General features: G+C 47.9%; 43 protein-coding genes and 1 CRISPR repeat array. Of the genes, 9 read left to right on the plus strand and 34 right to left on the minus strand.

The annotated features are described in order from the left end of the window. Positions 1 to 160, minus strand: a 160-nt coding sequence (locus BN1360_RS25100; RefSeq protein ID WP_148466655.1) for a LysR family transcriptional regulator, incomplete at its 3' end; no start/stop codon positions are given. Between the two features lie 130 nt (positions 161 to 290). Between BN1360_RS25100 and BN1360_RS25105 the strand changes: the two genes are divergently transcribed. Both BN1360_RS25105 and BN1360_RS25110 read left to right on the plus strand, forming a co-directional pair. Continuing rightward, positions 291 to 1,514, plus strand: a complete 1,224-nt coding sequence (locus BN1360_RS25105; protein WP_068782602.1) for an amidohydrolase — start codon at positions 291 to 293, stop codon at positions 1,512 to 1,514. A 50-nt stretch (positions 1,515 to 1,564) separates the two neighbouring features. Further along, complete coding sequence (locus tag BN1360_RS25110; RefSeq protein ID WP_068782603.1) at positions 1,565 to 2,779, plus strand: amidohydrolase; 1,215 nt, start codon at positions 1,565 to 1,567, stop codon at positions 2,777 to 2,779. Positions 2,780 to 2,841: 62 nt separating this feature from the next. Here the strand turns inward: BN1360_RS25110 and BN1360_RS25115 are convergent, their stop codons facing one another. The 3 genes from BN1360_RS25115 to BN1360_RS25125 all read right to left on the minus strand — a co-directional run bounded on the left by BN1360_RS25115 (position 2,842) and on the right by BN1360_RS25125 (position 10,815). Continuing rightward, positions 2,842 to 7,704, minus strand: coding sequence for a S8 family serine peptidase (locus BN1360_RS25115; RefSeq protein ID WP_068782604.1), 4,863 nt, complete (start codon positions 7,702 to 7,704; stop codon positions 2,842 to 2,844). A 406-nt stretch (positions 7,705 to 8,110) separates the two neighbouring features. Then, positions 8,111 to 8,458 carry a hypothetical protein gene (locus tag BN1360_RS25120; RefSeq protein ID WP_068782605.1) on the minus strand — a complete coding sequence of 116 codons (348 nt, stop codon included), beginning with the start codon at positions 8,456 to 8,458 and terminating at the stop codon, positions 8,111 to 8,113. A 68-nt stretch (positions 8,459 to 8,526) separates the two neighbouring features. Further along, entirely contained in the window at positions 8,527 to 10,815 is a 2,289-nt protein-coding gene (locus tag BN1360_RS25125; protein WP_229521104.1) for an ATP-binding cassette domain-containing protein, read from the minus strand. Positions 10,816 to 10,925: 110 nt separating this feature from the next. Here BN1360_RS25125 and BN1360_RS25130 point away from each other — a divergent pair, with 110 nt between their 5' ends. Then, entirely contained in the window at positions 10,926 to 11,873 is a 948-nt protein-coding gene (locus BN1360_RS25130; protein ID WP_068782606.1) for a helix-turn-helix transcriptional regulator, read from the plus strand. Between the two features lie 169 nt (positions 11,874 to 12,042). Here the strand turns inward: BN1360_RS25130 and BN1360_RS25135 are convergent, their stop codons facing one another. From BN1360_RS25135 to BN1360_RS25145, 3 genes are all read right to left on the minus strand, one after another. Continuing rightward, positions 12,043 to 12,813, minus strand: a complete 771-nt coding sequence (locus BN1360_RS25135; RefSeq protein ID WP_068782607.1) for a nucleotidyltransferase domain-containing protein — start codon at positions 12,811 to 12,813, stop codon at positions 12,043 to 12,045. A gap of 99 nt (positions 12,814 to 12,912) precedes the next feature. Next, a complete protein-coding gene (locus BN1360_RS25140; RefSeq protein WP_082790216.1) occupies positions 12,913 to 13,914 on the minus strand; it encodes an SMI1/KNR4 family protein in 1,002 nt (333 codons plus the stop codon). A 32-nt stretch (positions 13,915 to 13,946) separates the two neighbouring features. Further along, entirely contained in the window at positions 13,947 to 16,211 is a 2,265-nt protein-coding gene (locus BN1360_RS25145; protein WP_068782608.1) for a hypothetical protein, read from the minus strand. A gap of 124 nt (positions 16,212 to 16,335) precedes the next feature. Here BN1360_RS25145 and BN1360_RS25150 point away from each other — a divergent pair, with 124 nt between their 5' ends. Next, positions 16,336 to 17,280: a MerR family transcriptional regulator gene (locus BN1360_RS25150; RefSeq protein ID WP_229521105.1), complete on the plus strand. Its 945-nt coding sequence runs from the start codon at positions 16,336 to 16,338 to the stop codon at positions 17,278 to 17,280. A gap of 30 nt (positions 17,281 to 17,310) precedes the next feature. On the opposite strand, the gene BN1360_RS25155 is transcribed toward BN1360_RS25150, so the two are convergent. Next, the gene (locus BN1360_RS25155) at positions 17,311 to 18,765 is read right to left on the minus strand and encodes an alpha/beta hydrolase (protein ID WP_068782610.1); all 1,455 of its coding nucleotides are present in this window, start codon (positions 18,763 to 18,765) and stop codon (positions 17,311 to 17,313) included. A gap of 198 nt (positions 18,766 to 18,963) precedes the next feature. On the opposite strand from BN1360_RS25155, the gene BN1360_RS25160 reads away from it, so the two are divergent. Beyond that, entirely contained in the window at positions 18,964 to 19,920 is a 957-nt protein-coding gene (locus tag BN1360_RS25160) for a MerR family transcriptional regulator (protein ID WP_229521106.1), read from the plus strand. A gap of 47 nt (positions 19,921 to 19,967) precedes the next feature. Here the strand turns inward: BN1360_RS25160 and BN1360_RS25165 are convergent, their stop codons facing one another. The 19 genes from BN1360_RS25165 to BN1360_RS25260 all read right to left on the minus strand — a co-directional run bounded on the left by BN1360_RS25165 (position 19,968) and on the right by BN1360_RS25260 (position 42,659). Beyond that, complete coding sequence (locus BN1360_RS25165) at positions 19,968 to 21,401, minus strand: alpha/beta hydrolase family protein (protein WP_068782612.1); 1,434 nt, start codon at positions 21,399 to 21,401, stop codon at positions 19,968 to 19,970. A 191-nt stretch (positions 21,402 to 21,592) separates the two neighbouring features. Further along, positions 21,593 to 22,987: an MATE family efflux transporter gene (locus BN1360_RS25170; protein WP_068782613.1), complete on the minus strand. Its 1,395-nt coding sequence runs from the start codon at positions 22,985 to 22,987 to the stop codon at positions 21,593 to 21,595. A gap of 168 nt (positions 22,988 to 23,155) precedes the next feature. Further along, positions 23,156 to 23,878: a PIG-L family deacetylase gene (locus tag BN1360_RS25175; RefSeq protein WP_068782614.1), complete on the minus strand. Its 723-nt coding sequence runs from the start codon at positions 23,876 to 23,878 to the stop codon at positions 23,156 to 23,158. Then, the gene (locus tag BN1360_RS25180; protein ID WP_068782615.1) at positions 23,875 to 24,186 is read right to left on the minus strand and encodes a DUF1806 family protein; all 312 of its coding nucleotides are present in this window, start codon (positions 24,184 to 24,186) and stop codon (positions 23,875 to 23,877) included. Before BN1360_RS25180 ends, BN1360_RS25175 begins: the two co-directional genes overlap by 4 nt. Positions 24,187 to 25,155: 969 nt before the next feature. Further along, positions 25,156 to 25,658: direct repeats of the CRISPR family, unit length 32 nt; unit sequence CTTTCAATCCACGCATCCACGAGGGATGCGAC. 158 nt (positions 25,659 to 25,816) lie between these two features. Further along, positions 25,817 to 26,107, minus strand: coding sequence for a CRISPR-associated endonuclease Cas2 (gene cas2, locus BN1360_RS25185; RefSeq protein ID WP_068782616.1), 291 nt, complete (start codon positions 26,105 to 26,107; stop codon positions 25,817 to 25,819). A gap of 9 nt (positions 26,108 to 26,116) precedes the next feature. Further along, the gene (cas1c, locus tag BN1360_RS25190; protein ID WP_068782617.1) at positions 26,117 to 27,148 is read right to left on the minus strand and encodes a type I-C CRISPR-associated endonuclease Cas1c; all 1,032 of its coding nucleotides are present in this window, start codon (positions 27,146 to 27,148) and stop codon (positions 26,117 to 26,119) included. Then, positions 27,145 to 27,804 (minus strand): CRISPR-associated protein Cas4, encoded by a 660-nt coding sequence (gene cas4 / locus BN1360_RS25195; protein WP_068782618.1) that lies wholly within the window; start codon positions 27,802 to 27,804, stop codon positions 27,145 to 27,147. The genes cas1c and cas4 overlap by 4 nt, the downstream gene beginning before the upstream one ends. Then, positions 27,794 to 28,654, minus strand: coding sequence for a type I-C CRISPR-associated protein Cas7/Csd2 (cas7c, locus tag BN1360_RS25200; protein ID WP_068782619.1), 861 nt, complete (start codon positions 28,652 to 28,654; stop codon positions 27,794 to 27,796). The genes cas4 and cas7c overlap by 11 nt, the downstream gene beginning before the upstream one ends. Positions 28,655 to 28,657: 3 nt before the next feature. Continuing rightward, positions 28,658 to 30,613 (minus strand): type I-C CRISPR-associated protein Cas8c/Csd1, encoded by a 1,956-nt coding sequence (cas8c, locus tag BN1360_RS25205; RefSeq protein WP_068782620.1) that lies wholly within the window; start codon positions 30,611 to 30,613, stop codon positions 28,658 to 28,660. After that, positions 30,610 to 31,335 (minus strand): type I-C CRISPR-associated protein Cas5c, encoded by a 726-nt coding sequence (gene cas5c, locus BN1360_RS25210; RefSeq protein WP_068782621.1) that lies wholly within the window; start codon positions 31,333 to 31,335, stop codon positions 30,610 to 30,612. The genes cas8c and cas5c overlap by 4 nt, the downstream gene beginning before the upstream one ends. Before the next feature lie 237 nt (positions 31,336 to 31,572). Continuing rightward, entirely contained in the window at positions 31,573 to 34,026 is a 2,454-nt protein-coding gene (locus BN1360_RS25215) for a CRISPR-associated helicase/endonuclease Cas3 (protein ID WP_068782622.1), read from the minus strand. A gap of 1,072 nt (positions 34,027 to 35,098) precedes the next feature. Continuing rightward, positions 35,099 to 36,400, minus strand: a complete 1,302-nt coding sequence (locus BN1360_RS25225; protein WP_068782623.1) for a pyrimidine-nucleoside phosphorylase — start codon at positions 36,398 to 36,400, stop codon at positions 35,099 to 35,101. Next, positions 36,387 to 36,563 carry a hypothetical protein gene (locus BN1360_RS25230; protein ID WP_195714311.1) on the minus strand — a complete coding sequence of 59 codons (177 nt, stop codon included), beginning with the start codon at positions 36,561 to 36,563 and terminating at the stop codon, positions 36,387 to 36,389. The genes BN1360_RS25225 and BN1360_RS25230 overlap by 14 nt, the downstream gene beginning before the upstream one ends. Positions 36,564 to 36,571: 8 nt before the next feature. Beyond that, positions 36,572 to 37,279 (minus strand): purine-nucleoside phosphorylase, encoded by a 708-nt coding sequence (deoD, locus tag BN1360_RS25235; protein ID WP_068782624.1) that lies wholly within the window; start codon positions 37,277 to 37,279, stop codon positions 36,572 to 36,574. Between the two features lie 22 nt (positions 37,280 to 37,301). Continuing rightward, a complete protein-coding gene (gene deoB, locus BN1360_RS25240; protein ID WP_068782625.1) occupies positions 37,302 to 38,483 on the minus strand; it encodes a phosphopentomutase in 1,182 nt (393 codons plus the stop codon). A 252-nt stretch (positions 38,484 to 38,735) separates the two neighbouring features. Further along, positions 38,736 to 39,914 (minus strand): NupC/NupG family nucleoside CNT transporter, encoded by a 1,179-nt coding sequence (locus tag BN1360_RS25245; protein WP_068782626.1) that lies wholly within the window; start codon positions 39,912 to 39,914, stop codon positions 38,736 to 38,738. 432 nt (positions 39,915 to 40,346) lie between these two features. Continuing rightward, positions 40,347 to 40,748: a cytidine deaminase gene (locus BN1360_RS25250; RefSeq protein ID WP_068782627.1), complete on the minus strand. Its 402-nt coding sequence runs from the start codon at positions 40,746 to 40,748 to the stop codon at positions 40,347 to 40,349. A 70-nt stretch (positions 40,749 to 40,818) separates the two neighbouring features. Further along, positions 40,819 to 41,484: a deoxyribose-phosphate aldolase gene (deoC, locus tag BN1360_RS25255; protein ID WP_068782628.1), complete on the minus strand. Its 666-nt coding sequence runs from the start codon at positions 41,482 to 41,484 to the stop codon at positions 40,819 to 40,821. Positions 41,485 to 41,723: 239 nt separating this feature from the next. Next, the gene (locus BN1360_RS25260; RefSeq protein ID WP_068782629.1) at positions 41,724 to 42,659 is read right to left on the minus strand and encodes a sugar-binding transcriptional regulator; all 936 of its coding nucleotides are present in this window, start codon (positions 42,657 to 42,659) and stop codon (positions 41,724 to 41,726) included. A 403-nt stretch (positions 42,660 to 43,062) separates the two neighbouring features. On the opposite strand from BN1360_RS25260, the gene BN1360_RS25265 reads away from it, so the two are divergent. The 4 genes from BN1360_RS25265 (at position 43,063) to BN1360_RS25280 (ending at position 48,213) form a co-directional block, all read left to right on the plus strand. Continuing rightward, positions 43,063 to 44,319, plus strand: coding sequence for a chitinase (locus tag BN1360_RS25265; protein ID WP_068782630.1), 1,257 nt, complete (start codon positions 43,063 to 43,065; stop codon positions 44,317 to 44,319). A gap of 275 nt (positions 44,320 to 44,594) precedes the next feature. Next, positions 44,595 to 45,347 carry a hypothetical protein gene (locus BN1360_RS25270; RefSeq protein WP_324254315.1) on the plus strand — a complete coding sequence of 251 codons (753 nt, stop codon included), beginning with the start codon at positions 44,595 to 44,597 and terminating at the stop codon, positions 45,345 to 45,347. A gap of 13 nt (positions 45,348 to 45,360) precedes the next feature. Continuing rightward, positions 45,361 to 47,049, plus strand: a complete 1,689-nt coding sequence (locus tag BN1360_RS25275) for a vWA domain-containing protein (protein ID WP_068782632.1) — start codon at positions 45,361 to 45,363, stop codon at positions 47,047 to 47,049. A 24-nt stretch (positions 47,050 to 47,073) separates the two neighbouring features. After that, complete coding sequence (locus BN1360_RS25280) at positions 47,074 to 48,213, plus strand: toxic anion resistance protein (protein WP_068782633.1); 1,140 nt, start codon at positions 47,074 to 47,076, stop codon at positions 48,211 to 48,213. Between the two features lie 77 nt (positions 48,214 to 48,290). On the opposite strand, the gene BN1360_RS25285 is transcribed toward BN1360_RS25280, so the two are convergent. The 7 genes from BN1360_RS25285 to BN1360_RS26160 form a co-directional block, all read right to left on the minus strand. Continuing rightward, a complete protein-coding gene (locus tag BN1360_RS25285) occupies positions 48,291 to 49,205 on the minus strand; it encodes a DUF5692 family protein (protein ID WP_068782634.1) in 915 nt (304 codons plus the stop codon). A 251-nt stretch (positions 49,206 to 49,456) separates the two neighbouring features. Continuing rightward, complete coding sequence (locus BN1360_RS25290; RefSeq protein ID WP_068782635.1) at positions 49,457 to 50,710, minus strand: FAD-dependent oxidoreductase; 1,254 nt, start codon at positions 50,708 to 50,710, stop codon at positions 49,457 to 49,459. 6 nt (positions 50,711 to 50,716) lie between these two features. Then, the gene (locus tag BN1360_RS25295) at positions 50,717 to 51,790 is read right to left on the minus strand and encodes a helix-turn-helix domain-containing protein (RefSeq protein WP_068782636.1); all 1,074 of its coding nucleotides are present in this window, start codon (positions 51,788 to 51,790) and stop codon (positions 50,717 to 50,719) included. Positions 51,791 to 51,944: 154 nt separating this feature from the next. Further along, positions 51,945 to 54,104: a beta-glucosidase BglX gene (gene bglX, locus BN1360_RS25300; protein ID WP_068782637.1), complete on the minus strand. Its 2,160-nt coding sequence runs from the start codon at positions 54,102 to 54,104 to the stop codon at positions 51,945 to 51,947. A gap of 283 nt (positions 54,105 to 54,387) precedes the next feature. Beyond that, positions 54,388 to 55,398, minus strand: a complete 1,011-nt coding sequence (locus tag BN1360_RS25305) for a LacI family DNA-binding transcriptional regulator (RefSeq protein WP_068782709.1) — start codon at positions 55,396 to 55,398, stop codon at positions 54,388 to 54,390. Positions 55,399 to 56,243: 845 nt separating this feature from the next. Beyond that, positions 56,244 to 56,600, minus strand: a complete 357-nt coding sequence (locus tag BN1360_RS26155) for a phosphotransferase (protein WP_229521107.1) — start codon at positions 56,598 to 56,600, stop codon at positions 56,244 to 56,246. A 48-nt stretch (positions 56,601 to 56,648) separates the two neighbouring features. Beyond that, positions 56,649 to 56,804: a hypothetical protein gene (locus tag BN1360_RS26160; protein ID WP_229521108.1), complete on the minus strand. Its 156-nt coding sequence runs from the start codon at positions 56,802 to 56,804 to the stop codon at positions 56,649 to 56,651. Between the last annotated feature and the right edge of the window lie 867 nt (positions 56,805 to 57,671).

A 57,671-nucleotide genomic window follows, 5' to 3' on the forward strand; every position in this document is an offset into this window, starting at 1 on the left:
CCTTACCGCCTCTCTCCACTAACCGCGAGCCAAGCTCCTCCTCCATCGCTCTCAGCTGCTGACTTAACGGCGGTTGAGACATATGAAGCCGATTCGCTGCGGCGGAGATTTTCCCCTCTTCTACGATCGCTATAAAGTAACGAAGCTGCCGGATATCCATTCTTTTTATCTCCCTTAAATCAATTTGAGTATATGATAAACCTTCAGAAAACTAATTTTATTAATATTATCCATATAGTTATCTCTATGTTAGCATATGGGTATACAAAAACCAGAGGAGGCCGATAAGAATGACCGATCAAGCCTACTGGCTGAGGAACGTGCGCCTGGAAACGGGTTATCGTTACGAAGGCGGCACAGTGACAGGCACAGAGACCGATATTTTTCATATTCAAATTTGCGATGGAATCATATCGGCAATGGTGCCGGCCAATACTCCGCTGGAAACTCACTTGCCTATGCGGGAGGCCCATCAGCATCTGCTGCTCCCCGCGTTTAGGGATATGCATATCCACCTGGATAAGACGTACTATGGCGGACCGTGGAAAGCGCCGACGATGCCTGCCAAAGGGATCCTGACCAGGCTGGAGGAAGAGCAGGAGCTGCTCCCGCGTTTGCTGCCGGTGACAAAGGAGCGAGCCGGCAAGCTGCTTGACTTGCTGCTTCAAGCGGGTACAACGCATATTCGTTCCCATTGCAATATAGATCCGGTCATCGGCCTAAAAAATCTGGAGGCCATGCTTAGAGTAGCCGAGGCTTACAAAGATAAAGCATCCATCAAATTTGTCGCATTTCCACAGCATGGCTTGCTGCGCAGCGGCTCGGTACCGCTCGTAAGGGAAGCGCTGCGCCATGGAGCCTCTCTCGTAGGCGCCGTAGATCCGGCAACTCTCGATGAGAATATAGAGAAGTCGCTGCAGACGGTTATGGAATTGGCCGTCGAAGCCGATGCGGACATCGATCTGCATCTGCATGATCCAGGGCATCTCGCTATCTTTACTTATAAACGCCTGGCCGCACTAACCGAAGAAGCGGGTTGGCAGGGAAGAGTGACGCTCAGCCATGCTTTGGCTCTGGCCCACATCCCGTATGAAGAAGCCGCAGAAGTTGCGGAACTGCTTGCGCATCAAGGAATATCGATCACCTCTTCAGTCCCGTTAGGAAGGACGATTCCGATTCCTCTTTTACATGAAAAGAGGGTACAGGTGTCGCTTGGTGACGACAGCATTACCGACCACTGGTCCCCGTTCGGAAGGGGCGATGTGCTGGAGAAAGCCGGAATATTGGCGGAGCGCTTCAATCTGAGCGATGAACGGTCGCTGGGGCAAGCGCTGAAGTTTATTACCGGGGGCATTACCCCACTTAACGAGGCGGGACAACAAGTCTGGCCGCAAGTCGGCGACGCGGCCAATCTCGTTCTGGCAGAGGCCAGCTGTTCCGCAGAAGCAGTTGCACGACGAGCGAGAAGAGTAGCTGTAATCCATCAGGGATATCCGGTGATCGGTTCACTATAATCAATCCACGTATTCGGATAGTGGGAATGACTAAGAGAGGATGAATAAAGATGAGTTCAACATTTTGGCTGATGAATGCCCGATTGGAGAGCGGCTTTGAGGTGGAGCAGGGGGTTGTCATCGGTACACGAACAGAGCTGGCCCACTTGCTGATTCAAGACGGAGCCATCGCGAAGATGATCCCTTCCAGCGAGATCATCTATGACGAGCTGCCGCAAAAGGATGCCAAGCAGATGCTGATTTTGCCATCCTTTATCGAGAAGCACTGTCATTTGGACAAAACGCTGCTGGGTGATCGGTGGAGAGCCGTTACTCCGGTAAGAAGTATATTTGAACGACTTGCTATCGAAAAGAATACCCTTCCTGCAGTGGAGACGCCTACAAAACAACGCGCAGAGAAGCTGCTTGATATTTATCAGAAATCCGGGGTTACTCATGTGCGCACCCATGTCGATATTTATCCGGAAATAGGTCTTACAAATCTGGAGGCGGTGAAGGAAGCTCTGCATACCTTCGAAGGCAAGCTGTCGCATGAGATCGTCGCCTTCCCGCAGCATGGACTATTTGCGTCCAAGGATCTGCTTAGAGAAGCGCTGCGCCAGGGGGCGGGCTTCATCGGCGGGGTGGACCCGGCAACGGTGGACGGAGATATCGAAGCCTCACTTCAGCTCATGGTTGAACTGGCCGTTGAGGGCGATGCCGGAATTGATCTTCATCTGCATGATCCTGATCACTTGGGCGTGTTCACCATGAAGAGACTCGCTCAGCTAACAAAGGAAGCGGGTCTGCAGGGCAAAGTTTCCGTAAGCCATGCTTATGCGCTTGGAGATATCCCCCTTGCTCAAGCCGAAGCGCTGGCTGAAGTTCTGGCGGACGCAGGAATCTCGATTATAACAAGTGTACCTATCGATCGGAAATTCCCGCCTGTTGGCCTATTGGATCAGAAGGGCGTACCGGTGTCCGTCGCCTGCGATAACATCTTTGATGTCTGGTCGCCTTTCGGTAACGGGGACCTGCTGGAACGGGCCAGCCGCTTGGCTGAGGTGTCCGGTTGGGTGGATGAACGCGCCTTGGCCAAGACGCTCTCGTATATTACAGGCGGACGGACTCCGCTTAACTATCAAGGTGAACAAATCTGGCCGCGAGTTGGGGATGTGGCGAACCTCGTCGTAGTTGAAGCTTCCTGCTCCGCCGAAGCGGTAGCGAGAAGATCGAAACGGATTGCTACGATGTACCAGGGAGAAGTTGTAGCTGGCGAGCTGTAAATAACAACAAAGGAACTGCCGGAGGTTTGCGCCCCCGGCAGTTCCTTTGTTGTTGTACAATTTTATTTCGTGTACCCTTTAAAAATACGATAGACTACTACCGCGGCTTCCGCGCGAGTCGTATTCTCCTGCGCAGCGAAGCGGGTCTCGCCTCTACCTTGCATAATCCCGAGTGCCGCTACCTGGGCAACCGCAGCCTTGGCCCAATCCTGGATCTCGGCTTGGTCGGCGTAATCCGGAAGGGAGGATTCCGCCCCCTCAGTCACCTCCAAATACTTCAGTACCCTGGACAGAATGACGGCCATTTCGGCGCGGGTAATGCTCTGATCCGGAGCAAAGGTATGATTCGCATACCCATTGATCCATCCGGCAGATACTGCGGCCTGAACTGCGTCATAATACCAGCTTCCGGACAGGACATCGCTGAACTGAGTTGCGCTGCTCTCACTCTGGCCAAGCTCCAGCGTCCTTACTAATAAGGAGACGAATTCAGCGCGGGTTACTTGCTTGCCTGGTGTGTAACGATCCGCACTCGTTCCTGTAACGATGTCCTTGGAAGCAAGCACTTCAATTTCATTAACCGCCCACGGATAATTTGTGTCGTTGACATCGGTGAAGGCGATATTTTTAGCCATAAACATATAGCGGCTGAAGCTGTTCAAATGGGCGATTACCTTGCCGTCAACCAGGCGGGCTGTACGTCCACTAAGTTGACCGCTCTCGCCGATCTTGAACAGATTGATCTTCTCACCGTTAGAGCCGCCAATCTGGAGTGCCTCCAGCGGTATGGAAACCTCTGCCGGCTTGCTGAAGGTGACATTCTCGATCGCTTTTCCATCCTTATCAAGGATAGCAAAGTCGTAGTATACACCAAATGCCTTCATGGTCGAGCCCAGTTGCAGGCCCTTCAATAAAGCCTCTGTATCCTCCTTCGTGGCGACACTTCCTTGCACAAAGGCGGCATCTGGCGAGGTGATCGCACCCGCCGGAATCGTTACTGTCAAACCGCCTTCAAGCTTCAGAATTGTAGGTTCTCCAGCCTTGATCGCTTCTTTGACAGTTCCCGTTGATGGAGGCGTGGCTGGTTGAGTTGGAGCGGTTGGTGTTCCACCGCCGCCGCTGCTGCCGCTGCTTCCACCGCCAGGATTTTCATTGCCTGACCCCGACTCAGTGACGGTAACATCCACGGATGCCTTCAATCCCTCATACGAAACTTCAATAGCTGTATTGCCTTTCTTGTTGCCTTTCACAATACCTTGTTGCACCGTGGCTATATCAGAATTATTTACTGTATATGCCGCTTTGTCGGTCACATCGGTTATTGAACCGTCCGAAGCTTTATAAGAGACGGATAAATTCCCCGTGCTGCCTGCCTTGATGGATAGAGATTGCGGTGTTACTGACAGCTCCGGCTGTTGGACCGACTTAACCGTCAGTTCAATCGCCTCGTTCACATCAATCGGAATTTCATTGCCGTACCGATCCAGCAGTTCCAGATTCGCTATTTTGAATGAATATTGTCCAGCAGGCGCACCAGCAAAGCCGAATGAAGCCAATGAACCTGTACCGATATATCCATCAACATCATGCAAACTGATCGAGAACTCATGTCTGCTTGAAACAGCATCATATTGGTAGACGGCATCCGTAACCGTCAGCGCAGCATCCGGGTTATGTTGAGCCTGATGCTCTGTCAGCTCCGGACTTGGTGTTGCCTTCACATTTTCAAATGCATTGCTGTACAGCAGATCAAATTTAGCCGAATAGACAGCATCGGTTACGCCGAATACGACATCTAACGAGAAGGGCTCATTCGGCTGTACTTGTGCCGGACTAATTGTCGGAGCCGCAAAGTTAGTCAGTTTATAATCAACGATATGGGCCGGATCAATCAACCCGTTGCCTGCAGCGTCATATACGTAAACCTCAAAGGAGTTGTCTCCTAAAGAAATCGGTACTTGAATCGTAAAGTGGCCCGAATCATCGATTGCTCCATCAACGACTTGCCCTTTATTGCCATCATCATACCAAGCCGCAACCCCGACCACGTCATTCATTTCAAGACCAACGGTATCCTTGAGTTGAATTAACAAATCATCCGTAACCTGGCCAGAAATCACGGCAGTCTGATTTCCTGTATCAGCGACAATTCCCGGATCATCCAGCTTAGATACAGGAGCTTCCGTATCGATGATAAATGGAGTAACTTGGGACTCAACAGGAATAGGATCATCCAATAAGCTGCCTGCAAATGGTACTAGTAAATACAAATCATCCGAAGGCTTCACAAGTTGACCCGATGGTGCATAGAAGGATCCGTTCCAATTTTTCACACTATAAGTTCCAGGATCGATTCCATCCGCATCGGTTTCAATGATTGTACCCAGCCAATCACCTTCTGCCGAAAATACATCCAACGAGAAATATTCAATAAACTCGGTAATCGTAAATTTTATATTGCTTGTATCATATAGCGTATCGCCATTCGGCGAGAAAATATTCGGATTCAGCTCCAAGTCAGTGACAACCTCGGCTGCTGGAGCTTCACCAACATAGACCGCTATCGGCAGTTGAATAACGTGGCCGCCTGCTTCTGTCAGAATCAGTTCACCTTCATAACGCTGATCCGCTGCATTAGCGGGAACGGTAGCTGTAACTGTAAAGGATTCCTTGCCCCCTGCAGATACGTCAACTGCATTTTTCGATGTTGTTAATGTAACTGGAGAAGATCCATACCACTCAGTTCTGATCGAGTAAGATGAATCCGCATTGGAAATATCCTTGACTTCCACCTTGCGTTGGGCACTCTCGCCATAATTAATGTAACCGAAGGAGAGGCTGCCTGTATGATGGATATATTCTCCTCCATCTTTTATCGCAGTGGTCTTCGCTTCTACCTCGGCAACTGCCTTCGCTTTCAATACGTTATTCAGGTCGACTCTTCCCGCGCCTTGATCCATATGAGTATAGCGATTGCCATCGCGATCGATAAGCTTGACGGCATTATTCATTAACAGTGACTTAATATCATACTGATCCAAATTAGTATACTTCGCTCTTAGCAATGCAGCCGCCCCGGCAATATGCGGAGCTGCCATACTCGTTCCGTTCTCCGCTTTATACCAGCCTTCATAATCGGTCACACTGGAACGAATGCCAATGCCCGGTGCAGAAATATCCGGTTTAACCGCATAGGAAGGTTTGGCTGGTCCACGTGAGCTGAAGCCTGCGACGATATCCTTTTCGATGGTTGTTGTGAAATTAACCTGTATACTCGGATCCGCATCAAGCTTGGCCTTTATCTGATTGCCATACGTGCCGGAAAGCGCATATACCGGAATTGATATAGTAGCATCGCCTAAGGTGCCGCTCTCCAGCGCTTCTGGCGCATTGTTATAGATAATCGCTGCTGCGGCCCCTGAATTAATGGCATTTGCAGCTTTTTCGCTAAATGCAATTTCCCCGCGTTTGATAAATGCAATTTTTCCGCTTAAATCTTTTCCTGTGTAGTCCTCAGGCTTGCCCAAGCCTACATCAACAAGCTGATAAGAACCCGTAAGATTCTCGATACCTTCCGATTTATCAAAAGAATCCACTTTGAATTCTTCAGCTGAGCCAACGATCTTTAGGATCGGAGTGACTAACGGAGGCTTGGAGGCTCCTACGGAAATCACCAGTTCGGCCGTTCCCGGATCGGTTACTGTAGCGTCGGCCGGGCCGCTGTTACCGTTGGATACAACAGTAATTGTACCTGCGGCCATGGCATTATTCACAGCTACTGAATCGGCAGATCTCTCATTATTCGTCTCCGAGCCAAGTGACAGGTTAATAACATCCATTTTTTCCTGTACTGCCCGCTCAATGCCTGCGATTACATTTGCTGTAGAACCGCTGCCGTAGGGTCCCAGCACCTTATAAGCATGGATTTCGGCTTCCGGGGCTACGCCTGTAATCCCTGGTTGTCCATCCTTGCCTACGCCACGGCCTGCAATAACACCGGAGACATGACTGCCATGCGCAGTCCAGTATGGTTTACCCGTTACTGGATGCAATTCAGGTAAACTTGGATCTAACGAATGCGCATCATCATAATCCTTTCTCGTGGTCTCATAGGGAATGTTATCATTATTCACGAAGTCATAACCCAGATCATTAGGGTCCACTGCGCCGGCAAGATCAGGATGATCATAAGCAATCCCCGTATCAATTACCCCTACCTTGATTCCGGCTCCTTTAACCCCCTGGCTCCAGAAGGCTTCACTGCCGATGAACGGCACGCTTCCTTCCGGTGCTGAAGTAGCACCACTATTGGGCTCCTCCAAAGCATATACTGTGTTGTTTGGATAAATCGCTTTTACACCGGGAATATTGAGCAAATCTTCGACTTGATCAGCGGCAATCTCAAGCGAGAATCCATTGAATACTTCGGAATACTCACGATCAATATCCACATTAAGCCGTTTGGTCGCTGATTTCTTGAAAGTATCCTGCTCTGTCTTCACTTGCAGCTGATGTGAAATAGCAGCCGCACCGATCCGCAGATTCTTATGGCTCGCTTCAAACACCTTCACCGGCTCGGATTGCAGTTCCACAATGACGGAAATGCGTGCTGTACTATCTGAGAGGGGAACATAGTTCTGGGGTTGAATCGCTGCCTTGTCAAGACTGTCTATCTTCTCAATTTGCAGTCCATTGGCCTGCCGCTTTGCTGACTTCAACGCATCTGTTTTAGATGGCTTCTCCAGCGTTACGTTCTGATCCAGACTGCTCACATCAAGCGATATAGCCTTCGGATCTAGCTTCGAAATGATCTTCTGGGTTCCGCCCGTATCCGGCGAAATACCTTCCTGCGCTCCTACTGCTGGCAGTATTAGCGTGAAGGCTAATAAGAAGCTTAGTAAACTACCGACAATTCTCCTCTTCAAGCACTCTCATCTCCTTCAAAATATTTTTGTATGCGCTGGCAAGGTTGTATTTTATAGTAACTTCTATATTTCCTACAATTTTCCTTCTATTATTACAACTATATTTATCGGGATAATAGACTAAAATCCGACGATTATCTTCCTTTCTCCTTGCCAAATGGATTGGTTCTTGTCTAAATATGCCATTGGGAGCTTTGCCGGACTATATTTAGACAAAAAAAGTCAAGTAAAATTAAAGGAATCTACTTCCTTGTCTTACTTGACTTGTAGGCAATTGTGTCATTAATAGTAGATTTTGTTCTTATTTTTTGTTATCAATTTCCCCATTCCATTCTAGTTATCTAGTCGCCAAAAACCTTCCAACAAATAAAAAAAGGAGCCTGGGCCCCTCTTACCGTAAATCTACTTATTTCTTGTCTACTTGCAACAACGTAATATTTTTCAGCGAAAAAGTATCTCGTATGCTCTCTTCGGAGATAACCTTCAGCTTGATCAAGCTGGTGACCTTGGACGGGTCTGCTTTAGACAGCATACGCCATACTTCCGGGTCTGGCAGCGCCTCATACAGCTTCTGATCGTCGAACTCTTTACGCTCCTGCTGAACCAGCTTCACTTTGTAATGCCCGATCTCCAGCGCAGACGCTCCTTGCTCATTACAGTGGTGAATGATCACCCCCCGCAATTCCGACAATTGCTGCTCAATTTCCTTCTGCTGCTGTTTTAGCTGGTAGTATTGCTTCACCATTTTATCCATTTTCGCCTCACTCTCCTCCACACATATATATGTAGAGACCGTGAATTTAGGACAAACGTGAACTCTGCTCACACCCCATCCCGTTTCCAATCCCGTAAATATCGCCTCAAGTATTGACCCGTGTGCGATGCTTCGCAATGAGTGATATGCTGCGGCTCTCCTGTATAGACGATCGCTCCGCCCTCTTGCCCTGCCCCAGGACCCAGATCAATGATCCAATCCGCCTGCGTCATCCAGTCCAGGTTATGCTCAATCACTATAACGGTGCTGCCTTGGTCCACCAGCCCCTCTACCGTTGCCAGCAGCTGCCGGATATCCGACATATGAAGCCCTGTCGTGGGCTCGTCAAGCACATAGACCTCACTGCGGCGCTCCATTTCCTTGGCCAGCTTAACCCGCTGCAGTTCTCCCCCGGATAATGTACTTAAGGGCTGGCCCAGCGACATATAACCAACGCCAGCCGATTGCAGGCGCGCCAGTATTTGCAGAATATGCTTCTCCGTAAAAAATTCGCCAGCTTCGTCCACCGATAGCTCCAGCACATCGCTCATATTTTTATTGCGCCAAAGAAACGATAGGACCTCCTTGCTAAATCTACGTCCCTCACAGGCTTCACATACGATTTCAATAGAGTCCATAAAAGCCAAATCAGTGCTTACCCTTCCCGTTCCTTTGCACTCCGGGCACGCCCCGCGCGAATTGAAGCTGAACATGGACGGCTCTGCCTGATTATTAGCCGCGAATAGATTCCGAATCAGATCGAACATGCCGGTAAAAGTAGCGATATTGGAACGATTCGAAGCGTGGACGGGCTCCTGGTCGATATAAACCGCCTTCGGGACGATACTTCTGAGCACCTGATTCACTAGCGTGCTTTTGCCTGATCCGGCTACTCCCGTGATCACGGTCATCACTCCCTTAGGAATATCTACAGACACGTTCTTCAAGTTGTGCAGGCTGGCATTGCGGACGGGCAACCAGCCGACAGGATTCCTTAAAATCTGTTTAAAGGCAGGCCTATCATTTAAAAAAGTTCCTGTTAACGTGCCCGACCTCAGCAAACCTGGAAGATCACCTTCATATACCACCTGCCCACCTTGTGCTCCCGCCTTTGGCCCCATTTCGATCACATGCTCAGCGATTGCAATGACATTTGGATCATGCTCGACGATGACAAGGGTATTGCCCTTGTCTCTTAATCGCTTAAGCAGCGTATTGATCCGATCGATGTCATGAGGATGCAAGCCGATGCTCGGCTCATCGAAAATATACACCAGGTCGCTTAAGCTGCTCCCCAGCTGCCGTACCATTTTGATCCGCTGCGATTCGCCGCCCGATAAAGTGGCGGTTTCCCGGTTCAAGGTCAAATATCCAAGGCCGATGGACAGCATCTGCTGCAGCCGAAGTGTAATGGCTTCGACCATAGTCGCCGCTGCCGGAGCTTGAATCGTAGGCATAAACTCAATCAGCTCGCTAACCTGCATCCCCGTACACTCGGCGATGTTCTTCCCGTTGATTCGGCTGGCAAGAACCTCGGCATTCAGCCTTGTTCCTTGGCATTCCGGACATACAGCTTGTCTCACCACACGCTTAATCTCTTCTTTATACAGCTTGGAGTCCCTGGAGTCCTTGCTCAAAAAGCTGCGGGTAATACGGGGAATCACTCCCTCATACAACGAGGTTGTCGGCCAGCCTTCTGTCGGATGAGGAGGTTTAAAGCCTGATTTATACAGCAGTGTATCCCACTCTTCTTCTGTAAAATCCTTCAGCTTCTTATCATTGTCGAACAGACCCGTACAGACGTACCGCTTCCAGCGGAAATCACCGGGCCGGAAGGTTGGAAAACAGATCGCTCCTTCGTTTAATGATTTTTCCCGGTCGATCAGCTGCTGCGTATCAATTTCCTTTGCGATGCCCAGCCCCTCACATCTCGGGCACATCCCCCGCGGATTGTTAAAGGAGAAAACCTCAGCTTCCCCGATATAAGGCTGGCCAATCCGAGAGAATAGTAGGCGAAGCAAGGAGTAAATATCCGTGATGGTGCCTACCGTTGATCTTGAGTTTCCGCCAATGCGCTTCTGGTTGATGATGATGGCAACCGGGAGGTTCTCAATCGCATCCGCATTCGGTTGTCCGTAATGAGGCAGCCGATGGCGAATAAAGCTCGAATAAGTCTCATTTAGCTGACGCTGCGATTCCGCGGCAATGGTATCGAATACGAGCGCTGACTTCCCTGAGCCGGAGACGCCGGCAAATACGGTGATCTGCTTCTTAGGAATGTCTACACTGATATGCTTCAAATTTTTCTCACGTGCTCCAATAACTTTGATCTTGTCATTCATCCTTGTCTTTGGCATGTGGTATTGCCCTCCTTTTGCAGGCTTTTTGTCTGTCTGTAAGGAATAGCATATACTCTTAACATGACAACTCTTGTCTTGTTTAAGCAAATTACTAATTGGGGGAAATCATGTCTAAGACTAAGCTGCTGTTTGACCTGATTATGTACGTAAATTCCCGACGAAGCTTTACGGCCCAGGAGGTCGCCGATGAGTTTGGCGTTTCCGTCCGTACCGCGCATCGCTATTTAATGGAGATCAGCGAAATGGGCGTACCCATATACACGGAACAAGGGCGCAACGGAGGGTATCGTACCCTTAAAACCCGAGTGCTTCCGCCGGTTTTATTCGATGAGAACGAAGCCCTGTCCATCTTTTTCGCCTTCCGTTCGCTGGCGTTCTATGAGTCGCTGCCCTTTGACACAGATATCGAATCGGCTTCAAGAAAGCTGCTTGCAGCGCTGCCGGAAGATACGGGGAAGAAGATCAACCAACTGGAGACGGTACTATCCTTTTGGAATCCGAAGCGAGGCCTGACCGCCCCTTATTTAAAAGAGCTGATCGAAGCCGCTGCGGAGAACCGGATCATCACGATAACGTACCAGTCCAAGAGCGGCGATAAAGAGAGAAATGTGGCGCCCATCGGGGTTTATACGAATGACGGATTATGGTATATGCCTGCTTATGATATGGACAGCGCTAGAATTCAGCTGTTTCGAGTGGATCGTATTTTGTCATTAACAGTTAAGGAGGACAAGTATAAGGTGGGAACGGAACTAAGGGAATGGCTGCAAAGTTATGCCATCTCCTCCCCCGTCCGTCTGGTGGTGGAATTAACCCGGGAGGGACTACGGAGAAGCCGCAGCAAACCCTGGTATGAGCCTATCTTGCTCGAAGAGGAACGCGAGGATGGAATCCTCGGACTGATCGACACGGTGATCGACCACAACGAAATCCCATTCACCGCTGAATTTTTTGCCCAGTTGGGGAAGGAAGCACGGGTCATCGAACCGCAGGAAATCATCGGCCATATTCGTTGCCATGCGGAGGCGCTGTTGGCGCATTATCAGAAGGGATGAAGTTTCGGTCTGCCCCGCAGGTGGGTGCTGCACATCCCCGGTTCGATAGATTGTTTAGCCCAAATACTCGCTGCTGCTTTTAGGGCATTTGCATAGGATGCTAAAACATAGGATTCCTGCATATAGATTCCCTTCACGATTCGAACAGCTCTGAGCAACTCTAAAATCCCTAGTTCCATACTTTCTGCAAATACTTCCGATACAGCCCGTCCAGAAGCTCCGTTGGATCTTCGTGATCAACTTGCACGGATTGCGCGAATTCTGACATATGCTCAATCTCTCGTGCAACAAATTCGTTGATGACATCAACACGCTGCTCCAGATTGAGTTCTTCTCCAGCAAGTTTCCTACTCAATAAATCCTCAATAGCTGCCCTTAGCTCCGGCTCCGTCACCAGGTCTCGAATCAGCTCCTGGAACAGGATCGGCGGACTGGTATTATATTTCTCAATCCATTGGCAAGCAAGAATCGGTCTAAGCACGTAGAAATATTTCTTAATCTTCACCTGTTCTCCCTGCAAATATTCCCGGAAGTTCCCCTTCGCCATATGCAAGTAGTGATAGACCGAAGCCTGAGGGGAGAAGATACGCTCTCTTAACGCAAGCATCTCTTCTTTGAATCCATAGGCCTCATAGTATTGAATATCCGATACAAGCCATTCCAGAAGGGCCGGGTTCGATTTGCGAAACAGCTTCAACGCTTTTCTGATGTCCCAGCCATTGATGTCCAGCTGCTCATTAATCGGAAGCTCAATGACATCCCGTTTCTCATCAATGGACAAATACCACTCCGGCCGATGAATATAGACGAACCGCACATCATAATCACTATCCTGCGACGGAAATCCCCAAGCCCGGCTGCCCGATTCCACGGCAAACAAAATCTTGACTTGGTGCTCCTGCTCGATTTTCAAAATTTCTTCCACAATGATCTGCCTCAAGCAACCGCCTCCTCTGTACACCTACGAATATAGGAATTTCTAACTTCATCGGGAATGAATCTCCAGTAATTAGCTGCCATCGACAACAGCTGAGCCGGTTTAATACTCGATTTCATCCATCAGACTTAAATTTCGGTTTGATTCGCGCAGCAAACCTGTAAAGGAATCGGCAACATAATAGACAAAATCGGGGTCATGCACATAACTGATAATCTGCCCGTATGTGCCTTGATCGGAAGGATCCAGGTCAAGCATTAAATATAGAGAGCCGCCGGCCATCGTGGCAAACGGAAACCATTTTCTATAAAATAAATAAGGCTTAATTTCCGGGGCCAGCTCCCGAATCTCTTCTTCGGAATAATACTGCGTGAGCAGCTCATCCCGTTCGCAGAAATAGCCCTTGGTCTTTTCCATTTCAGCCAGGGACATGATGTAGTAGGGGACACACTCTTCCGCCTCGGCATCCCCTGGATACAAAATGTGAAAGGCATATCCGCTGCCGTCCTTGCGGCGATAGAAGCTGCGGAAGTCCTCAGGCAGAAGCACATTGAATTCCCTCTCGAACGCAGCCAAACTCTCTTCGCTGGCTCCTGCCAGCTCTTTATACTCGCCATGCAGCTCTTGGATTTCAGCGTCTGCCACTTTCTCCTGAAGCAAATGATCCAGCTCTGCTATCAGCGGTTCAAGCTGCTCTGAGACATATTCGCGATAACCCCAAAACGCTTCTTCCTCGCCCCCGTTATCCAGCAAAATCATAACGGCATAGGAGATCATATCCAGCCAATTCTCCATACGTTCAACTTGCTCTTCTGTCATCAAACCATTCGAACGCAGCATCCCATTCGGTTCTACCGCCCAGGCGCGCCCGAGCTTGCACAGGGTCCACAAGCATGATACGACCTCACGGTCCAACGCAGGCTCCCCCAGCTTGGCGGCGAGCGCGCGAATAACAGCCATTATTTCATGCAGATTTTCTTCCTTCAGCTCACCCTGGAACGGTCGAAGACTGCCCAGAAACCCATGCTCTGCTTGCGGCAAATGCACATCCTCATGCGCATAAGCGTGGCATTTCAGCAGATGAATGGCCTTTGAGATATCCATGTTTATTCCCTCCAGTCTTATACAACAGGACTTTAATTCCCCGCATAATTCACAATAACGGCTTCACGCGAACGTTCGTCATAGGCGATCCATAGCTCATCCCCAACTTCGACCCCATGCACGGGTTCAATCGATTGTTCGATCCGATATTCCTCATCTCCTCGTTGGACCGTAATGCGTGCTAAAGGACGGTCTCCGGTCGTACCGGCAAATTCAACGGAGGTCACCTTCCCGCCTCCTTGTCTGCCTTGAAGCAGACGCGCTTCTCGATCAAGCTCCTCTTTTCTCGCAGATACCTGGATGATAGAGCCAACCTGTACACTAAGCCCGCGAGGTACGAACTCGCTGTTCACCTTGCGAATCCGCTCCTGTCCATGACTGATCAGCACCTCAAGCACCATTAGCTGCCGATCCTGGATCGTAACCCCGCATGGCTGTATACGTGTAATCTCTCCTTGAAGTGTAAGCCTCTCCGCCATGCTCTGAGCCCGTGCCGATAAGCTTCCATATTCGAGCAGACGGGTCTGCCCTCCGATCTGGACAAGCGTTGCTCTCTCCCCAATCCGGTATTCGAACCCTATCGCCTGTACGACAGGAATGGAATAGGTATGGCCTGCAGCTTCAAAATGAAGCATCAGCGCACTTCCCCGCTGCGCTTTTCCCATAAAATCGATCTTAGTCAGCACTGCTCCTTCAATCGTCTTCGGCTTCACATGTTCCGCTACATCCGACGTATTAACAATCATAGCCTTGTTCTTGCTGCGATTATAACTAATCAGGATCTGGTCTCCAACCTGTATACGGTCCAGATGTGAAATGACCTTCTTAATCGCAATTTCCTTCGTCTGGCCTTCATCCAGGAAACGTACCATGAAGCGAACTTGTGGTTGATTATTAATATATGTCCCTGTCTCCGCCATTTGCATAACCGTTCCCGTAAGGGTAATCCCCTGCTCCAGCCCTCGTCTCAGCTTTGCTTGAAATATCACCGGTATAATGATCATTAACCCGTACATAACTATCGGAATGATGATCCAGAGGATCCAATTAATAATTAGGCCGTCTCCTTGCTTGACATACTCTATAAAGGTTTGGAAGGATCTATGGTTTTCTTCCTTATGAAGCTGCCATTGCTGAACCTTCTCTTGGGAGAGAAGCCCAAACGTTCCCTCACGCACATTCATCCATGCGGTAGAAGCCGACGCGTTGGAGTAATATAGCGTGTCATCCCCGGCGTCCTTATAGAAATGCAGCTTCGTTTCGCTCAGATTGTCATAAGTCAGCATGGACACGATCGCCGATACATCTGTAAATTGCTTCGTTTTTTCATTGTATAAGTATCCGAGCATATGCCCTTCTGCCTCATCCTTCGTGTTGGAGCCAGCAATCAAAGTCTCCTCATCGTTCAGCAGATACAGCTTCACCTGGTACACCGGCATCGGAGTTGGCAGTACAGTGCCCTCTTTTTTTGCTGCCGCATTATAATACCGGACTTGTTCGGGATATTCGGAATCCACTTTAAGCAGACTAGTCTGGTCCCGGTTCACCTGCTTTGCAAATTGGTAAGCGGCATGGTCCTCGGCTTCAAACGAGCCCTCTTCATCCTTTCTGATATAGGTAAGCGGAAGCCCCTGATCATTCAGCACCCCGCTTACATATGCCGTCCGGTCATCATGAAGATCCACCTCGAATATTGGCATAACGGCACCGCTCTCGAAGCTCCCGTGAACCGGCCGTATATATGTAGGTCTGGAGGGCAGCAGCTGGTTACTGTTCAATTCAACCTTCTGCAACTTCCCCTGGTTAACCTCAGCAATATAGGGAGCACTACCCCCATCTGTCCCCAGGACTATGACTTTGCCCCGCCAGGAGAACACATTATTGCTTACAAATCCAGTGTACTCCAGCGTTCCTTGCGCCAGTTCCTGCACGCCGCCTTCAGAATCGATCATATTTACTTCTAGCCGGTCTTCCGGATTATTCGTCACCAGAATCAAGCGGCCATTTTGATAGGCGGACAGGATCTGACTATGTATATTAGAATAGAGGGGCATCTCCTTAATAAGCTTCTCTGTCTTCACATCGTAAAGCTCACCTTTCAGTCCGCTGTCTTCATCTCGCGCAATCCCCAGAACTTTATTGCCACGGTCTAAAAAGAACAACTCCCGTTCGGATGTAAGCTCCCTATTCAAGTTAGCCTCAAGTTGATCCGTGTAATCCCTCCAGACCATAATACTTAAAATAATGGCCGGAATAAAAAACACCAGATTAAACAACAGCGAAATTCTTCTCTTCATTCAATCCCTCCTATCTCTCTATATAGAAACCTTCCTTTTATAGGCATATTTATTATATCATAGCAGAATAGCCTCACCCCTGTTATGGGGCGCAGGTAGTAAAATGCTAACAGGGGGGGATCAATTGGATAAGACATATTCCATCGGGGAAGCCGCAAAAATGACCGGAACCACTATCAAAACCGTCCGTTACTATGACAAGGTCGGACTGCTTAGACCCACAGAATATACGGAGGGCGGACATCGGTTGTACACGTCTTCCGATCTATGGCGGTTGGAGCTAATTACAACCCTGCGCTACCTGGATTTCGGGATCGATGAGATTAAAGAGATGCTTTCTGGCGAAATACCGCTGGACAAAGCACTCGACTGGCAGATTGAATCTATAGAGACACAAATGAGTACACTTTCAAATATGTTATCCATTCTGCGACAGGCGAAGGAGCAGGAAGAGGCTTCCTTGCAATATATTTATGATCTGGTGACCACGCGAGCCGTCAACACAGAGAAACGCCAGCAATTTATCCTTGAAAAAGTAGAAGAGTCCCAATTTTTAGAGGGCATTCCGGCGGAATGGAGAGACTCATTTCTGTATAACTTTAACAAACACATTATCAATCAAACGAAAATATCGGCCAAACAAACGATTGCTTGGCATGAATTGCAGGAGCTCCTGAACGATCCTCAGTTTATAGCCGACCTTAAAAACGATGAATTTCTATTCTTCAACATGGTCCATCGGCCTCATTATGATGCAGCAAGATGGGTCAAAAAACTTGAGGAAATTCACAACCGGTTAAATACGGCTTTGATGCAAAAGCAATCTGCCGAAAGTCCTTACGTTCAAAAGATTGTCGAGGACACGGCCATGCTGTATGCGAGCTCTGGACAATCCGTGAGCCAGGAGGATTTTTTTCGCTACTTTGCCGAATATTCGCAGCATCCGAGAACAGAACGAATCGAACGGTTCAACACGCTATGTTCTACTTTGAGCCCCAAATACCGCTTGTTCGCTAAAGGAAATGAGTTATTGCTGCAAGGCATACAATGGAAACTCAAGCAGCTGTAATCAACAAAGAAAGCTGAGGGCAAATTGCCCTCAGCCTTTCTGCAATGAAAACTCCGGATGGTCGCCGATATTCTGATCCAATAATTTTAGCGGCTGTTGCTTCAAATAATGGTCAAAGAAATCCAGCGTGTAATCGTTAATCAGCTGATGTACGCTTGTTACATCGACACCCTCCATCTTCTCAAATAAGGGTGAAATCAAATACATATCTGAAAACCCCATATGCTTCATGTTTTTGATGGTCATCCAATAGTTGCCGCCTTTGGATACGGACGCTTGCCGAGCAAATGTATCTGCAAAAAACTTGTCCAGTTCCTTCCGTGTTGTGCCTTGAGAAGCGATTTCCTCGTCGCTCATATGCGTAGTGCCAGCCAGAGTACCGTCCGCACTCATCATCAGGAATGGCTTCTTCAATCCATCGTCCGGAATTCGAAGCTTGCCGTAGAGTCCGCCGTCCATATTGATCGCTGCTTTGATTCGTGAATCCGTCATGAGCATTTGCGTGGTTGTTGCCCCGCCGAAGGAATGACCAAACATGCCGATGCGCTCCAAATCCATCCGATCCGTAAAACGATGGTCTGGATCACTCTTGGCGAGTTTCTCAACTTGATCGAGCACAAACTTGGCATCGTCCACCCATTCCTCGTTGATTTCATCGAGATAGTCAATGGTATTGCTCTCTTGGGGAACAAATGGTACAACACGGCCATCAGGGAACACCGATATTGTACTGCGGTACGTATGATCAATGCCCACCACAATATAACCATGGCTAACTAATTGTTCAATCTCGAATGTGTTTTGGTTCTTTGTCCCATTCAACGAATGCGAAAAAATGAGCACTGGATAGTCTGGTTCCTGATCAGATAATTTTGCCGCTTCGATTGCATGCGTTTTGGCATAGCCAATGCTCGTAAACAGTAGTTTTGGCATATGCAAAGCTGCGCTGTATCCCTCTGCAAAAATATCCGGGTGAGAAACATAAGGTGCTTTTTTTCCCTTCGCACCTTCACTTGCTGGATACCAAATTTGTATCATTAGCTCTCGTTTATCGCCTGGCTCGGGTGTATGGAGTTCCTCCCGTTTATCATCTTTCCAAGCATAGGATACGGTTCCGATTTTGTATGGACCTGTCGGTTTCTCGAAGGAAAATACCGGAAGCAAGAGTGGCAAAGCCACAGCAATGAAGGAATAAAGTACAGCCAATGCCGTAATTAGAGTCAACCGGAACCGGGATGTTTTCTTTTCTGCTTTCTTTGATTTGGAGAAATATCTTACAGCCAGGACTACGATCGGGATAAGCGTGATCAGATAGACCGGAATCATTTGCCAACGCATGCCTTCGATCAGCCCGTGCAGCAGCACGAATAGTGCTGAAATGCCCGCGCCCAGGATTAATCCTCGCTGTGACCGATTCCTGGTAAATATAAACCACCCCAGCAATAAAATATTCAAGATTGCGGACAACATTTCTAAAGTCCTCATAACGAATAAAACCTCCTCTTTTTCTGTTCCCTCTACTTGCTGAATCCAAGCATAAAACCTCCCCTAAGGGGACATTCAACACTCATTTTTCGCACCGCAAAGATCCGTGTATATGGAACGAATTAAGGAGCTTACCGTAAAAGACTAGAGGTCATTGGACCGACGTACATCATCTCATCAAACAAGGAGCTGTATTTTTTGGACAAGAAGTATCCTATCGGCGAGGTCGCCAAACTGACTGGGTCTACCGTCAAAACGATTCGCTATTATGACGAAATCGGACTGCTTAAACCTACCGCGTATACGGAAGGCGGGCACCGGTTGTATTCATCAGATGATATCTGGCGGTTAGAGCTTATTGCCACCTTGCGTTATTTGAATTTTGGCATCGATGAAATTCATCAGTTGATGGCAGGCGAGTTGACTGTCGAGAAAGCGCTGGCATGGCAGATCGAGTCCCTGGAAATCCAGGCGAACACGCTGGTAAATATGATAGCTATCTTGCGTCAGGCAGAGGCGCACGGGGAAGATTCACTGCGATACATCCACGATCTGGTGAACGCTCGAACCGTTAATGCCGAGAATCGCAGACAGTTCATCACGGATAAGGTGGAAGAGGCCCATTTATTCGAGGGCATCCTTAGCGAGTGGCGGGACCCTCTTTTATACTATTTCAACAAGTTCGTCGTCGATCACCCCAAGACATCGGCCAAGCAGGCCGCTGCCTGGAAGGAGCTGCAGGAGCTTCTGAACGATCCCCAATTTATCGCTGATCTCAAGCGGGTCGAGCTGCTCTTCTTACGAATTGTACAACGGCCCCGCTATAACGCCGCCACCTGGGGAAACAAGCTGAAGCATATTCAGGAGCGGTTGGATTCTGCATGGAGGAATAAATGCGCTGCGGACAGCAAGACGGTGCAGTCCATTGTCGAAGATATGGCCCTGCTGTATACGAATTCAGATCAGCTTAACCCTAATGAAGACTTTATCCAACATTATGTCGAATATTTCGAGAGTACCCAGACCAAACCTCTGGAACGATGCAACACATTATGTGCCATCATCAGCCCGCAATACCACCAATTGTATAAAGGAAACCTCCTTTTATATCAAGGCATCCAATGGCGGCTTGGGCAAAATAAACGCTTCATGTGAATCATCGAGGGCCCATCGCCCTCAACGATTCCAATGTCCAATATCACCTAATCTTTTTGCAGCGTGAAATCCGGATGTTCACCGATGTTCTGCTCTAACAGCTGAAGTGGCTGGCGCTTCAAATAATGGTTGAAGAAATCCAGGGAGTACGCATTAATAAGGCGGTGGGCCTGCCGTACATCCACGCCCTCCATCCGCTCAAACAGCGGCGAGAGCAGGTACAAATCTGTGAAGCCCATATGCGTCATATGATTGACCTTCATCCAATAGTTGCCGCCTTCGGCTACATGCTCATACCGCGCGAGCAGTCCTTCCATCATCTGTCTGAGTTCGGGTTCCTGTATTTGCTGTACGCTATTAAGCGATCCATCCGCACTCATCATAAGGAACGGCTTCGCCAATCCTCCGGCCGGAATCCGCTGCTTGCCATACAAGACGCCATCCAGATTCATGGCTGCTTTGATCCTCTCATCCTCCATAAGCATCTGCGTGCTTGTCGCTCCGCCAAAGGAATGACCAAACATCCCCACGTTCTGCAGATCCAGTCGTCCTGTAAAACGGTTGTCAGGATCATCGTTCGCCAACCTCTCCACTTGGTCGAGCACAAATTTTGCATCTTCCACCCATCCGGCATTGGCTTGATCCAGATACGAAGGCGAGTTCAAATCCTGCTGCACATAAGGAGCCACTCGCCCATCTGCAAAGACAGATGCCGTGCTGCTGTAGGTATGGTCGATCCCAACCACGATATAACCATGGCTGGCTAACTCCTCGACCTGGAAAGTGTTCTGATTCTTGTGTCCGCTAAATCCATGGGAGAACAGAAGCACTGGATAGGCCGATTCCACCTGAGACAGCTCAGCAGACTCGATCGCATGTGTCTTCACATAGCCAAACGTTGTGAACAAAACCTTTGGCAAATTCAGAATCGTGCTGTATCCTTCGGCGAAAACATCAGCATTCGTAATGTAAGAAGCAATGTGGCCTTTTGCCTGTGAATCGGCAGGGTACCAGATCTGCACCATCAACTCACGTGGATCACCGGGCTCCGAGGTAAAAGTCTCTTCCCGTTGTTCATCCTTCCAATCATAAGTCACCGTACCAACCTTGTACGGCCCTGTCGGCTGCTCGAAGGTAAAGATCGGCAACAGGATTGGCAGCGCGATGGCAATAGCTGAATACAGAGTGGCCAGAACTATCGTAGATATCCATCGAATAAGGGGTCTTTTCTTATAGCCATCCTTCTCTTTCCGCGGTTTGAATAACCGCCTGCCTGCCAACACCAGAATCGGGAGCAAAGTCAGGGCATAGACCGGAATCATCTGCCAACGCATCCCTTCAATGAACGCATGCGCCAGTACGACAATAGCGGAAGCGCCAAATCCTATGAGCAATCCCCGCTGTGTCTTGTTTCTCGCAAATAGGATCCAACCGAGCAATAAAACATTTAAAATCGTTGATGCCATTTCAATAGATCTCATAAACCTAAAACCTCCTTGTATACTGTTCTTGCTGTTTGCTCCAACCAAGCATACAACCTCCAGTAGCTGGAGCTTCAACCCCTGGAAAGCAAAAAAAATCGCCGATGCTCTTAATCCCAGCACCAGCGATTTTGCAATTTATGAATAAATCGAATATTCCGGATGACTCCGAACCATATTAGATGTTCCGGTCAAATCAGCTTGCGGCTGTACCATTTCTCGCCTTTGAACCTCCACATAAATATCGAGCCCCGGATGACCCATTCAGTTACCATAGCGATCCATACGCCCATGATGCCGAAGCCTAAAGTAATTCCGAGCAAATACCCTAGTATGACACGAAGCAGCCACATCGAGAGCAGCGAGGAGATCGAGGTGAAATTGGAATCTCCGGCAGCGCGTAGGGCCGATGGTGTTATGAAGCTGAACGACCAGAACAATGGCTGTGCGATCGCAATCAGCACGGTTAATTGGAAGATCGTCGGTATGATCTCCGCAGGTGGCGAGAACAGTCTGACAATGAACGGGAACAGCGGCAGCAAAATGATATCCCCTATAATGAAGAACACGGTAGACAGCCCGAGGAATGACTTGACGTACTTCCTGGCGTCAGCGATATTTCTGCGCCCGATACACTGGCCAACTACGGTTACGATGGCGATACTCAAAGCGTTGGCTCCAATTTGGAACAGCAACGAAATGGAGCCGCCAATTGCATTCACAGTAATAGCCAGCGTCCCCAGCTGTACGATAAATGTCTGCGTCAACAGCTTGCCGCCATTGAAGAACATCTGCTCCGCAGCGAACGGAATGCCAATGAACATAATCTTCCTCAGGATGGAGAAGTTGAGCCGCAGGGCATTTTTAATTTTGAAACGCAAGGTCTGGTTATACTTCAGCAAATAGATCACCGAAGTGACCATACCTAATATCCGCGCCGTCAGCATGGATACAATTAGACCCATAACTCCAAAGTCCAGTACTGTGATAAAAAGAATGTTCAAACATAAGAAGGTGACGTTCATGATCAGCGACAGCCCTAGGCAGGCTTTGGTCTCGGCCACGCCGCGAAGCGCTCCGTTAACCGCTTGGAATATAGCAATGAACGGATAGGAGATGCAGCTGCCGATCAGGTATATTTTTGCGTTCTGAAGCACGTCTCCCTCTGCCCGCCCGAACAATAAATTCAAAGTCGGCATATGAAAAATGATGACAAACACACTGATGAATACAGATATAATTGCAACAGCGGATATCGCCTGAGCGGCGGACTTCGAGACCATTTTATCGTTCCCGCTGCCCTTATATTGCGCCACGATAACAGTACCACCGGTAGCTACAGCAACGAATACGTTAATAAGAAAAATATTCAGCGAATCGACCATACTCACGGCACTCACCGCAGCGACCCCGGAGGAACTGATCATCGCCGTATTTAATAAGCTCATTAAAATAATAAAAGCCTGGTCAACCAGGATTGGAATAATAATCGCTATAATTTGTTTATAATCGAGGACTTCCCCCGTAAAATACTTATTGAGCAGAAACACCGATTTCTGCTTGAAGCTAGACATGGCAGTACTCATCGCATCATCACTTCTTTGGCATTATTTCTGTCTTATGGCTTCATTTCTTTTTTGAAAAAAGGTTATGCCGTCCTATTATACCACTCTTGTTGAAAGAATGAAGTGATATACAATAACTAGCAAAAAATGAACACTTTTACGCAAAAAGGAGGCCGAAAAGGCCTCTCTTTAGTGAAATAAGTCATAGTGATTATGCCGATCCGGGGCTGTCGGCTCCGCGTGGATAAAGTACTCGTACGCGCCAAATCGAGCCAATGCTTCATGGTCGGGACGCCATACCCATTCGTCGATCTCCGATTGACAGCGATGCGCCCGAAATGCAGCCAGCTTCGCTTCCAAATGAGCGGATACATCGATTTTTACAATATCGCCTCGGGTATATCCGTAGCGCTCCGGCTGCTCCATCATATTGCCGAACGAAATATAGTATAAGGAATCCTGCTTGCCGGCTCGGCGGCATGCCGCTGTGGTCACTTTGCCAATAGCGCAATGGTCGGGATGACCTCCAAGCGTCTCATGAAAGGTAAGCACGACGTCGGGAGCGGTCTTTTGTATAATCCCTTCAACCCGGGATATCAATGACTCCTCATCGATGAATTCCACTGTTTTGTCGCGAATGTCCAGAAATTGCAGCTGCTGAACGCCCAGACAGTCGCAGGCATTGCGCAGTTCCCGCTCGCGGGCTGCGGCAATCGTCTCCCGATTCAGATAAGGCGGATTCCCCATACGGCGTCCCATCTCGCCTCTTGTAGCACTGACGAGTGTGATCTGAACTCCTTCACTGGCGTATTTAGCAAGAGTACCTCCACAGATGAAACTCTCATCATCCGGGTGCGCAAGCACAAGCAGCAGCTTACGTGAGGATATGTTTGGGTTTAGAGGGTTGTTCATTCCGGGAAAGCCTCCTTTCCCAAATGAAGAGCGACATCCATTCGCCCCTTGTTATCAAACCCAGCCAATAGCAGGCGCCCTTGATCATCTACCTCATAATCCGTCAGCGCCTCCATCCGAAGCCAACCGTCACCGTTGAACCGAAGCGCCACACGATACGGCCCCTCCCCGGCAATATGAGCCTCCGTTAACTGCACCGTAAAATTACGGACAAACACATACGACGTCGCCTCACTATGCACATAAACGTTCGCCCCAACAAATCTGCGAAGCTCCTGCTCAACCGCTGATCTCTCAATTTTCTTCATGCTGAACGACCTTCTTTATATATTTACTAGTAACTTTATATATTATAGCAGGGTTTGAATGGGCGCAGCTACTGGGGGATGTGACAAAAACGGTCAAAACATATTTGAAACTATAGATCCATCAATATATGTGTCAGGTCTGACGAGAAGTGCCCGCTTCTCGTTTTCTCCCTCACAGACTGTCAATCCACACATCCGTGTAGGATGTGACGATTTTGAACATATGTCCAAGGAAGGGCTAGGATTCTTTCAACCCACACATCCGTGTAGGATGTGACAACTTCAATTGTTCGATCATTTCCTTATGTCCGGACTTTCAATCCACACATCCGTGTAGGATGTGACGGTACAATAAACCAAGCAACTACCATAATTGGCAGCTTTCAATCCACACATCCGTGTAGGATGTGACTTGAATTTGTGAGGACTGCGCTATATATGCGAACTTTCAATCCACACATCCGTGTAGGATGTGACTAAGAAAAGGGAGTGATTTTTATGGATCAAGACACTTTCAACCCACACATCCGTGTAGGATGTGACTCCGATTTTGATACAAATTCGGTGTTTTCTTATTGATTAAAAACTTTACAGCGTTTGAAAATTGATTTTAATTCCAATTATGGATGGGTACAAAAAAATATTTGGTGCGAATTCCCCAAGGATTTCATGTTCGCTTAGGGTTCGCACCATATTGTTATGCGAAAATCATTGAAATGCCTAGAGCTATATTCAACTTTCTATCATTCTTCTCTATTCTACCATAATGAATAATGCCACTAGCCAACTCAATGTTTGACTCTTAATTAAAGACTGTCTGGTTTTAGTTGGTTTCTATGGAAATTCAGCAGCGAATAGTTCAGTGGGTAGTAATCACCGCAAATTATTTACCTGCGAAGAGCTCGTACCTTCTATAGAGCAAGCTCTTCCATACTAAAAGAAGCTGGTGTGTTGACCACCTGCAGATCCTTTTCAATCCACACATCCACGAGGGATGCGACTACACTTTTTCCTTTCCATTGCGCGGCAGCTCACTTTCAATCCACGCATCCACGAGGGATGCGACTATAGCAAGAACTTATTTGTAAAACATCTTTCAGGTACTTTCAATCCACGCATCCACGAGGGATGCGACACTAAAGTCAAAGAGAACAAAGATTTTGTCTTTGTCCTTTCAATCCACGCATCCACGAGGGATGCGACGCTTTGTCTCCGGATGATTCACTTCGTGTATTGAGATCCTTTCAATCCACGCATCCACGAGGGATGCGACTTCCACCAGGATAACTTTTTCTGTACATGTAATCCTTTCAATCCACGCATCCACGAGGGATGCGACCCTGCGGGTGGGAAGCGTTAAAGGCTCAGGGCGTACTTTCAATCCACGCATCCACGAGGGATGCGACACTGGTCAATGTCAGTATTTCGCTCCATAGACTCCTTTCAATCCACGCATCCACGAGGGATGCGACTCCGATTTTCGAGTAAAAAGAGCTCGAAAATCGCATTTTCTATACAAAAACTAACTTCACAGGGGCGATAAAATTACATTTTATTACTTTAATGGATAAATCCAAAGATTTTCATGGTGCGAATCCCCCAGGGAAATCATGTTCACTTGGGGTTCGCACTACAGGATTAAGGGGCCCTCAAGATCGAGGGACTCCTTAATCCCAATATGTTCGACCTTATTCTTATAGTTGTTTCCAAGCTGATAGAAGCGTAGGCTGTCCTGCTCTTCGTCGATGATATCGATCAGCTTCATTTTCAGGACTTCAAACTCGGTGGCATCTACTACACACTCAAAGACGGAGTTCTGCACACGTTGTCCATAATTCTGGCATAACTTGGACACTTGCCGCAGCCTTCTCTGTCCAGTGCTATGCGTCGTACCTACATCATATGTGACCAATACTAGCATCGTCTACACCTACTTCCATAGAAAGGGCGGATATTCATCCAGATCGCCGCGCAGATATCGGGCTAACAGTAGAGCTTGAGCATGGGGAACCAGCCCCCAGGAAATTTTCTCACCCAGAAAAGGATGCACAATGTTCTCCTGTTTCTTACTCTGCCAGGCAGTTAAGAATTTTTTTCTAGCTTCATCGGTCATCAACACGGCCCCATTCTCTTTACGGACAAAATCCTCCGAACTGATCACTCTTTTATTGATTAAGGACAGTACGAACCGATCAGCATAAATCCCGCGCAATTCTTCCATCATATCGAGTGCCAAAGAGGCTCGTCCAGGACGATCGCGGTGCAGGAAACCAACATACGCGTCCAACCCAACGGCTTCGAGAGCTGAGGTCATATCATGAGCCAACAACGTATAAGCTAACGATAACATCGCATTTACGGGGTCCAGAGGAGGTCTGCGCGAGCGAATCCGGAAGGAAAATTCCTCCTTCTGCTGCAAGATCATATGGTCAAACAGCTTATTGTAACTAAGCGCAGCTTGCCCTTCCAAGCCCCGTAACTGCTCTAGATCCTCGCACTCTCTTATCGCCGTCATTATAGAGGACATATGATCTGACGCATTCTTAAATTCTGCAACATCAATCCGCAGTGGATAATCCCGGGTCATTCTCTCAATCATCCATTTATGGTTGTAGATTTTTCCAATGATGAAATTACGGGCGATCACCGCAGATTCCCTTTCGTTATACGAGAGAAGACTTTGTTTCTTCCTTAGCACAACATTCCCTTTGCTCACTCCAATAACTCTGGCCAGAAATTCACCATTCATTTTTAAAAAAGCAATAGAAATATTTCGTTCCGCACAATACCCCATTAAGGCAGGACTAGCCCCAGTATAACCAAAGGTAACTATAGATTCTAGATTATGAAGTGGTACTCTGCCTAACTTCTCCTGATCCTTGAGCAGTACGATGTTATCGCCATCCAGAGATAAGTATACCTCCGGTTGTGTGACAAATAGCGTATTCAGCAGCTTCCTCATTCTCGGATCCTCCCTTCGATATAACTTTTCACGCTGCGCTTAGTCATTAGTTCTGGCAGACAAATTGATCGAAGGGAGCAACTTTTACAATAAGCTCCAGGCTTGACCTTAGGTGTGAACCTCCGCCGGTAATAATCCTGCATTTCACCAACGACGGATCTTACTCTGCTCTTCATCTCTGGAGTTAAAACCACTTCAACACGGCGTTTAATTTCGTTATAAAACATATAACCCTTGTCGATCTCACAGAGAAGCATTTCTTCCAGACACAGCGCCTGTGCGGTTAACTGTAGAATGTCCGCATCATCCCTCTTTGGCTTTCCCCGTTTATATTCCACTGGATAAGCCATATATTTGCCTTCTGCTCCGCTAATCTCAACGCCCCGATCATCCTTGATGAATTCGACTACATCGCAAATTCCCGTCATTCTCAAGTCATCGGATTTCACAGGCATCGCGCGTACGACAAGCTTATCTCCCCGCTTCTCTCTAACAAATGGCTGGTCCGCCTTGCGGTGGATATACTGTCCCTGAACAGTTCTTATATTTTCCTCCCATTGCTGCTCAATGTGGATTAACGCCCACTGTCTTCGACAAAATTGAAAATGCTGTATCCCCGACAACATAAGATAATCATCTTCAGGATTAACGGCCATCTATGATCTCAGCCTGGAGTCCGTCCAATTTGGTTAATTCAACAGCATAGTCCTCAAAAGATTTAGGCTCGTCCTTACGTGGTTTAACAGACAATGAGCGATGTACCTTAGCCGAGGAATACTGACCTAGCTTAGAGGAATGCTCCCACCAATAAACCTGATGAACTTCCATACTACCTTCCGGTCTAGCTGAAGAGGAATCATTCTCGAACAGACTGACAAGCGCTTCCTTGATCTTCTCCGCATCCTCGTTCGTGAAGCCGGTCTTCTCAGCTAATTGGGTATTGATACTACCTTTGAAAACATATACACCGAAGTCTACTCTATGCTTCATGCCCATCGTATCCGAACCTTTCTTCTCCCCTGGCTCCGAGTTCACACTTTTTGTAATTTGCATACTCGTAATATCAATCGGGCTTACGCTAGTCGCAGTATGAATAGAGACTGGACCTCTTACGCCTACAGATACCCCTTTTTCCCCACCGCCTTTAAAGGCAAACACTTGTCCAAAACTACGTACATCGATCCATTCTTGACAGGCAACACTGGCGAACTCTTCGCTGGAGACAGATTTGGACTTCATAATTTTGGTTAAAGCTTCATTCGCGTCTGCACGTTCTCTCAGACTTTTAAGAGAATCTGTCGTTCTATCATTTGATTGTACAAAAATAGATGCCCCCATATCCTGAAGACGATTTCTAATTTTGCGTTTCAGCGCTACGTCCGAAACCTCACCGTATCCGTCATAGTTCTGCCGCGGTCTGTTTCCATTCAGCGGATCTCCGTTGGGATTGGCCTTTGTTACCGAGAAAATCACAGCAAAATCAATTTTATAATTCAGAATTGACATTTATTACATCTCCTCTTTATTGGATTGTTCAACGGTATCTATACCTATCAGGTCACTTTTCTCTTTCTTCTGGAATAGATCATGTCTTTGACTATAGAAACCCAAAAGATATTTTCCAGATAATGGCTTATTATTAAAATCCTCAAACTTGAACTTAGAAGCGATCTCATCGATCAGACCTGACAAATAATAACCCTTCGCACCCAAACGTGATTGGTACGGTTGTAAACTCGCTTGAATGGTTGTCCACGTCCGGGCCGGATGCTGGGCAAAAGAATTCATATATCGAATAGCATTACTAGCCCGATTCTCCTCATTGCCAAGAGCTCGCCTCTCCAGCACATCCGCAACCGCCAGCAGCCGTCCAAACAGATAATCCCGGTCCTGGTTCTCTTTATCTAGCGCCACCTCGTATCCCTCCTTCTTCTGAATCAATCCATAGTTTATTAAGGCACATGTTATACTAAGCGTCTTCTCCCACTCCCATTTCTCCATCGATACAGGATTGGAAGCTCGCTGGAATGCACTTCTGACAATATCTATCGGTATATGCCGCCCATCGATTATGGTAGGAAGCATTCGTTCCATTAAGCCCTTTATGACTTTGTCACCCGCTTTAGATCCGTATGCCGCGAAGGCGATATCCCGCGTCGCTGGTGCTCCGTAGAAGATCACATACTCCCCCTGATGATTCTTCTGATAACGGTGCAGCCATACACAAGTTGAATGCCATTCTACCAAGCGCTCAAAATAATCCTGCTGGGCCATATGTCGATAGTACAATACAGCCATTCGTCCCGTTGTTGCTGAATCCAACATCAGTAGACTGACCTTCGCCTTAGAATCAGCATATTTGTTCTTATATCCATCCAATGCCTTCGATAACTCCTCAGCTAACAGATCATTCGTGAAGGATTTCCCTTGAGCTAACGTAGTTGCCACTCCTGGATTAAAGGTATATGTATCGTTTTCTGGCGGAACGACATCTAAATCGTCACCATTGGACCAGACCAGGAACACCCGCTGATCAATGATCTTTCCTTGCCGATGAATTAGCCATTTGAGTGCATTATGCGCCTTCTGTGACACCTCATAACTGATACTAGCCACTTCTTCACTATCACTGTAACGTCCCCGAAAAGTAAATCCGGTCTTGTCATTCGCTGAGATTAATTTTGCCTTATCCGCCGGATTTCTGATTTTATTAGCATGCTTGCTTGTACCGGGCATGATCTCACCAGTCACATAGCAGAGCTTCTCACCGCCCAATTTATGGTTATAATACTGCACAAAGGACTCGTACATTTCCGGGTCGTCCCAGGTCTTCTTCATAGCCCGTCGAGTGGAATGTACAGTAAATCGAATAAAGGAGTCTGACTGCTCTCCAGCCAGATAAGAGAAAATCGCTGGTTTCTCTTCATATAGGAGTGTATATTTCTTATCCCATTTGCCGATCAAATGTCCCTGTTCATCCACAGCCAGCTTCCGATCCGCAACCAGGTCCTCGATTAACCTTCCTTTTTTCAAATAAGTATAGATGCTCTTCACATTCTCGTGTGCATACGGAGAGCCCGCCCAATCTGCCAGCTGCTCAATATAAGCTCTGAAGGGGTCTTCCTTCTTGACTTCACCACCATAGCCGGTATAATCCCCTGCTACATAGCTAAGCTTGTCATGTAGTGGGTAGGGGGCTACCTTGGAGCCTGCCCGGCTCGCAGAATCTTCCGTACAAGGAATAAGCGTATTGGCATCATTCTTGTCGATGATCTCCGCGGAATGGAAGTCCCCGCTCTCTGTAACTCTTACCTCAATATGCGCAGTCTGCGTCGTATGTGAGATAGGCAGCAAGGTGTATCCAATGAACTTCTGCTGCTCCCTGTCTATAAATCGCTTCTCCTTAACGCCAACCCTACCCAAATTAGCTTTATAGGTCTCATATAAATCCAGGAGCCAGCTCACAGGCGCTCACCCTCTTCCATCTGCGCCAACACATCATGGACAGATTCTACATTGGATGTATTGAAAATCTTCGGCTGCATATCCGAAATTTTGCGCACCTGGTTGCAATCCTCGGGTGGATCAAATTTGATATATCCTTTTACCATTTTGGGTTTCCAGAGCCTAGTCTCCATTTCATTTCGCCCCGTCTCATCCGGATAGTTAATCCCGTGGATCATCGTTCCGAAATGAATCTCGCCCTCGTAGTTGTCGTAGAATCCTTCTCCCTCACCAAATACACATGGTTCAACATAAGCTTGACATTCCCGGGCTCCGAGGAAAATATCCCTTCTTCCCCCAGCTTTGATCGATCGCTTTAAGATATTGTGATGCTTATGCTCGTTACGATCGAACTCCATATCAGGCCGGTTCAGATTAAACACAAAGTGAGCACGGCATTGATAACGAACATCCCGCAAGTAAGTATAATTTGCAAGCGTATTGCCTCCGCTATAGTCAATCGGTCTAATTCCCTTGGATTCCATACGGATCGGGTTCATCACACGAATCTCATCAATGACATACATGATGGTCGGCTTCCAGTAAGCGCTTTCAATAATTCCTTTAATAGCTTGGTAAGTTGGAATTTGATAGCTTAGCTTCTCTCCACCCATTTTTGTTAAAGGGTCGGTAAATAGAGCATATTCCCCATACACTTCGAACTCCACACTATTTCTAAACACGTTTTACCCCCTTCCTATATTTTCCTCACATGTTTATTGTATCCCCTCCAAATATTAGAGTCAATATAAATCTAATAAAATGTTATATGAAATAATTATGTATATTAGATTCAATTTTATGCCTACCAATTTTATGTTATAATAAAGCGTCGCTAGCGATTAGCGCGGATTGAAAGATATAGCATTTTATTAGGGAACCTATCTTGCCATTTAACAGCGAAGATAGGTTTTCCCAGATTAATAGCCTAGGAAGGCCATGGAGCTATCATTTTCAAGGTCACAGCCAAATTCTTTGCTATAGGCCCGCTCACGCAAAACCAACACTTGCCCTTCAAAGTAGCTATCGATTCCATCATTCTCATTCAACTGTTCAAACTCGTGACAGTACAAATTAACTGTAAACTGTTGTGCAGAACGTAATATTGTGGTTAGATCCTCAACAGAAGGAGTTCCGCTCAAATCAGTGATGACCTGTTCCCCCTCACCATAAGGGACAATCACCGATGTTGTTGCTTGCTTAATGACTTCGAAATACTTAGCAGCAGTTCCGTAGCTATTGGCCAGCATTAGGGGAAGATTTATACCTTTATTGCGTCTATAAGCCGAGTAATAAGAGTCAGAGTCGCCTTTGGGACCAAATAGCAGTTCCGTCATCTTCCTTCTATTTAATTCTTTTATGTCATAATCAAGATCTGCCGCCTGTTCCATATAGAAACTTTCAAAATACAGTTCCATTGCCGATCGGGACAGCAAATGCCCCCCGTAGGCACTTGAATCGCGTCTTAAATCTATAAGCAGGTTCCGAGCAATACGCTTCCCGGCCTCAATCTCGGGCAGTTTACTTAGATTCTCCTCTATATGATCGATGACATACACCTGACGCAATGGATCTTTTCCATGACGGTTGCATCTTCCCGCTGCTTGCGCAATGGAATCCAAACCAGCCAAAGAACGAATAACACAGTCGAAGCTGATATCCACCCCGGCCTCAATTAACTGCGTACTGACACAAATGACCTTCTCTTCCTTTGCTAAATGCTCCTTAACCTTGTCTAATATATCGCTCCGATGCTTCGAGCACATGGATGTGCTAAGATGATAGATCGGGATCGAAGTCCCCCATTTTTTCATTCGGTTATACAGCTTCTTAACAACCGTCTTCGTATTTAAAATGATCAATACATTATTGATGTCATTCGGGTCATCAATGCGTTCAAGGACAAGTTCGGCTAGTTGTTCCGTATTAAAGGGCTCCGTCGTACGATCCACAATTTCCACACGCCTGAAAGCCTCGATTACATCATCAATAGAGGTGATCATTTCAGGTTCTTGATTCAGGTGTAGTTCCTTCTCTACATAATGGAGTGCAGGCTGGGTTGCCGTACAGAGCACAATACTTGACCCAGCAGACTCTTTTAAAAAATTAAGCGCCAAATTAAAGAGGGAGACGCATTTCGTAGGCACTTTCTGAACCTCATCGAAAATAATAACAGCGTTAGATAGATTATGAAGTCTGCGGATATTGCGGCTGCCCTTTGCATAGAACACATTCAGAAATTGTACCATCGTCGTAAAAATAATAGGTGCATCCCAGTTGTCTTTAGCCAGTTTCAACCGTTGCCCGGCTGTTACGTAACCATCCTGCAACTCATCGTCCTCATCTTGAATATCATCTTCTACCACATTTGAATGATGCTCCAGAATATGGTCCCGATCATCCAGAATCCTGCGGATTTCTTCAGCATTTTGTTCAATAATCGTTGTGTATGGCAACACATAAATGATTCTTCGCTTTTCGAACTCCTGGGTATGTCTTAGTGCGTAACGCAAACTAGCCAGCGTCTTCCCTCCTCCGGTAGGAATGGACAATGTGTATATCCCCGATGGATTCAAGGCAAAACGCTCACATAGATCAGACATTCTGCTTCTTAACTGATTAATGTTTGAATCTGCGTCCTCCCGATCTTTCAATTCGGATATGTGATTCATCAATCTGGTGTAATAAAGGGTAAAAAGCTTATTAGTGTCCAGTTCTTCTTCATCGGGCTGATTCGCTTCAAATAACCTCGTATTCGTGCGATCTGCATCGATCAAAATACTGAATATAAACTTAGTTAGAAACATGCAATTTAATTCAAAGTTCTGGGGATTATTCTGTTGAAGGAATTGTTCAAGCTCAGCCGCCGCACGATCTACATAATCATTAAACTCGCGCTCGCTCATCACATTTTCGAAAAAAATCTCTTTACTTAGCTCGTATTCCTCTAATCCTGCCACTTTTTCCTTAACCCGCTTCAAATATTCCGACTCCCAGTCTGGACCACAGAAATCCTTCAAATAGGAGTGATGCGAGATGATTGCATTGCCAACGATCTCTGCAAGAATGATCTTATAAGAATCGTGATTCTTATTGTGGAAAAAATCGAATAACAGCTTACCTCCGGCTGTTGAATGATCGACCTCGCCTCTTCTCGGCTTATCCGTAGAGTTAAGATCGGTCGCAGCTAGTATGTATTCCACAAACCGATGGGTGTACTTACCTAAATCATGCAGCAAACCTGCCAGTCCGGTGATATGCTTAATTTGCATTTTCACTCCATAACTCTCCGCCAATTTCATGACCTCAAGTAAATGCTCCTCGACCGTTTGAATGTGACCATCGCTTTCGCGAATATGGGCTATAAACTGCACTAACTATTCCTCCCGACAACAGAAGTATGCTAACCCAAAAAATACAATATTCCCCTTATATAAGGATGATTCGACATTCTATGAGGAACCCCTGCCATTCTAACGAAACTGGCAATCGCTATTCGGGCAAAATTGGCCACTTAAAAATTCTAACGAAACAGGGTAACGTTATTTCGTGAATTTGCCGGGTTTTGGCCTGTTTTGGAGGCAAATAACGATATGATGTTTCGTTAGATTTGAAACTGCCCCGGTTTCGCGGCAATAGCGTGTCGTAGTTTCGTTAGCGACCGGGGCCGCTGCGGATAAGGCGGTTAGTTGGCGGGACAGACTGCGATAGCTCCGTTTGCGATGGGGGCTGCTGCGATAGGGTGGTTAGTTGACGGGCCAGATAGCGATAGCTCCAATTAGCGACCGGGGCCGTTGCGGATGAGGCGGTTAGTTGGCGGGACAGATAGCGATAGCTCCGTTTGCGTGGGGGGGTAACTGCGATGGGGCGGTTAGTTGGCGGGGCAGACAGCCATAGTTCCGTTAGCGATAAGAGAGGCTGGGATGGAGGAGCTGCGGGGGGGCATCNGACCGGGGCCGCTGCGGATAAGGCGGTTAGTTGGCGGGACAGACTGCGATAGCTCCGTTTGCGATGGGGGCTGCTGCGATAGGGTGGTTAGTTGACGGGCCAGATAGCGATAGCTCCAATTAGCGACCGGGGCCGTTGCGGATGAGGCGGTTAGTTGGCGGGACAGATAGCGATAGCTCCGTTTGCGTGGGGGGGTAACTGCGATGGGGCGGTTAGTTGGCGAGTCAGACAGCCATAGTTCCGTTAGCGATAGGAGCAGCTGGGATGGAGCAGCTGCGGTGGTGCATCAATAGTTCTTTTAGCGACAGGGCAACCCCAGGGCCAGCCGACAAGCCAATAGTAGGCCGACGGCTTCATGCGGCCAAACATCATGCGCCGCGAGCTGGCGCACAAAAAACGAGCAGAATCCTAGGCATCTGCCCGGATTCTGCTCGCGTGATTGGCGCTCGCGCGTCATTATGTTCCTAGGTTACTAATTACCAGCTTCCCGCCAATCATTTACTCCGTCACGATTTCGTGCACCAGCACCGGAGCTTCGGCATGATTAGCGATGCGGATATTGGCGTAGATTTTTTCGATCACATCGTCCACCTTCTCGCGGTTCGCATGAATCGTTACCAGGGATTCGCCCGCCTTCACGGCGTCGCCGATCTTCTTGTTCAGCATCAGACCTACAGCAAGGTCGATCTCGGATTCTTTGGTTGCGCGGCCTGCGCCAAGCAGCATAGCTGCCGTTCCGATCTCATCGGCCACAATCTCCGCTACGACGCCGTCTTCCCGGGCCGGAACTTCGATCCGGTATGCGGCTTGTGGCAATTTCTCCGGATGATCTACAACCTCCGAATTCCCGCCTTGGTTCGCGATAAATTCCTTGAATTTATCCAACGCTTTGCCGTTGCGAATAACTTCCTTCAGCTGCTCCTCTGCATCCTCTAACGAAGAGGCTTTGCCGGCAAGGTATACCATTTGTCTACCGAGGGCGAGGCACAATTCCTCAAGATCCTCCGGCCCATGTCCGCGAAGCGTATCAATCGCTTCCTGTACCTCTAACGAGTTGCCGATCGCGCGACCGAGCGGCTGGCTCATATCGGAGATTACAGCCATCGTCTTGCGCCCGACATTGTTGCCGATGCTAACCATGGCATGAGCCAACTCCTTCGCATCCTCCGGTGTCTTCATAAAGGCGCCGGCGCCGGTTTTCACGTCCAGGACAATCGCATCTGAACCGGCAGCGATCTTCTTACTCATAATCGAGCTGGCGATCAATGGAATGGAATTAACAGTTGCCGTAACGTCACGCAGCGCATATAGCTTCTTATCTGCCGGAGTAAGGTTACCGGTCTGACCGATAACCGCAATCTTGTGATTGTTAACCAGACTTACGAATTCGTCCTTGCTGATCTCCACATGGAATCCTTCGATCGATTCCAGCTTGTCGATGGTGCCCCCTGTATGTCCAAGTCCGCGACCGGACATCTTCGCAACCGGAATATCCAGCGCAGCTACAAGAGGTGCCAGAACAAGGGTGGTCGTATCACCTACGCCGCCGGTGGAGTGCTTATCTACCTTAACACCTTCAATCGCCGATAAATCGATGGTATCTCCGGAATTCACCATTGCCATGGTCAGATCGGCCCGCTCCCGTTCTGTCATGTCGCGGAAATATATCGCCATAGCAAAGGCGCTCATTTGATAGTCCGGAATGTCTCCGTTCGTGTAACCTTCAATAACAAAGTTGATCTCCTCTGTCGTCAGCTCTTTGCCGTCCCGTTTCTTCGCAATCAAATCAACCATTCTCATTATCGATTTCCTCGCTCTCCAAGAGTATTGTTGTATGCCCTGATGTATGTCCCAAGCTCTTACTGTTGTAAAGACGATCTTGCAGTGCGTATTCACAAAGCGCAGTTTTCAGCACCGGGAAGATGGGGGAAGCTACCTCAAAATCAAAATCGAACTTGCTCAACCAACCTCTTACAGAGAAATAGCTGTTTCCAGCGCAACCTCCATCATATCGTGGAAAGTCGTCTGACGCTCTTGTGACGTTGTCTCTTCCCCTGTCAGCAGATGGTCGCTGACGGTCAGAATTGTTAACGCCCTAACCCCGAATTTGGCAGCCAGAGAATACAGAGCCGTTGTCTCCATCTCTACCGCAAGTACGCCATAGTCCATCAGCTTCTGCACGATGGATTTGTCATCGCGATAGAACATATCCGAGCTGAAGATATTGCCGACATGCAGGTTCAAGCCTTTAGCAACACCGTTGTCATAGGCAGCCTTCAGCAATGGGAAGCTGGCGATTGGGGAGAAGTCATATCCCCCAAACACATGACGGTTCATGCTGGAGTCCGTGCAAGATGCCTGCGCAAGCACAACATCACGCACATGCACATGCTCCTGCATTGCGCCGCAGGTGCCTACCCGGAACAAATTTTTTACGCCATATTCACTGATAAGCTCATTCACATAAATGCTTGTAGTCGGAATTCCCATGCCTGTGCCCTGCACCGAGATGCGTTTGCCTTTATAGGTTCCGGTAAATCCCAACATTCCACGTACCTCGTTATAGCAGGAAATGTCCTCGAAATACGTCTCCGCGATAAACTTCGCCCGGAGCGGGTCCCCCGGCAGCAATATTGTCTCTGCTATCTCGCCTTGCTTCGCACCAATGTGTACACTCATTTCTCGTTCCTCCAATGATCAATTATTTCAAATCAGCCAAGAAGCTCTCGCCATACTTGGGAAGCGTCACGCCGAAATTATCGGCAACAGTAGCGCCAATATCGGCGAATGTACGACGCAGCGGAAGCTCGCGTCCGCCATTGGTAAAGCGTGGCGAGTAAGCCAAGAGCGGCACATATTCACGCGTATGGTCGGTTCCCTTGTAAGTTGGATCATTGCCGTGGTCGGCTGTAATCAGCAGCAAGTCGTCCTCACCGAGCTTAGCGAATACCTCAGGCAGGCGAGCATCGTACTCCTCCAACGCTTGACCGTATCCTTGCGGATCGCGGCGATGGCCAAACAGGGCATCAAAGTCAACTAGATTAATGAAACTAAGGCCTGTGAATGATTCATCTAGAGTGGCGATAAATTTGTCCATACCGTCCATATTGGACTTGGTTCTGATCGCCTTCGTAATGCCTTCGCCATCATAGATATCGGAGATCTTGCCCAAAGAAATCACGTCATAACCCTGATCCTTCAATTCGTTCATCGTCGTGCGGCCAAAAGGCTTGAGCGCATAATCATGGCGGTTCGCCGTACGTGTGAAGTTGCCGGGCTCACCCACGAACGGACGAGCGATAATTCTTCCCAGCATGTAAGGATCATCTCTTGTGATTTCCCGACAGAACTCGCAAATCTCATACAGTTCCTTAAGCGGAACAACCTCTTCATGCGCCGCAATTTGCAGCACTGAATCAGCGGAAGTGTATACGATCAACGCCCCGGTCTTCACATGCTCTTCCCCTAGCTCTTTAATAATCTCTGTACCGCTGGCTGGCTTGTTGCCAATCACCTTGCGGCCTGTCTTCTCTTCAATCCGTTGGATCAGTTCATCGGGAAATCCATCCGGGAACACGCGAAACGGAGTATCGATGTATAGACCCATGATCTCCCAGTGGCCTGTCATCGTGTCCTTCCCGCGGGATGTCTCCTGCATTTTACAGTAATAAGCCATAGGCTTGTCCGCTGCTTTTACCCCTGGTATCTGGCGAATATTAGACAATCCAAGCTTCGCCATATTAGGCATGTTCAGTCCACCGCATTGCTCCGCGATGTGTCCGAATGTATCCGCGCCTACGTCATCGAATTGCGCTGCATCCGGCGCTTCTCCTATACCTACCGAGTCCATCACAATCAGGTGAATTCGTTTGAAAGATTTCATGTGGTATTCCCCTTCCCTTTTTTAAAGAGGTCGTTCAAGAATTCTGCCCGCTGCTGATTACATATCAGGAAACATCCCTGTAGGGTTGTTCAGCGGGTTTTCGCTGCTTACACATCGATCTCCTTGAACTCGCACTTAAATATAAGCAATTCGCAGGCGTCCACATCTGTTTGATACGGACTTCCGGGAACGCTCTTTACAATTAAAAGGTAAACTAATTCGCTCTTGAATACAAACCTTCTGGACTGTTGCTTACAGGAAGATGCCCGCCACGATCGCAGACAAAACGCTTACCATCGTTGCGCCATATAATAGACGCAGGCCGAACCGGGCCACCACATTCCCCTGCTTCTCATGCAGCCCTTTGACAGCGCCGGCGATGATACCAATCGATGAAAAGTTCGCGAAGGAGACAAGGAAGATCGAGACGATCCCGACCGTCTTCGGAGACAGCGTCGTCATATTGCTTAAGTCCAGCATCGCTACGAATTCGTTAGCTACCATCTTCGTCGCCATAATGCTTCCGGCATCGACTGTTTCTTTCCAAGGCACTCCCATCAGGAAGGCAAACGGTGCAAACACGTATCCAAGCAGCTCCTGGAACGTAATCCCGAACACGCTGCCGAAAATGCCGTTTACGAGGGCAATCAGGGCCACAAAGCCGATCAGCATGGCGGCAACAACAATCGCCACTTTGAATCCGTCCATAATATACTCGCCGAGCATTTCGAAGAACGATTGCTTGCCTTCTTCCTGCACTTCAAGGATGTCCTCTTCCTTGGACACTCTGTACGGATTCAGAATCGATGCGATGATAAATCCGCCAAACAGATTCAGGACAAGCGCTGTCACCACATATCTCGGCTCAATCATTGTCATATATGCGCCGACAATAGACATGGATACCGTTGACATCGCGGAGGCGCACAATGTATACAAGCGCCGTTCCGGCAGCAAGCCAATTTGCTTCTTCACCGATATAAATACCTCGGATTGGCCCAGAATCGCGGAGGCAACCGCGTTGTAGGACTCCAATTTACCCATACCGTTAACTTTGCTTAACACCAGACCAATGTACTTAATCACGAAAGGCAATATTTTCGTATATTGCAAAATACCGATTAAAGCGGAGATCACCACGATGGGCAGCAATACAGTCAGGAAGAACGGTGCTTGTCCTTCATTAGCAATACCGCCAAATACAAAGTTGATCCCTTCCGCCGCATAGGCCAGCAAAGATTCAAAGATCGAGGCAAAACCTCTGATCAGAAACTCGCCGATACTGGTATTAAGCAACAAAAATGCAAGAATGACCTGTAGAACGATCATTTGCACAAGCGGTCGATAGCGTATGTTACGCCGATCTTTACTCGTGATGTAAGTGAGGCCAAAGACTGCAAGCAGACCGATAATCGCAATAACATATTTCATGATGTTCCCCCTACGCTTGAGCATGTTATTTAGTTGTATATTAGATAGTTGTTCAAAAAGTCTACTTTTGATAAGAAACCAATCGAAGTCATTCAAGGATCAGCGACCGCGATTCAAAGGCAGGTTTTCTTGCGATATAGAATTTCATCAGCCTGGCTGACAACCATAAATTCTATATTTAACACGAAGTAACACCGAATGCTTATTGGACAATGGAGCTTGAATTTCAGCCGGGCCCTCCGATGCTCACGCAGTTTTTGCCCACGCCTGTGGTACATAATATTTACTACAGCTGTAACGCAGATAAGGCCTGCGGGAACTCCTTTCGTCCCCAGCTCTATTCAACCTCCCCGATGCTGAAAAGCATCCTTTTTGAACATGTAAAATTAGTATTTTTCTGTTACCGCTTACAAAATACATATAGGAGATGAATTAATCATTCTCCTTATCCATATCCGCAGCCGAGAAAGCTCCAGGCAGCAAGCGGGACATCGACCATTCCTCCGTATGCCCCTTAAGATTTGTCAAATAGATCTTGGTATCGCTATCACAAAATTCAGCAAGTACTTGCCGACAGGCTCCGCATGGAGATACCGGACCTTCCGTATCTGCAACCACCGCAACAGCCTCAATCTTCTTCTTGCCTTCCGAGACAGCCTTGAAAATGGCGGTCCGTTCAGCACAGTTGGTCAAACCATAGGATGCATTCTCGATATTACAGCCGCGATAGATAACGCCATCTGCTAATACCGCTGCCCCAACTTGAAAATGAGAGTATGGCGTATATGCCGTCTTACGCGCCTCTAATGCCTCTTGAATCAATTTATCTTTCATAAGCCATTCCTCCTCTTTGAGAGGTGCTTCATCGAAATACCTCTGGCCTCCAATGAAGCACGCCGCTATTTTAATAAGAAGATGATGAAGTTAATCCATTCACAATACTTACACCAGAGCTGGCACCGATACGAGATGCGCCCGCTTCGATCATCTTGTTCACATCTTCGAGATTACGAACACCGCCAGAGGCCTTCACGCCTACTTCTTGACCAACTGTTTTGCGCATCAATGAAACATCCGCAGGTGTCGCCCCGCCTGTAGAGAAACCAGTCGAAGTCTTCACGAAATCAGCGCCTGCCTTCACGGACAATTCACAGGCACGCACTTTCTCTTCATCCGTTAACAAGCAAGTTTCAATGATGACCTTCACTAGCGCTTTGCCCGAAGCCGCTTGCACAACCGATTCAATATCTTGCTGTACAAAAGCATCGTTGCCAGCCTTCAGTTGGCCGATATTAATGACCATGTCAATTTCCTTCGCACCATTGTCGATCGCATTCTTCGACTCGAATGCTTTCACTTCGGAGGTTGTTGCGCCAAGCGGGAACCCGATAACAGTACATACCTTTACTTCTGTGTCGGCAAGCTGCTCAGCACAATAAGATACCCATGTCGGATTTACACATACAGACGCAAACTGATATTGCTTCGCCTCTTCTACCAATTTAGAAATCTCTGCTTGTGTCGCATCTGCACGCAACAGCGTATGGTCAATCATACGTGCTATGTTCATGCTGTAACACCCCTTCTATTCTTAATTCATGTATTACTGAATTGCCTTAATTAACTACATGGGTATCATAACATGCAGCTTGAACAAATGTAAATATGCTATTGAAATTATGTTCATCTCAATATTGTGAACACAGCCCTGCCCCAGTATTTTGTACAAAACCCATACAAAAAATCCCCGTTAGACAAGGTATTGAGCAAAAGAATAAGCTCCATCTCCTTCATCCAACGAGGATCGTTCTATTGTAACAAAGCCTGGGCAGTAAATTGATCCGTCACCAGAATATTGGCGTATTTGCCGACAAGTGCGCCGCGAATCGCGTCGATCTTGCGCTGTCCCCCGGCAACAAGGATCGATTTCTCTTTATTTTTCAAGTCCGACAAATCAATACCTACTGTTCGATTGTTAATCTCTTCGCTGCACAGATGGCCTTCGGCATCAAAGAAGCGCGAGCAAATATCGCCAATTCCCTTGGTCTGCAGCAGTTGCTTCTCTTCCTCACTGAAATACCCCAACTGGAACAAAAGCGCGTCATCATTCACGGTCCCGACTGTAAATACAGCTATATTCGCCTGCTTGCCAAGCTCAATAATACGGTGAATATGGCGATCCTTCTCCACCATCTCCTTCAGCGCTACGCTATCGAAAATAACCGGGAGCGGCAAATACCGCGCAATCGTATGGTAAGCCGCAGCGAACAGGTTCATCGTCTCCGCTGCATACGTATTGACATGGGAATGACTGATGCCCCCCTTAAGCTGCACAACCTCGACGCCACGGACCTGCTTCTGCTGGAGCTGAAGCGCGACAACATGCATCGTTCTTCCCCAGGAGACCCCGATAATATCCGTATCCTGAACCGTCTCGTGCAGATAATCGGCCGCAGCCTTGCTGATATATTTCTGGATCTCCTTGTACTCATTCACTGGCGAATAACAGACTAGCACCGTTTCCAGTTCGTACTTCTGTTTAAGACGAGCGCCAAGATCGTTCAAATCCTCCAAAGGGTCAGAGATATCGATCCGCACATAGCCCTGCTCCTTCGCATATTGCAGCAGCCGGGACACCGTCGGACGGGAGACCCCCAGCTTGGCGGCTATATCGATCTGGCTATAATCCGATAAATAATATAATCTTGCTGCCTCAATACTCAATCTTTGTTTATCTTGATCCATGTGAATGACCTACTTTTATTAGAAATAATTTCTGTTTAATCTGTTGCACACTGCTCTCCCCTACATTTTAACAATTAATTGTGAAATAGGGTACCTAACCGAGGATTATAAAATATTCCCCCTAATAGAATAGGATTTTATCCCACGTTCAATTAGCCTATATACACGGTCGTTAGGGTAATATCCAAGTCTTAGGCCTCCAGAATGATCAAACACTGCTTCGACATAAAGGACGATTCTATTCTACAACAACACCCCTGCTGATAGTCATTCCTCCTCACCTGATCGTATATGCCGAACGACACACTCGCAAATCTTCATGGGCAAGTTCGCCTATATACAAAAAAAATGCGCATTGCTACCATGTAAGCGTTATCCAAAAAAGTGAAAAAGGAGAATGCGCATGTCCGTTCGGAAGTATCCTTTGATTCACACTGCATTACGTACTGCAACCACTTTATCTCTATGTATTTCACTGCTGGCTGTTCCCCTCTCGGCGCACGCCTCGGAGCTGACCAACATGACGGCAGCAGTCAGCCAGACGGCCTCCTCCCCTATTATTCAACCGGTGCAATATGAAGGAAGTTTCCTTGCTGTCGGCGAGAATCGTCTGTTAAGCCGCAAAGATATCGCCCAGGAATGGGAGGACCTTGATCCGGATTATTTGCCGGACAAAGCGATTGAAGCGGTAAAAAACCTCCTGACCAAGCAGGATTTCGAAGATCTGTTTCCCTATCGCCTCGGCTCCAAGGAATGGTTCAAGGTAGCTGATGGCAAAGAATACTTCAAAGCCGATCAAAGCGACTATTTCTCCTATGATAATCTATTAAATGCTGTTGCGGAAGTATCAAATATCAAGATTAAAATCAGCACCCGTGCAGGGAGCACCGCCCAGGAAATTTACAGACTGGATAAAGAAGCCAAGGTCGAGACGCTTGTCCTTCGCTCCGACGACTTCAATTCACCTGCGAACAAAATCAAGCCGATCGATACGGTCATCGTCGACTGCGGGACCTTCCTGAAGGAAGGGTTCAAGAAAGACCGCAAGCGTGAACTGGCTGCATTTTTGGCAAATCTATCGCACGAAACCGGCGGGGGATGGGCGACCGCGCCTGGCGGACCGCTCAAATGGGGACTGTTCTGGAATGAGAATATCGCGGGAAGAACTGGCGCCAATATGGATGCCTTCGTTGATCCGGCCAGTGCCAAGCTGTTCCCCGGAACAGCAGGCAAACGTTATTACGGCCGCGGCCCGATTATGCTAAGTTGGAACTTCAACTATGGCCTGTTCAGCTCGATTATTTATGGAGATAAGAGCATCCTGCTCGATAACCCCGAGATCGTGGCCGCCGACGGTAAAATCGGCTATATGACTGCCATTCTATTCTGGATGACACCGCAAGCGCCAAAGCCATCCGCGCATGATGTCATGGTCGGCAGATGGAAACCGAATGCCCAGGAAAAGCAGCTCGGGCTGGATCGTCCAGGGTTTGGCATTACGATCATGGTGCTGAACGGGCTGGAGACCAATCTCGGGGAGACCGAGGGAAGTCCTGTGCAGCGCCGTGCCGGCCACTATCGTGATATTACGAAGCGAATGGGCCTCGATATTTCCGGCGAGAAGGTTGACACGCTTAATATGAAACCTTTTGAGAGTTGATTCATATGCATATTTAAGAAGAAGCAAGCGGTTCTATGGAATTTATTCCATGGAATCGCTTTTTTTATAAATGCCTTACAATCATTAGTTCAATTTAAACAATTCAAATTTTTGAAACAATGATTCCTTAATCCCGTAATAACTAACACAGGCCCCGGGTGGCTCTTGATTACAAATATTTAGGAGCCATTGCAGTTAATATCTGCTAAAATTAAAAAAAAGCTTTGCGACATAGCCTTTTATGGGCTGCAATAATCTAGGTATTAGCAAAGGAGGTGTGGCATTTGAATAACTCGAAGCTTCCCAAATTGTTAGGACTTATCGTCGGAATTGTGCTCCTGAATGTCATTATCTTATCCCCAGGGCTCATTGGACTGCGCATAGGCGGAGATAGCGTTCTCCAGACTGCCCTCGGCGTAACGCTGCTGGTCATTAGTTTTCTTGTCCTGCTCAATGGGAGCTATAGCCTGCTCTTTAAACCTCCTGCCCCGACACCCGTTAAAGACATAATTATACACGAGGATTACATAGAGGCGCTGTATCATTATAGGGGCATCACTCCGCTGAAGAGCGATATTGTCCTGTCCCTGGATCAGCTCGAGCGGATCGAGAAGAAGAAAGGAACCTTGATGGAGGTCCTTGGACAGCGATTTGATTCGACCGAGCTAAGTTATAAGAAATTTAATTCTGTGATCAACGAGGTTGAGAAATTATTTTATCTCAATGTTAGAGGTCTTCTTAATAAGCTGAGCGTATTTGATGCTTCGGAATTCTCCGGCCTGGCCAATCAGCAAGCCTCCGGACGCTTCTCCAACAGGCTGATTCAGGAGAAGAAGCTCTTATACGATGAATATATAGCATCGATCAGAGGCTACATTGGTGCAAACGAAGAGATTTTGCTGAAGCTTGATAAGCTCCTGCTGGAGATCACACAGCTAGGCAGCACGGATTATAAGGATGTCGAGGAAATGCCTTGTATGAAAGAGATCGACGCACTGATTAATCAGACTAAATTTTATAAGCAATGAAAGGGAGATGAGAATGGCGAGAAGAGGAAAATCATTTATAGTACTTGCAATCATAGCGGTGGTCGTATTTGCCTTGGTCTATTTCGGAATCAATCTGACCTCCAATATCGGCAAATCCGAGACGCAGATCACTACGGAGGATGCCTCGAAGCGGCTGGAGAAGCTCTATAACAAAATTCGCATAACAAACGCGGAACCGGTAAAGGGACAGATCGATCTTGATCCGGTTAATATCGCTGATTCCCTGCCCGATATATCCAAGTTCCCGATTACGGTGGACAATACAACGGATAGCTTCGTTGAGATCTTCTCCTCCCCTGAGAAATCCGGGACAGGATCCGACGATTGGCTAAATGAGGTTGCTGAGGAGTTCAACAAAGCTCAAATCTCAGTCAACGGTCAGACCGCCTCGGTCAAAATTCGCAATATCGCTTCAGGTACCGCCACGGATTACATTCGCTCCGGGAAATATATCCCCGACGCCTTCACCCCTTCCAATGAGCTATGGGGTGAGATGGTTAAGGCACAAGGGATCAAAGCCGAGATGGTGACGGAGAGACTTGTGGGCAATGTCGCCGGAATTGTAACCAGTAAGGCCAAGTACAGTGAGCTTGTAGAGAAGTACGGCGCCGTTAATGTGAAGACCATTACGGATGCGATAGCCGATAATGAGCTGTCCATGGGTTATACGGACCCCTTTGCCAGCTCGACTGGACTCAATTTCCTGGTCACAGCACTCTCCACCTTTGACAGCTCGAACCTTCTTGGAGACACTGCGGTTCAAGGCTTCGAGAAATTCCAGGCCAACGTGCCGTTTATTGCTTCCACAACTCTGCAAATGCGCGATGCGGCCAAAACTGGCGCTCTGGATTCCTTTGTGCTTGAGTATCAGCTCTATGCAAATGCGGCAGATCTGAAGGGCGGCTATGAATTCACCCCCTTTGGCGTGCGACATGACAGCCCGTTGTACGCGCTTGGCGATTTGCCCAAGGAGAAGCTGGACATCATCAAGGAATTCGCCAAATTCGCCAAGCAGGATAAATATCAAAGCTTGGGCAAGGACAAAGGCTTCAACATTTTGGAAGATTATCGCTCAGAGCTGAAACCGGTCGACGGCAATACCCTGTCCGCAGCCCAGAAGCTGTGGAAGGAGAAGAAGAACGGCAATAAGCCGATCGCCGCAGTCTTCGTAGCCGATGTATCGGGCAGTATGGATGGAGAACCGCTAAGAAGACTGAAGGAATCACTGCTGCAAGGTCAGAAATTTCTGGGCAGAGATAACGGCATTGGTCTTGTCTCCTACTCTGACGATGTAACGATTAACCTACCAATTGGTATCTATGATACGAATCAGCAATCCATGTTTGTTGGTGCGATTAACAGCCTGCAGGCTGGCGGCGGAACAGCTACCTTCGACGCAATTGTGGTCGCCATGAAGATGCTGCAGGATCAAATATCCGCTAACCCTGACGTAAAGCCGCTGATCTTCGTCCTAAGCGACGGAGAGACCAATGAAGGCCATTCTCTCAAAGATATCCGTGGGCTGATCGAGACCTATAAAATCCCTATATACACCATTGGATATACTGCAAATATCCAGGCGCTTCAGACCATTTCCAGCATTAACGAAGCAGCTAGCATCAATGCGGATACAGATGACGTTGTGTATAAAATAGGCAACTTATTAAATGTGCAAATGTAAATTTTGATATAGGGAGAGGTTGAAATGTCATTTTCCATGGAAGTAGTCAGCCCGGAGGAATTGAAGAACGCAATTGAAGAACAGGTCAAACCGGAGCCGGAGGAAGTAACAGAGCTTAAAGTGCTGGCAACAAATAACGTGTCGGCGATTCTCGACCTTGATTTGGACTCCTTAGAGAAGCGGAAGGAGATTCTGCAATCCATCGATACCTTCGGTATAAATACGATGAGAACCTCTTCGGAGAAAAATGCATTGCTGCATGTATCCGTAGGGAACCTGTCCAAGACCGGCGATGAGGGCGGCCAGGTAGCCAAGGGCTTAACCGAACTGCAGCTGCAGCTCAAAGATTTGGACCCGAGCGCCATCGATTTTGCCAAGAGCGGTATTCTCGGCATGTTCTTTAACCCGCTGCGAGCCTATTTCGCCAAATTTCAAAGAGCTGACTCCGTCATCTCCGATATCATTGTCTCCCTGGAAAAGGGCAAGACCATCCTGAAGAACGACAATACGACGCTGGAATTCGAACAACAGGCATTAAGAGAACTGACCAAGAAGCTGCAAAAGGAAATTCAACTCGGCTCATACATGGATCAGGAGATCGAAACCCAGCTCGAAGCGGCAAAAGCACGCATGGAATCGGAAGAGAAAATTCGCTTCATTACCGAGGAAGTCTTATTCCCACTACGCCAGCGCTTAATGGACCTGCAGCAGATGCTGGTCGTCAATCAGCAAGGCATTATGGCGATCGAGGTTGTCATCCGAAACAATAAGGAATTGATCCGCGGCGTAGATAGAGCGCGTAATGTGACAGTATCGGCCCTGAAAATATCCGTTACGGTTGCAAGCGCCCTCTATAACCAGCGCATCGTGTTGAAGAAGATCGAACTGCTTAATGAGACGACTAATAATTTGATCAGCGGCACCTCCAAAATGCTGAAGGATCAGGGGGCAGCCATCCAGAAGCAGGCGCTGGAATCGTCGATTTCCGTGGATACGCTTAAGCAGGCCTTCACGGATGTGATTGAAGCCTTTGATTCGATCAGTACCTACAAGCAGGAGGCGCTTCCTAAAATGCGGGATACGATCATCCAATTCAGGGAATTGGCAGAGACCGGCGAGCAGCAGATCCGGCGCCTTGAAAAGGGTAAAGCATTGGGACTATAAGAAGCAGGGTCAAAACGTTAAAATAGAAAGAAGCTGCACCTATAAGGCGCAGCTTCTTCTTTTTCATGATCGGATCATTAGTTCTGCTCAGCGACCGCCTTGTATGCCTTCAAATCGCTATACACTTCAACCTTGAGCGGATTGCGCTTATGCTTCGTAATTTTATAGATATGATAGATGAATACAGCAATATTCGCTGCCAGGGACAAACCGCTGACGACCCATAATGCCGTCTCGCTATGTGAAGATTGCACCGCGAACTTGGATTCACCTACAAATGCCGGAAAGGACATCGTGAACATCATCCAAATTGCCAGCGTCTGGGCGCGATGCTGCAGCCAGGCCCCCTTCTTGAAGAAGAATGCCGGAATCGTACAAGAGATAAGCAGGGCAGCACCGGCATAGAAAGAATGGTCGGATACGCAATTGTACACATAAGCGAAATTCCAGATATCATAGGCGATAATCCAGAACCAGAGCTGATCCGGCCAGACCATGTCCCGGGAGCGGCTTTTGCTGACTACAATGCCCATCCATCCGGAAATCGTAATAATATTCAGCAAGCCGGCGATACCGTTCATGATGTTCCATGGACCGCCAATCATCATAACGCCGTCTACCATTCCGTTCAGGCTATATACCTGAAAATCCCGAATAACGGCTTCAAGAATGTTAATCGCTAGAATAATCGCCGGGAACATCAGCATGTATTTATTTTTGTCCATCCCCTTCATGAATCTTAAAGCCATAAATCCTAGACAACCAGCAAGCGCTGAATAGACCTTAACCCAGTGGAACCAGGTGCCCACGCTTGAACCTTCCCCCGCCGTGTTTGGCCATACCGCAATCGTCAGCACAACTGGCAGCACCAGGAAGAGAGCCAGAGAAACCCATTTACTCATTCGCGCCAGTTCATTTACCAGCATCAAGCCGGCAAGCACAACAAACCACATCACGATAGAATACCAAGGCATTGCCTCAAATAGGAACATTGTATTAGCCTCCTCTTTCATCGATGTATTCGCTTCTCGCTTTGAATATATCGATTCATGACCAAGCTATCAAATCCCGAGAAGGCCCGTCCTTATAGGCTTCGTAGACATTGCTTTGGAGATAGGTTAACACTATGCTTATCCTTGCTTTTCCATTCTAAAATCCGTGTATAACACGGGAAATTCATCATTTATCTGTAAACACGACTTGAAAGTAAAATATTCGCATAATTCGACAATTAACGACTAGTTCAAAAATAACGGTCCACTAGTGCTTTAGCATAATGGATACAATTTTCAAGCGTCGGAAAGTTCATAATTTCGCCTGCAAAATAAATACCATACTTCCCCTGCATACTTTCAAGCCGCTCATAAAACCCGCTCTCCAGCGCCGCTGTATCCACATGCGGAAAGTGATTCCACCGTTTCATCATATACAGCCGGATATTCTCACCGCCAAGCCCTGCCAGTGTAGACTCGATATTTTCACGCATTTCCGCGTCACTCATGCGCTCATTCTCTGCTACATAAACCGTGATCAGATCGGTCTCGGCCAGGTCTGCCCATCTGTAATACCACGCCATCATTTGCCCTCTGGACCCAAGTCCCATATTGCCGGGAATGTATCCGGAGAGCTTGGGCATATGATCTACCCTGTAGGCATAGACGCGAAATTTCTCGTCCCTGATACTCTTGAACAGCTCCCCTTCCTCGCGGGTTAACTCGGTTCTATGGGCAAAGCCCTGCAGGGGAGCGGTATAGATCACTTTATCAAAAAATAGCGGCCCTTGATTTGTCTCCACTCTAACCCTGCCCGTATCCTCCTTGCGGATTTGCTGTACTTCACAGGTCAATCTCAGATCAGAGACCCGGTCTGCCATTCTTCGCGTCAGCTCGGTGACACCGTTCGGCCAGGAGATCATATGCGTAATCTCAATAAATGACACCAAATTATCGTAATTGAGCAGCTTCAAGACGTATACCGCCGGTACATCATCTATATTGCCGAAGCCGAAGGCGCAAAAATAATGCATAAATACTTGCCTTAGCACAGTTAGCCCATTCTCATTGCACCAGGTAGAGAACGGCTTGCATAGTTCAGGTAGCATTGGCTTGAACCCAGGTTCTCTGACAGCTTCATAGCGGCTCATCAGCGCTGGCAGACGTTTGAACTCACGAGCGAAATCAGGCATCTGCTCGATAGGAATCTGCGAGATTTTGCCTCCATGCGGGTGGAAGAAACCTCTGTCTAACAGCGGCCCCTTCTCCAGCAGATCAAATCTCTTCATATACTCCATCGTCATTCCGTAGGATGGCAAGCCGATCAAAGCGCCCATCTCATAGGTCCGACCTTTATATTCAATGGAGCAGCATTTGCCGCCCACCCGGTCAGCCTGCTCCATAACGGTGACGGAGCGATACCCCCTTAATTCCAGCTCATAAGCTAGGGATAATCCGGAGATGCCCGCCCCAACAATTCCGATATGCCCTTCTCTTCCCGCCAAAATAACTCATCTCCTCGTATACAGCCATAATGGCAGCGGCTCCTGTATTCCTCTGGAGTCCAGCACAATATCCGAAGGAATTTTGCCCCTGTTTCCCCCCTCTTCCAGAGGGCGAACGTAGTTATAGTGCTTCATATACTGATCAAGACACTGTTCGAGCGAATTGAAGGAAGATGGGCTTCCTTCATGCCAAAGCGGCTGGTAGAACCGGTTCATCAATACGCCTGTGAACTCATGCAAGGGCTGGAATACTTCGGAATGATCGGCACTATACGCTATGAAATGAATGTCATGCTTATGTAAATAATCCGTATACTTATGCGTCCCCCGCTCCCAGGCGGTTGAAAATTCCTGGCTCTTATTCGTGACCAGGTGGTCTATCTTCAGATGAAAGGTTCGAAGCAGCGGCATGATCCTGAAGCGCATGAAATCGATCAGGTTGATCGACGACCTCTGATTGTACAGCTTAACGAGAGCCAGTCTGGAGTAAGAATCAAGAATAATATATTGATATACTCTCCCCACCTCCGGGAATTTGCCCAAATATTGAATGGTCTGCAGGCAGATATATCCGGGATAAGCATGCTCCGCATCTTCCATTCGGTAATCCAGCTGAGGATGCCTCTCACCCTTGGGCCGCATTGAATGAAGCTGTCGGTTGTCCGCGCTTTGACCGGAATCAGATCTTCGGCCACGGCTTCCCTTCCGGCTCTTGATCTCTTCAGCAAATTTCTCTCGTTCCCCCCTGCGGCTGAGTCCATGTCTGCGCAGCACATTATATATTCCCGATTCTCCCGTACGGATGCCTTCTTCCTGCAGCTCATAATAAATTCGTCTTGGCCCATCCTCCGGGGAGCGCACCACATATTGCAGAATCATCCGCTCTGTCCTGCGATCCACCTGATTTGGCATCACCGGCAGGCGCGGCTTCTCGCTCAGACCGGCCATACCCTGACGGATATAAGCATGGTACCAGCGATAGTACAGCGTCCGGGAAATGCCAAATTCCTTGCAGGTCTCCGCCACATTGCCGCTGCGCATCCCCTGCATAATAATCCGGTACTTCTGCTGCTCATTCATTTCCATCCCTCCCTACCGTTCCCATTCCTTCTGCCTCTCTTCTTGAGTATATGAAATAAAGGGCTTACACACCGTGAAATGAATTACAGCCGCTCCATGCGAGAAAACTGCACAGAGCGGCTGTATATAAATCTGCTATCGCTTTTATATCGCTTTATTTAACGAGATGAAATCCGGCTTGCCTAGTATCACGACTGTTTGGCCCAACGAAGACTTCGAACTTTCCAGCATCACTGGTGAAGGACAGATCGCTATGATAATAGCGAAGCTGCTCCTCGCCAAGCTCGAATACAACCTGTGCCGTTTCCCCTGGAGCCAGTTCAATCTTGCGGAAATCCCTAAGCTCTTTCATAGGCCGCACTACTTCACCGGAAATATCACGGACATAGAGCTGAACCGTCTCGATCCCTGTCACTTCGCCGATATTGCGAACTTCTATGGACACTTTAATAGCTGCCTCCGACGTCATCTTTTCAGAAGACAATTCCAGCGAACCATATTCAAATGTCGTATAGCTTAATCCGTAGCCAAAAGGCAGTAGTGGCGCATTAGGAATATCTAAATATTTGGACACATACTGCCCATCCGTATCCTCCGCAGGTTTCGGACGACCCGTATTATAGTGATTATAATAAACCGGAACTTGTCCAACCGCATAAGGGAATGACATCGTCAGTTTCCCGGAAGGGTTGACTCCCCCATACAATAGATCGGCGATGGCTGCGCCCCCTTCACTGCCCGGGAACCAGGCCTCGAGCACAGCATCCGCTTGATCTATAACCCCATGCAGGTCGAGTGGACGACCATTAAACAGCACGACAGCAAGCGGCTTCCCAAGACGCTTCATCCCTTGAATAAGCTCAAGCTGAGCCTTCGGAAGCTGGATATCGCTGCGGCTGCTTGCCTCGCCGCTCATTGCAGAGGCTTCGCCCAGGGCCAGGACGATCACATCAGCCTCTTGCGCTGCGGCCTGGGCTTGCTGCAGCTGCTGCTCACTGATGGACATGATATCGCTGCCCTCCGCGAGGGCAATCTGATCCGCACCAGCCAGCTTCTGCATGGCCGTACCTAATTGCACCGCCGTCTCCCGCGACCCCGCCCAGGACCAGGAGCCCAGGATGTCTCCGCTCTGGGCGAATGGCCCGATAACCGCGATCTTCTGCTCACGGCGCAGCGGCAGTATCCCTTCATTTTTAAGCAGAACACAGGACTTCGCAGCCAGCTCCTGCGCAATCCGGCGGTGCTCATCACAGTATACAACTTCCCGCGCTGCCTCGGGATCAGCGCCGCGGAGCGGGTTGTCAAACAGTCCCAGCTTCTCCTTTAGCTCCAGAATGCGCGTAACCGCTTCATCAACCAGCGCCTCATCAACCAATCCTTCTGCCACCAACTGCGGAATGTGATGTACATAGGCCGGCGTCATCATTTCAATATCAACTCCGGCGATGACTGCCTTCAGTGCTGCTTCGCGCTCATCCTCGGCTACGCCGTGGGGAATCAGCTCTCCGATCGCCCCCCAGTCCGATATAAGCACTCCATCAAAGCCCCACTCGCCGCGCAGCAGATCACGCATTAATTTGCGGTTGCCGCTTGCTGGAATGCTGTCGATCGTATTGAACGACGTCATCACCATCTCACAGCCTTCCTCCAGCGCTGCTTTATAGGCTGGCAAATAATACTCACGCAAACTACGTTCAGACAGATCAACCGTGTTATAATCCCGGCCGCCCTCAGCCAGTCCATAAGCGGCGAAATGCTTCACACAAGCAGCGACACGATCAACTTCATGCGTCAAATCCTCTCCTTGGAATCCACGAACCATTGCCCTTGCAAAGAGAGCATTCAAATAAGGGTCTTCGCCCGTCGACTCCATCACCCGACCCCATCGTGGATCACGGACGAGGTCCGCCATCGGGGCGAACGTCACATGCAAGCCTGACACCGCCGCCTCCCTGGCCGCTACCTCAGCACTTCTCTCCGCCAGCTCTAAATCCCAGGAACTGCCCATCGCTAACGGAATCGGGAAGATCGTCTTAAATCCATGAATAATATCCGCCATGAACAGAAGCGGAATTCCGAGTCTGTTCCGGGCTAAATAAGCTTGCTGTATTTGAATAATCTTCTCAGGATCCGAGATGCCTAGCACTGATCCGGCATAATTAACCTCTGTCTCGCCAATGCCCAGCGATTCCATCGGTCCGGTAATCTGCCCATCTCCGTCTTCATAGAAAGTAGCTGCGAGTTGCAATAGCTGGGCCGCCTTCTCCTCCAGCGTCATCTCCTTCACTAATTGACTAATACGTTGACTTGTCACGGATGAATTCCTCCACTCATTGCGAATCGTTTTGATTTATTAATATCTTTATAAATTCATGTTCTACATTAATAAGTTACCACTAAAATCGAAACGTTTCGAGAGGAAATTTGAATTCTCCATAAATAATCGTTTTTAGCTTGCCTGGAGCCGAAATGTCGCATGAGCCAGCTACCATTTGAGCGTACGCCTTCGAAATTTACGATGTACGACTCATCACCTTAGCCTTATCGTCATTCCGGCAACGAAAATTTCAAGCCCATTTCGCTAGCCAGTAGTTATACTATACGGAACTATTATGCTTCGCCGGTGCAGAGACAGATTGACGCTCAATGATTTGAACATTTAGCTTATAGGACTCATTCACGCTCTCACCGTTCAGCATTTGAAACAGCAAATGACCCGCTAATGAACCGGACTCATACATTGGCTGACGTATAGTAGTAAGCGGCGGCCGAATAAATTCCGTCAATTCGATGTCATCAAATCCAATAATGGATATATCCTCCGGCACCCTTATTCCACTTTCTTCGAAAGCCTTAAGTCCGCCAATCGCCATCTCATCATTTCCATAGAATATGGCTGTTGGCAGTTCCCCCTGCATCAACATCATCTTCGTCGCCCTATATCCGCCGTCCCGAATGAATCCCCCGCTAAGCCGCCACTTAGCCTGCTCCTCAAGCCCGGCCTCCTTCATAGCTCGCAGGAACCCTTGGTACCGAAGCGAATTCGCAAAAGAATTGGAAGGACCGCTGATATAAGCAACCTTACGATGCCCCTTATTGATTAAGTAGCGAGTTGCCTCATATCCTCCGGACTCTCCATCCACAATAATGCTGACCAAACCTTCACCTGAGATGACCCGGTCCATTGCAATAATTGGGAAATTGGGTCCAGCTGAAGCCTGTAATACTTCATCAGTCATGTTATAAGCCAGCACGACGGCTCCATCCACCCTTTTCTCACGTAAAAAACGAACCGCCGTTGAGTCTCTTTCTCCGATTGAGCTGCAAGCGATCAGATCGTAACCGTTGGATAAGGCTACCTCCTGAACACTTCGGATCAGCTCCGAGTAGAAAGGACCCGACAAGTCCGCCAGAATCAGAGCAATGGTATTCGTGCGGCTACGCTTTAAATCCATGGCAAAACCGTTCTTGTGATAATTCAGCTGCCTTGCCGCTTCAATGACTTTCTCCCGGGTCTTAGCGCTGACTCTATGATCTCCACTCAGCGCATAAGAAGCGGTTGACAATGCAACCCCCGCTAATTTCGCCACATCCTTAATTGTAGCCATTCTATTCCATCCATCCCCTTCATTAACTATAAATACGAGTGCAAAAAGTTCGACTTTCAGTACCGCAGCATATGCTTCCGACATGCGTTTTTCCAAAATGCTTCCGCTCAACGAAGCCAGGGACCGAGGAGCTGGGCGAAACCTGCGTGAACATATGAGAGGTCTCAAGTAATCCCCTTCGTCAACACAGTTCCGCCCGGGATGAATCCTGCGTGAACTCCTGAAATGTCTTCAGTAGTCCCCTTCATCAACACGGTTCTGCCCGGGATGAATCCTGCGTGAAACTCCTGAGAGGTCTTCAGTAGTCCCCTTCATCAACACGGTTCTGGCCGGGATGAATCCTGCGTGAGCATTTAAGATGTTTTCATAGGAAACAGGTATTCGCAAGCATATGCTTAGGCGGGCCCTCAGGCTGAATTTAAAATCCGGCGCCGAATCAGCTCTCAGAGTTACTTCGTGATCAAAAGCGAACAACCTTTATAAACTCCATTATAGTTATTTCATCTCTAGGTTCATATATCCTTTAATGATAAATTATAGAGACAATAATAAAAGAGGATGACCGGCATCCTCGGTAGCAGGCGCCGGCCATCTGAAGCAAATATTTATCTATAGTTCCATCATAAACTCAGCGGTATTTTCCGCCATTGCCTGCTCCAGTCTCTGTCTTAGATGAATGAGCCATGAAGGCTCATGATCCCAACGTTCCGCAGTGGAACTTAGCAAGCGGACATAACTATACAAGTTAGCAAATCTCCGGCATGCGGGGAGCAAAGCAGTAAAATCCGGAAGCTCATATTCTTCAGCATATCCTGCCAAAATGCGCTGCTTCTTACGCTCAAATTCTATAGGAAGGGTGCACTCTTTAAGGCCTGCTCAATATCCATCGCATACCAATGATACATCGCGTCATCAAAATCAATCGCATAACATTCCTCAGAAGTAGAATCATAGAATACATTATCATATTCGAAGTCATAATGGACCAATCCAAAATTAACCTTAGTCGCAGGCATGGCCGCGAAATAATCCCGCAGCAGTCTGGCCTCCGCCAATGCGGCGCCGTGCTGCTCGTACTGCTTGTGGTACTTGTGCTGTTCGTGCTGTTCGTACTCATCGCGCTGCTCGTGCTCCAGGTAATTTAATAGTTGCTCCTCTATCCCGTCGAGGCAATCCAGATATGACCATCTTCGGGCCTGCATCGGTGTGTATTGACTCGATAAATGATGCAACCTGCCCAGCGCTTGACCCTAACGATTAATAATCGAATCATTACAGTCGATGTTGCCGATCGGGTTCCCGGGCACGCGGTTGAATACCAAGGCATAGTATGCTCCCCACGGCGTCCCAACCTTGATTAAATACTGGCCGCTCTTGCTCTCCACAACCTCCAATCGGAAAGCCATTCGTACGCAAATATGAAATAAATTCGAGCTCCGCCTCCAAATTCTGCTTACTCTTCTCCTTCACCGGCGCAAATCTGAGCAATCTTATCTTCCCTTTATATCGAAATGGATATATTGCATTAGAGGAAATCCTGTAGAACTGGAACATTTCCAGCGAATCCTCATCATACGCCCAATTTTTCACGATCATCTACGCTAAATCTTCATTGTTGAACAGAAACTTCAATTTCAGCAACACTTCAGTTCCTTTTTTAAGTAACTTAAAAACAGACACACAATAGCCCCTCACACACGTATAAAAGGCCATGGATCTCTTTTGCACCGCGCCCCAACTCCCAGTGTGCAGCACTTTGCTGCATGACGGCGGTTGGTTGAACCCGATGCGGCACAGCTGTCCACAGCCCTATTTAGCCTAATAATAGTAGAAGTACACCTTAACATATACAATAGAAAAATTAGCCCGGCGTTTCATACCGATCACTCCCTCCGTATCAAGCTAACTCCATCTTAGTCCTGACGGCTTACGCAGGGCGATTCCCAGATTGATTTAAAGTATTTTATCCCGCCGCAAAGCACCGGTCGATCTCTAACGAAACTACAGATCGTTATTTCCCCCTAAACGGCAGCAAAATAATTCTAACGAAACTACGGATCGTTATTTAGGGAAAATAGGGAGCGCTAGCTCAAATTTGGCTCCAATAGCGATATCCTGTTTCGTTAGAGAGCTTCTATTGGTCCGGTCGATCTCTAACGAAACTACTAATCGCTATTTCCCCTTAATCGGCAGCAAAATAATTCTAACGAAACTATGGATCCGTTATTTGAGGAAAATAAGGGGCGTTAGCTCAAATTTGGTTCCAATAGCGA

It is taken from the genome of Paenibacillus sp. GM2 (assembly GCF_900069005.2).
GTDB lineage: Bacteria > Bacillota > Bacilli > Paenibacillales > Paenibacillaceae > Fontibacillus.

Bases quoted from the DNA above. Each gene is read 5' to 3' on its own strand.
- BN1360_RS25105 (WP_068782602.1), top strand. From the start codon at position 291: ATGACCGATCAAGCCTACTGGCTGAGGAACGTGCGCCTGGAAACGGGT.
- BN1360_RS25110 (WP_068782603.1), top strand. From the start codon at position 1,565: ATGAGTTCAACATTTTGGCTGATGAATGCCCGATTGGAGAGCGGCTTT.
- BN1360_RS25120 (WP_068782605.1), bottom strand. From the start codon at position 8,458: ATGGATAAAATGGTGAAGCAATACTACCAGCTAAAACAGCAGCAGAAG.
- BN1360_RS25125 (WP_229521104.1), bottom strand. From the start codon at position 10,815: ATGCCAAAGACAAGGATGAATGACAAGATCAAAGTTATTGGAGCACGT.
- BN1360_RS25130 (WP_068782606.1), top strand. From the start codon at position 10,926: ATGTCTAAGACTAAGCTGCTGTTTGACCTGATTATGTACGTAAATTCC.
- BN1360_RS25140 (WP_082790216.1), bottom strand. From the start codon at position 13,914: ATGGATATCTCAAAGGCCATTCATCTGCTGAAATGCCACGCTTATGCG.
- BN1360_RS25145 (WP_068782608.1), bottom strand. From the start codon at position 16,211: ATGAAGAGAAGAATTTCGCTGTTGTTTAATCTGGTGTTTTTTATTCCG.
- BN1360_RS25155 (WP_068782610.1), bottom strand. From the start codon at position 18,765: ATGAGGACTTTAGAAATGTTGTCCGCAATCTTGAATATTTTATTGCTG.
- BN1360_RS25165 (WP_068782612.1), bottom strand. From the start codon at position 21,401: ATGAGATCTATTGAAATGGCATCAACGATTTTAAATGTTTTATTGCTC.
- BN1360_RS25170 (WP_068782613.1), bottom strand. From the start codon at position 22,987: ATGAGTACTGCCATGTCTAGCTTCAAGCAGAAATCGGTGTTTCTGCTC.
- BN1360_RS25175 (WP_068782614.1), bottom strand. From the start codon at position 23,878: ATGAACAACCCTCTAAACCCAAACATATCCTCACGTAAGCTGCTGCTT.
- BN1360_RS25180 (WP_068782615.1), bottom strand. From the start codon at position 24,186: ATGAAGAAAATTGAGAGATCAGCGGTTGAGCAGGAGCTTCGCAGATTT.
- cas2 (WP_068782616.1), bottom strand. From the start codon at position 26,107: ATGCTAGTATTGGTCACATATGATGTAGGTACGACGCATAGCACTGGA.
- cas1c (WP_068782617.1), bottom strand. From the start codon at position 27,148: ATGAGGAAGCTGCTGAATACGCTATTTGTCACACAACCGGAGGTATAC.
- cas4 (WP_068782618.1), bottom strand. From the start codon at position 27,804: ATGGCCGTTAATCCTGAAGATGATTATCTTATGTTGTCGGGGATACAG.
- cas7c (WP_068782619.1), bottom strand. From the start codon at position 28,654: ATGTCAATTCTGAATTATAAAATTGATTTTGCTGTGATTTTCTCGGTA.
- BN1360_RS25225 (WP_068782623.1), bottom strand. From the start codon at position 36,400: ATGAGAATGGTTGATTTGATTGCGAAGAAACGGGACGGCAAAGAGCTG.
- deoD (WP_068782624.1), bottom strand. From the start codon at position 37,279: ATGAGTGTACACATTGGTGCGAAGCAAGGCGAGATAGCAGAGACAATA.
- deoB (WP_068782625.1), bottom strand. From the start codon at position 38,483: ATGAAATCTTTCAAACGAATTCACCTGATTGTGATGGACTCGGTAGGT.
- BN1360_RS25245 (WP_068782626.1), bottom strand. From the start codon at position 39,914: ATGAAATATGTTATTGCGATTATCGGTCTGCTTGCAGTCTTTGGCCTC.
- BN1360_RS25250 (WP_068782627.1), bottom strand. From the start codon at position 40,748: ATGAAAGATAAATTGATTCAAGAGGCATTAGAGGCGCGTAAGACGGCA.
- deoC (WP_068782628.1), bottom strand. From the start codon at position 41,484: ATGAACATAGCACGTATGATTGACCATACGCTGTTGCGTGCAGATGCG.
- BN1360_RS25260 (WP_068782629.1), bottom strand. From the start codon at position 42,659: ATGGATCAAGATAAACAAAGATTGAGTATTGAGGCAGCAAGATTATAT.
- BN1360_RS25265 (WP_068782630.1), top strand. From the start codon at position 43,063: ATGTCCGTTCGGAAGTATCCTTTGATTCACACTGCATTACGTACTGCA.
- BN1360_RS25275 (WP_068782632.1), top strand. From the start codon at position 45,361: ATGGCGAGAAGAGGAAAATCATTTATAGTACTTGCAATCATAGCGGTG.
- BN1360_RS25280 (WP_068782633.1), top strand. From the start codon at position 47,074: ATGTCATTTTCCATGGAAGTAGTCAGCCCGGAGGAATTGAAGAACGCA.
- BN1360_RS25285 (WP_068782634.1), bottom strand. From the start codon at position 49,205: ATGTTCCTATTTGAGGCAATGCCTTGGTATTCTATCGTGATGTGGTTT.
- BN1360_RS25295 (WP_068782636.1), bottom strand. From the start codon at position 51,790: ATGAATGAGCAGCAGAAGTACCGGATTATTATGCAGGGGATGCGCAGC.
- BN1360_RS25305 (WP_068782709.1), bottom strand. From the start codon at position 55,398: ATGGCTACAATTAAGGATGTGGCGAAATTAGCGGGGGTTGCATTGTCA.
- BN1360_RS26155 (WP_229521107.1), bottom strand. From the start codon at position 56,600: ATGCAGGCCCGAAGATGGTCATATCTGGATTGCCTCGACGGGATAGAG.
- BN1360_RS26160 (WP_229521108.1), bottom strand. From the start codon at position 56,804: ATGGCTTTCCGATTGGAGGTTGTGGAGAGCAAGAGCGGCCAGTATTTA.